The organism is Novosphingobium sp. NFX11 (genome assembly GCF_057376415.1).
The window spans coordinates 2,044,983-2,102,653 of the sequence record NZ_CP080384.1; the positions used below are offsets into that span (position 1 = coordinate 2,044,983).

Annotated in this window: 43 protein-coding genes and 4 pseudogenes (2 of these 47 cut by a window edge); 19 read left to right on the plus strand and 28 right to left on the minus strand. The window is 67.3% G+C overall.

Annotated features, from left to right (window positions below):
• The 4 genes from KZO24_RS10380 to KZO24_RS10395 all read right to left on the minus strand — a co-directional run.
• Positions 1-378 carry the 5' portion of a glycosyl transferase gene (locus KZO24_RS10380; RefSeq protein ID WP_486486131.1) on the minus strand. The gene continues 618 nt to the left of window position 1, outside the view, so only the first 378 of its 996 coding nucleotides appear in the window; its start codon is at positions 376-378; its stop codon lies off the left edge, out of view.
• Between the two features lie 434 nt (positions 379-812).
• Positions 813-2,132 carry a sigma-54-dependent transcriptional regulator gene (locus KZO24_RS10385; RefSeq protein ID WP_271181841.1) on the minus strand — a complete coding sequence of 440 codons (1,320 nt, stop codon included), beginning with the start codon at positions 2,130-2,132 and terminating at the stop codon, positions 813-815.
• Between the two features lie 13 nt (positions 2,133-2,145).
• Positions 2,146-2,448, minus strand: a complete 303-nt coding sequence (locus KZO24_RS10390) for a sensor histidine kinase (protein ID WP_486486132.1) — start codon at positions 2,446-2,448, stop codon at positions 2,146-2,148.
• Positions 2,346-3,857: a sensor histidine kinase gene (locus KZO24_RS10395; protein WP_486486133.1), complete on the minus strand. Its 1,512-nt coding sequence runs from the start codon at positions 3,855-3,857 to the stop codon at positions 2,346-2,348. Before KZO24_RS10395 ends, KZO24_RS10390 begins: the two co-directional genes overlap by 103 nt.
• 242 nt (positions 3,858-4,099) lie before the next feature.
• Here KZO24_RS10395 and KZO24_RS10400 point away from each other — a divergent pair, with 242 nt between their 5' ends.
• Positions 4,100-5,419 (plus strand): dicarboxylate/amino acid:cation symporter, encoded by a 1,320-nt coding sequence (locus tag KZO24_RS10400; RefSeq protein ID WP_486486134.1) that lies wholly within the window; start codon positions 4,100-4,102, stop codon positions 5,417-5,419.
• Between the two features lie 38 nt (positions 5,420-5,457).
• Positions 5,458-6,920: pseudogene (locus tag KZO24_RS10405) on the plus strand (alginate export family protein).
• Position 6,921: 1 nt separating this feature from the next.
• Here KZO24_RS10405 and KZO24_RS10410 read toward each other — a convergent pair.
• Positions 6,922-7,488: a transcriptional regulator gene (locus KZO24_RS10410; RefSeq protein ID WP_486486135.1), complete on the minus strand. Its 567-nt coding sequence runs from the start codon at positions 7,486-7,488 to the stop codon at positions 6,922-6,924.
• 273 nt (positions 7,489-7,761) lie between these two features.
• Here KZO24_RS10410 and KZO24_RS10415 point away from each other — a divergent pair, with 273 nt between their 5' ends.
• The 5 genes from KZO24_RS10415 (at position 7,762) to KZO24_RS10435 (ending at position 12,352) form a co-directional block, all read left to right on the plus strand.
• The gene (locus KZO24_RS10415) at positions 7,762-9,228 is read left to right on the plus strand and encodes an aldehyde dehydrogenase family protein (RefSeq protein WP_271181846.1); all 1,467 of its coding nucleotides are present in this window, start codon (positions 7,762-7,764) and stop codon (positions 9,226-9,228) included.
• Positions 9,225-9,842, plus strand: a complete 618-nt coding sequence (locus KZO24_RS10420; protein WP_486486136.1) for a carboxymuconolactone decarboxylase family protein — start codon at positions 9,225-9,227, stop codon at positions 9,840-9,842. The genes KZO24_RS10415 and KZO24_RS10420 overlap by 4 nt, the downstream gene beginning before the upstream one ends.
• Positions 9,843-9,999: 157 nt before the next feature.
• Positions 10,000-10,800: an NAD(P)-dependent oxidoreductase gene (locus tag KZO24_RS10425; protein ID WP_271181848.1), complete on the plus strand. Its 801-nt coding sequence runs from the start codon at positions 10,000-10,002 to the stop codon at positions 10,798-10,800.
• Positions 10,797-11,474 (plus strand): SDR family NAD(P)-dependent oxidoreductase, encoded by a 678-nt coding sequence (locus tag KZO24_RS10430; RefSeq protein WP_486486137.1) that lies wholly within the window; start codon positions 10,797-10,799, stop codon positions 11,472-11,474. Before KZO24_RS10425 ends, KZO24_RS10430 begins: the two co-directional genes overlap by 4 nt.
• Positions 11,475-11,566: 92 nt before the next feature.
• A complete protein-coding gene (locus KZO24_RS10435) occupies positions 11,567-12,352 on the plus strand; it encodes an SDR family oxidoreductase (RefSeq protein WP_271181850.1) in 786 nt (261 codons plus the stop codon).
• Positions 12,353-12,396: 44 nt separating this feature from the next.
• Here KZO24_RS10435 and KZO24_RS10440 read toward each other — a convergent pair whose 3' ends face one another.
• From KZO24_RS10440 to KZO24_RS10450, 3 genes are all read right to left on the minus strand, one after another.
• Entirely contained in the window at positions 12,397-12,552 is a 156-nt protein-coding gene (locus tag KZO24_RS10440; protein WP_486486138.1) for a YbdD/YjiX family protein, read from the minus strand.
• Between the two features lie 14 nt (positions 12,553-12,566).
• A complete protein-coding gene (locus KZO24_RS10445) occupies positions 12,567-14,612 on the minus strand; it encodes a carbon starvation CstA family protein (RefSeq protein WP_271181852.1) in 2,046 nt (681 codons plus the stop codon).
• 178 nt (positions 14,613-14,790) lie between these two features.
• Entirely contained in the window at positions 14,791-16,764 is a 1,974-nt protein-coding gene (locus KZO24_RS10450) for an OPT family oligopeptide transporter (protein WP_271181853.1), read from the minus strand.
• Positions 16,765-16,923: 159 nt separating this feature from the next.
• Here KZO24_RS10450 and KZO24_RS10455 point away from each other — a divergent pair, with 159 nt between their 5' ends.
• On the plus strand, positions 16,924-17,811 hold the full coding sequence (locus KZO24_RS10455) for a nucleotidyltransferase family protein (protein ID WP_271181854.1): 888 nt from the start codon (positions 16,924-16,926) through the stop codon (positions 17,809-17,811).
• A 3-nt stretch (positions 17,812-17,814) separates the two neighbouring features.
• Here the strand turns inward: KZO24_RS10455 and KZO24_RS10460 are convergent, their stop codons facing one another.
• The 9 genes from KZO24_RS10460 to KZO24_RS10500 form a co-directional block, all read right to left on the minus strand.
• Positions 17,815-20,364, minus strand: coding sequence for a TonB-dependent receptor plug domain-containing protein (locus KZO24_RS10460; protein ID WP_271181855.1), 2,550 nt, complete (start codon positions 20,362-20,364; stop codon positions 17,815-17,817).
• A 229-nt stretch (positions 20,365-20,593) separates the two neighbouring features.
• Positions 20,594-21,532 (minus strand): ABC transporter substrate-binding protein, encoded by a 939-nt coding sequence (locus KZO24_RS10465; RefSeq protein ID WP_486486139.1) that lies wholly within the window; start codon positions 21,530-21,532, stop codon positions 20,594-20,596.
• Between the two features lie 3 nt (positions 21,533-21,535).
• The gene (locus KZO24_RS10470) at positions 21,536-22,396 is read right to left on the minus strand and encodes a TauD/TfdA dioxygenase family protein (protein ID WP_271181857.1); all 861 of its coding nucleotides are present in this window, start codon (positions 22,394-22,396) and stop codon (positions 21,536-21,538) included.
• 24 nt (positions 22,397-22,420) lie between these two features.
• Positions 22,421-23,755 (minus strand): LLM class flavin-dependent oxidoreductase, encoded by a 1,335-nt coding sequence (locus KZO24_RS10475; protein WP_271181858.1) that lies wholly within the window; start codon positions 23,753-23,755, stop codon positions 22,421-22,423.
• A gap of 287 nt (positions 23,756-24,042) precedes the next feature.
• The gene (locus KZO24_RS10480) at positions 24,043-25,131 is read right to left on the minus strand and encodes an LLM class flavin-dependent oxidoreductase (RefSeq protein WP_271181859.1); all 1,089 of its coding nucleotides are present in this window, start codon (positions 25,129-25,131) and stop codon (positions 24,043-24,045) included.
• 22 nt (positions 25,132-25,153) lie between these two features.
• Complete coding sequence (locus tag KZO24_RS10485) at positions 25,154-26,380, minus strand: rhodanese-like domain-containing protein (protein ID WP_271181860.1); 1,227 nt, start codon at positions 26,378-26,380, stop codon at positions 25,154-25,156.
• Positions 26,377-26,997, minus strand: coding sequence for a cysteine dioxygenase family protein (locus KZO24_RS10490; RefSeq protein ID WP_271181861.1), 621 nt, complete (start codon positions 26,995-26,997; stop codon positions 26,377-26,379). The genes KZO24_RS10485 and KZO24_RS10490 overlap by 4 nt, the downstream gene beginning before the upstream one ends.
• A complete protein-coding gene (locus tag KZO24_RS10495; RefSeq protein WP_271181862.1) occupies positions 26,994-27,788 on the minus strand; it encodes an ABC transporter ATP-binding protein in 795 nt (264 codons plus the stop codon). The genes KZO24_RS10490 and KZO24_RS10495 overlap by 4 nt, the downstream gene beginning before the upstream one ends.
• A gap of 38 nt (positions 27,789-27,826) precedes the next feature.
• Positions 27,827-28,609 (minus strand): ABC transporter permease, encoded by a 783-nt coding sequence (locus KZO24_RS10500; protein WP_271181863.1) that lies wholly within the window; start codon positions 28,607-28,609, stop codon positions 27,827-27,829.
• 291 nt (positions 28,610-28,900) lie between these two features.
• On the opposite strand from KZO24_RS10500, the gene KZO24_RS10505 reads away from it, so the two are divergent.
• On the plus strand, positions 28,901-29,740 hold the full coding sequence (locus tag KZO24_RS10505; protein ID WP_036523180.1) for a LysR substrate-binding domain-containing protein: 840 nt from the start codon (positions 28,901-28,903) through the stop codon (positions 29,738-29,740).
• Between the two features lie 104 nt (positions 29,741-29,844).
• Positions 29,845-30,510: a peroxiredoxin-like family protein gene (locus KZO24_RS10510; RefSeq protein WP_211149887.1), complete on the plus strand. Its 666-nt coding sequence runs from the start codon at positions 29,845-29,847 to the stop codon at positions 30,508-30,510.
• 7 nt (positions 30,511-30,517) lie between these two features.
• On the opposite strand, the gene KZO24_RS10515 is transcribed toward KZO24_RS10510, so the two are convergent.
• Both KZO24_RS10515 and KZO24_RS10520 read right to left on the minus strand, forming a co-directional pair.
• Positions 30,518-30,823: a hypothetical protein gene (locus tag KZO24_RS10515; RefSeq protein ID WP_486486140.1), complete on the minus strand. Its 306-nt coding sequence runs from the start codon at positions 30,821-30,823 to the stop codon at positions 30,518-30,520.
• Positions 30,757-31,881: an FAD/NAD(P)-binding protein gene (locus KZO24_RS10520; RefSeq protein ID WP_486486141.1), complete on the minus strand. Its 1,125-nt coding sequence runs from the start codon at positions 31,879-31,881 to the stop codon at positions 30,757-30,759. The genes KZO24_RS10515 and KZO24_RS10520 overlap by 67 nt, the downstream gene beginning before the upstream one ends.
• Before the next feature lie 167 nt (positions 31,882-32,048).
• On the opposite strand from KZO24_RS10520, the gene KZO24_RS10525 reads away from it, so the two are divergent.
• Positions 32,049-34,556 carry a putative bifunctional diguanylate cyclase/phosphodiesterase gene (locus KZO24_RS10525; protein WP_486486142.1) on the plus strand — a complete coding sequence of 836 codons (2,508 nt, stop codon included), beginning with the start codon at positions 32,049-32,051 and terminating at the stop codon, positions 34,554-34,556.
• 78 nt (positions 34,557-34,634) lie between these two features.
• Here KZO24_RS10525 and KZO24_RS10530 read toward each other — a convergent pair whose 3' ends face one another.
• The 3 genes from KZO24_RS10530 to KZO24_RS10540 form a co-directional block, all read right to left on the minus strand.
• On the minus strand, positions 34,635-35,621 hold the full coding sequence (locus KZO24_RS10530) for a pectinesterase family protein (protein ID WP_271181866.1): 987 nt from the start codon (positions 35,619-35,621) through the stop codon (positions 34,635-34,637).
• 87 nt (positions 35,622-35,708) lie between these two features.
• The gene (locus KZO24_RS10535; RefSeq protein ID WP_486486143.1) at positions 35,709-37,487 is read right to left on the minus strand and encodes a hypothetical protein; all 1,779 of its coding nucleotides are present in this window, start codon (positions 37,485-37,487) and stop codon (positions 35,709-35,711) included.
• On the minus strand, positions 37,448-38,446 hold the full coding sequence (locus tag KZO24_RS10540) for a glycoside hydrolase family 95 protein (protein WP_486487166.1): 999 nt from the start codon (positions 38,444-38,446) through the stop codon (positions 37,448-37,450). Before KZO24_RS10540 ends, KZO24_RS10535 begins: the two co-directional genes overlap by 40 nt.
• Before the next feature lie 328 nt (positions 38,447-38,774).
• Between KZO24_RS10540 and KZO24_RS10545 the strand changes: the two genes are divergently transcribed.
• The 4 genes and pseudogenes from KZO24_RS10545 (at position 38,775) to KZO24_RS10560 (ending at position 45,425) form a co-directional block, all read left to right on the plus strand.
• Positions 38,775-40,346 (plus strand): aldehyde dehydrogenase (NADP(+)), encoded by a 1,572-nt coding sequence (locus KZO24_RS10545; protein WP_271181869.1) that lies wholly within the window; start codon positions 38,775-38,777, stop codon positions 40,344-40,346.
• A 139-nt stretch (positions 40,347-40,485) separates the two neighbouring features.
• A pseudogene (locus KZO24_RS10550) lies at positions 40,486-42,269 on the plus strand (IlvD/Edd family dehydratase).
• A 94-nt stretch (positions 42,270-42,363) separates the two neighbouring features.
• Positions 42,364-43,905: an EAL domain-containing protein gene (locus KZO24_RS10555; RefSeq protein WP_271181871.1), complete on the plus strand. Its 1,542-nt coding sequence runs from the start codon at positions 42,364-42,366 to the stop codon at positions 43,903-43,905.
• Between the two features lie 83 nt (positions 43,906-43,988).
• Positions 43,989-45,425, plus strand: coding sequence for a hypothetical protein (locus KZO24_RS10560; protein WP_370424539.1), 1,437 nt, complete (start codon positions 43,989-43,991; stop codon positions 45,423-45,425).
• 1 nt (position 45,426) lies between these two features.
• Here the strand turns inward: KZO24_RS10560 and KZO24_RS10565 are convergent, their stop codons facing one another.
• Entirely contained in the window at positions 45,427-45,909 is a 483-nt protein-coding gene (locus tag KZO24_RS10565) for an Lrp/AsnC family transcriptional regulator (RefSeq protein WP_271181873.1), read from the minus strand.
• A gap of 84 nt (positions 45,910-45,993) precedes the next feature.
• Between KZO24_RS10565 and KZO24_RS10570 the strand changes: the two genes are divergently transcribed.
• Positions 45,994-46,887, plus strand: coding sequence for an EamA family transporter (locus tag KZO24_RS10570; RefSeq protein WP_271181874.1), 894 nt, complete (start codon positions 45,994-45,996; stop codon positions 46,885-46,887).
• A gap of 11 nt (positions 46,888-46,898) precedes the next feature.
• Here the strand turns inward: KZO24_RS10570 and KZO24_RS10575 are convergent, their stop codons facing one another.
• The 4 genes and pseudogenes from KZO24_RS10575 to KZO24_RS10590 all read right to left on the minus strand — a co-directional run.
• Complete coding sequence (locus KZO24_RS10575; protein ID WP_486486144.1) at positions 46,899-49,694, minus strand: M14 family metallopeptidase; 2,796 nt, start codon at positions 49,692-49,694, stop codon at positions 46,899-46,901.
• 98 nt (positions 49,695-49,792) lie between these two features.
• Complete coding sequence (locus tag KZO24_RS10580; protein ID WP_271181876.1) at positions 49,793-51,070, minus strand: M20/M25/M40 family metallo-hydrolase; 1,278 nt, start codon at positions 51,068-51,070, stop codon at positions 49,793-49,795.
• A gap of 16 nt (positions 51,071-51,086) precedes the next feature.
• Positions 51,087-52,295 (minus strand): TonB-dependent receptor, encoded by a 1,209-nt coding sequence (locus KZO24_RS10585; protein WP_486486145.1) that lies wholly within the window; start codon positions 52,293-52,295, stop codon positions 51,087-51,089.
• A 703-nt stretch (positions 52,296-52,998) separates the two neighbouring features.
• Positions 52,999-53,454 (minus strand): annotated as a pseudogene (locus KZO24_RS10590) (TonB-dependent receptor plug domain-containing protein); the annotation flags it as partial.
• Between the two features lie 339 nt (positions 53,455-53,793).
• Between KZO24_RS10590 and KZO24_RS10595 the strand changes: the two are divergent.
• The 3 genes and pseudogenes from KZO24_RS10595 to KZO24_RS10605 all read left to right on the plus strand — a co-directional run bounded on the left by KZO24_RS10595 (position 53,794) and on the right by KZO24_RS10605 (position 57,389).
• Positions 53,794-54,455 (plus strand): annotated as a pseudogene (locus tag KZO24_RS10595) (response regulator).
• Complete coding sequence (locus tag KZO24_RS10600) at positions 54,455-56,017, plus strand: sensor histidine kinase (RefSeq protein ID WP_271181879.1); 1,563 nt, start codon at positions 54,455-54,457, stop codon at positions 56,015-56,017. The pseudogene KZO24_RS10595 and the gene KZO24_RS10600 overlap by 1 nt, the downstream one beginning before the upstream one ends.
• A 172-nt stretch (positions 56,018-56,189) precedes the next feature.
• Positions 56,190-57,389, plus strand: coding sequence for a dicarboxylate/amino acid:cation symporter (locus tag KZO24_RS10605; RefSeq protein WP_271181880.1), 1,200 nt, complete (start codon positions 56,190-56,192; stop codon positions 57,387-57,389).
• On the opposite strand, the gene cobA is transcribed toward KZO24_RS10605, so the two are convergent.
• On the minus strand, positions 57,386-57,671 hold the end of the coding sequence (gene cobA / locus KZO24_RS10610; RefSeq protein ID WP_271181881.1) for a uroporphyrinogen-III C-methyltransferase. The gene runs 521 nt beyond the window's last position; 286 of the gene's 807 nt are visible here — the last part of the coding sequence; its start codon lies off the right edge, out of view; it ends in the stop codon at positions 57,386-57,388. The genes KZO24_RS10605 and cobA overlap by 4 nt on opposite strands.

Here is a 57,671-nt window from a genome sequence, read left to right on the forward strand (position 1 = left end):
CACCACCGGCCGATCCTGCGGGAACAGCCGGGCCGGGGCACGATCCGCGGTGAGGTCGAACTTGCCGTAGCCGACGATCGCATAGTGGCCCTCGCGGATCAGGCCCTTGTCGAGCATCCGGCAGCGCTGCTTCTCGCCCGCCAGAAGGACGAAGTCGAACTGGCGGATGCGACGGTCGTAGCCCACTGCCCGGTCGCCCGCACCATGGCAGGTGTGGATGAAGCAAGTACGCCGCAAACCGACATGGCGCAGCAGCAGCGACGTGCGCTCCGGCACGACGATGGCGTCATATGCCGCAAGCCGACTGCGCGCCGCCGCAAGAGCAACGAGCTTGGGCGGAGTAACGACACCCACCAGTCGTGTGAAAGCGGAGAGCATGCCCCCTCGACCTGCACGAAGCGGATCGTTGAAACGCCATGCCGCCGAGCAATGTCGCGGGCCATGGCAATATGCTCCGCCGTCATCGCCATGACGTCCACGGCAAAGCGCGGATCGCGAGCGAGTTCGATCGCCAGCGGCATCGCGTGCAAAACGTGGTGCAATTGAGCGTTGAAGAAAAAGCAGAGTTTCTGCGGTGCCGCGGGGTCGGCGAGCCGCTCGATCGCTCCTTGGAGCATGGCTTCCTCCATTTCAGGCTTCGGCTATCCGATCCTTGGCCCCATCGGTTTGCCAACGCATTTCAGAAGGTCGCAGCGCGGTCGCGGTCTTGCAACAATCGCGCGGCGGAGCGCCCCATGGACCGGCCTGCCGGTGGAGACGTAGTTCCGTTCAAAATGCCCATGCCGGGTATTTCAGTGCGGCATCGACCGCTCTCAGCGCCCACCCTTGCGCAGCGTCGTCAGGTCGATGCCGTGCTTGTGCACCTTGTAGTAGAAGGTTTTGCGAGGGATGCCGAGCCGCTTGATCGCCGCGCCGATCTCCCCCTTCGTGCCCAGCACTGCCGCCACGATCGTATCACGCTCGAACGCGTCTAGACGCTGCGGCAGGGTATCGCCGGAAGGCTCGCCTGGAGCCTCAGGCACGGCATCTTCCAGCCCGAGCACGAAACGCTCTGCAAAATGCGCCAGTTCGCGCACGTTGCCCGGCCAGTCGTGGCTCGACAGATGATGCCGCACGGTGCCGGTCATCATCGGCAGCGGCAGTCGTAGCCGGGTCGCGGCGGCTCCGGCAAGGTGCGCGAAGAGCGCCGGCACGTCTTCCCTCCGCTCACGCAGAGGCGGCATCCGCAGGCGTAGCGCCGCAAGGCGATAGAACAGGCCGGGCGTGATCTTCTCGGACAAGTCCCCCTCGTCCGTCCCGCCCGTAGCGATCACGCGCAAGTCCAGCGGCAGCGGCTCGCGCGCGCCGGGGCTGCGGAGCACGCGCTCCTCCACCAGCGGGGTCAGACGCGCTTGCAGCCGCCGCGAGGCGTGGTCTATGTCGTCGAGGAACAGTGTGCCGCGCGCGACCGAAGCAATGCTCGCCTCGCCCATCGGCGCAAAAAGTTCGTCCTCCAGCGCCTCCGGCAAGGCGCCACAGGAAACCGCCATGAACCGCTGGCGCGATCGTTTGCCCGCACGATGGATGAGCCGGGCGAGCAGTTCCTTGCCGGTGCCGGTTTCCCCTTCGATGAACAGGTCGATGTCAGCATTGCCCAGGGTTGGGATCATTTCGCGCAGGCGGCGGATCGCGGGAGATTCGCCGATGAGCCCCGAGGCGGCATCGCCTTGCGCCGCCGCTCTCAGCCGCCGGTTGTCGAGCGCCAGCCCTCGCGCCATCGCGGCCCGGTCGGCAGCCGCGACCAGAGCCTGTGGATCGAACGGCTTGGTCAGGAAATCCCAGGCCCCGGCCTTCAGCGCATCGACCGCCATCGCCACGTCGCCATGGCCGGTCACGAGGATCACCGGCAGTTCGGGATCACGCTCATACAGAGCCCGGAACAATTCGGTCCCCGACATGTGCGGCATCCGCACGTCCGACACGACAATTCCCGGCCACTCGGCATCGATGGCGTCGAGCGCGGGCCGGGCAGCGGTAAAGCTCTCCACGACGAAGCCCGCAAGTGTCAGCACTTGCGCCGTGGAAATGCGCAAGTCCGCATCGTCCTCCACGAGCGCGACGCGCCTGGCCTGTCCGGGGGCATGATCGTTCATGATGCCTGCTCGTTCATGATGCTCGTCTCAATACGATGGCGAAGCAGGCTCCGCGCTCGGAGGGCTCGAGTTGAAGGGTGCCGCCGAAGTCCTCGACGATGTCCTTGGAAATGACGAGGCCAAGCCCCAGTCCGGTCGGCCGGCTGGTGGCGAAAGGCGTGAACAGACGGTCGGCGACGTCCTGCGCGATGCCCGGGCCATTGTCGCGCAGCGTCATCCGCACTGTTTCCGTGCCCGCTTCCACAACCAGTTCGATCCGGGCATCCGCCTGTCCCTCCAGTGCCTCGAGCGCGTTCTGCAGGATGTTGACGAGCACTTGCTCCAGCCGGACGTGCCCCCGAACACGAGCAGGCCCGGCGGCACCTCCGGCACCACGAAGATGACGTGCGACAAGCGCTCCTTCAGGAGCAAGCAGGCGCCCTCGATCACCTCGACAAGCGGGATCGGTCCGCCCGCACGGCTGCCCTTGCGCGCGAAACCGCGCAGTTCCGCGGTCACTGCGCCGATCCGTTCGGCCAGACGGTCGATCGCCGAGAGATTGTCACGCACGGCATCCTCGGCGCCCATGTCCAGCAGTTGCCGCGAGGTTGCGGCATAATTGCGGATCGCGGCGACCGGCTGCGCGGTCTCGTGCGCGACGCTCGCCGTCACCTGCCCGAGCGTGGCAAGGCGATTGGCTTGCCGCAGACCCTCGCGAAGCTGCGCTGCGTGCGCCTCGGCGGCGGCGCGCTCCTCGATCTCCCGGCGCAGGTCGATGGTGCGCTCGGCCACGGCCGCCTCCAGTTGTGCGGTATGCTCACGGCGGCGACGCCCCCGTTCCCGCACGAACGCGACCAGCGCGAACACGGCGAGGGTAAGCAGCGCCGCCGCGATCTGCGCAGCCCGCACCACGGCATCCACCGCTCCCTGCAGCGGCAGCGCCAGACTGACCCGCCAGCCCAAGCCATCGGCGGCGGTGGTGGTCAGAAGATGGTCGCCTTTTTCGCCGCGCATGGTGACTCGGCCGCCGCCGTGCTCGCGAAACGGTACAGGCCCGAGGTCGCCGACCCCGATCAACTCACGCTCGCGCCTGCTGCGTTCCGAAGACAGCGGAAGCGTAGCGGCATAGCGCCAGTCTCGACGGCTGGTGACGAGGATCACACCGTCGCGGTCGGTGACGAAAGTGACTCCGTTCGCCTCGCGCCACTGCTCTTCGACGCGGTCGAATTCCATCTTCATGACCACGACGCTACCGCCCGCCGCGCGCCGCGCGAAGAACAGGCCGGGACGGTGACTGACGGTTCCGAGCGCGAATTGCTCGCCGATCCCGCTGCGCAGGGCCGCCCGGAAGTAGGGCCGGAAGCTGTAGTCCTTGCCGAGAAAGCTTCGCGGATCGCGCCAGTTGCTGGCTGCGAGGGTCAGCCCGTCCTTGCGGATCACGTAGATGATGGGCGAGCCAAGATCGCGCGACAGCCGTTCGAGCTTGGCATTCATCACGGCTTCGGCTCCCGGACGACCGGCGACGAGCGCGACGAGGTCCTGATCGTCTGCCAGCGCCAGCGGGAGAAGCCGGAAGCGGGCGATCTCGCTGGCCAGCAGAGCCTGACGCAACCGGGCGTCGACAGCCGCCTGCGCAGCGAACCGCGTGGTGCCGGCCTGCCGTACCGCCAGTCCGGTCAGGAATGCCACCGCCACGGCGCAGACCAGCGCCGCCGTAAGCCACCAGAGATAGCGTGATCGAACCACGCGAGATCCGCCTAGGCCAGGATGAAGCGATGTGCAAGTTTCTGCACTACAGGGCGTGGGCGAGGGCCAATTTTAGGACATGATGTCTCAAAGACTTTCATTACATAATTGAAATTATGATATTTTTACAAACGTGCAATTCTTCTTTGCACGCAATGAAACGGATTGCAGTCTGACCCTAGGCACGAGCATCACCCCAAGGGTGTCGTCGGTGCCACGAGGATGACGAAGGCTTATTCCGTATGCATTATGATCCGTCGCACATTCAGCCGGTCGCTGCGAAGCGTTGGTATACCCACCTCTATGTCCAGGTTCTCGCCGCGATCACCGCAGGCGTGCTGCTCGGCCATTTCTACCCGGCGGTCGGCAGATCGCTGAAGCCGGTCGGCGACATGTTCATCAAACTGGTGAAGATGGTGATCGCTCCGGTCATCTTCCTCACCATCGTCACCGGTATCGCCGGAATGCGCGATCTCGGCTCTGTCGGGCGCGTGGCGGCGAAGGCCTTCGCCTACTTCCTGTTCTTCTCGACGCTCGCGCTGATCGTCGGCATGACCGTCGCGAACGTCGTACGGCCGGGCGCGGGCTTCAATATCGATCCCGCCACGCTCGATGCGGGCAAGGTCGCGCAGTACGCCGAAAAGGCGCACGAGACCTCGCTGCTCGGTTTCCTCAACGCGATGATCCCGGACACGCTGGTCTCAGCGCTGGCGCAGGAGAACATCCTGCAGGTGCTCGTCGTGGCGATCCTGTTCGGCTGCTCGCTGGCCGCGATTGGGGAACGCGGCGACAAGGTGCTGTCGCTGCTCGAGGACATTTCCATCGTCGTCTTCAAGCTCGTCTCGATCGTGATGAAGCTCGCCCCGATCGGCGCCTTCGGCGCGATGGCCTTCACCATCGGCAAGTACGGCGTCGGCAGCCTCGCCAACCTCGCGCAGCTGGTGGCAACGTTCTACCTGACCTCGATCCTGTTCGTGGTCTTCGTGCTTGGCGCGGTGGCGAAGCTGTGCGGGTTCTCGATCTTCAAGCTGATCGCCTACCTCAAGGCCGAGCTGCTGCTGGTTCTGGGCACCTCCTCCTCGGAAAGCGCCCTGCCCGCCCTCATCGAAAAGATGGAGCGCGCCGGCTGCCCCAAGGCCGTCGTCGGCCTCGTCGTTCCCACCGGCTACTCTTTCAACCTCGACGGCACCAACATCTACATGACGCTGGCGGCGCTGTTCATCGCTCAAGCCTGCAACGTGGACCTGACGCTGGGCCAGCAACTGCTGCTTCTTGGCGTGGCGATGCTGTCGTCCAAGGGTGCAGCGGGTGTCACCGGCGCGGGCTTCATCACGCTGGCCGCAACGCTCTCGATCGTGCCGGACGTGCCGGTCGCGGGCATGGCGCTGATCCTCGGCGTGGACCGCTTCATGTCGGAATGCCGCAGCCTGACCAACTTCGTCGGCAATGCGGTGGCCACCGTCGTCGTCTCCCGCTGGGAGGGCAAGCTCGACCACGCGCAGCTCGACGCGGCACTGTCCGGCCACGCGCTCCCCGCAGCGATTCTCGCGCCCGCCGAATAAAACCAAAAACGACTACAGAGCCACAAGGGTCGCACCCCATGACTACCGTTACTTCGCGGCTTCGCGCCGCCACCCTGCCGCTCGCCCTGGCGACGGCCGCCTCGCTGGCCCCTTCAGCGGCCCAAGCCAAAGATGCCGCCTACCCGCAGGCCTTCAACGGCGACGGTGCAGTAACCGGCGGTTATTCGCTCTCGCGCTGGGCCGAGGACTGGACCTCCATGGCCGATCCGGCAAAGCGCGACGATCCGCTCGACCGGCTCAAGTACATCCCGCTCGACAGTGACGGCGATATCTATCTGACCCTCTCGGGGAGCTTCGCCTGCGCGTCAACCAGACCACCAACCCGAACCTGCGCGAAGCCGAGGCCCAACGACAGGACATCAACCGCATCGTCGGCGGCGCGGATCTCCACATCGGCGAGCACTTGCGGTTCTATGGCGAGGTCGCCCATGGCGGCATTTCCGGCCGCAACCTCGGCGCTCCTGCTGCCACCCTGCGCAACGACGTTGTCATCCAGCAGTCCTTCGTCGAGGCACGCACCGACATCGGCGATGTCGATGTCGGCGTACGCTACGGCCGGCAAGAGTTCGTCGACGGCCCCAATCTGCTGGCATCACAGCGCGACAACAACACCATCCGCTACACGATGAACGGCTGGCGTTTCTACGCGCGCGGATCGAAGCTGCGCATCGACGCCTTCGACTTTCGCCCCACCGCCTATGGCGACCTCGGCACCGGCGACGACGTCAACGATCCGGCACGCCGCTTCTCCGGCGCCTCGGTAGGCGTGATGCTGCCCAAGACGATCCTTGGCAACAAGGCGAACCTCGCCTTCGACGCATTCCTGTGGCGGCGGCATAATGACGTCGGTGCATGGGGCGGCCGCATAGGCCCGGCTACGCGCTACTATCTCGGCGGCTGGCTGCGCGGCGAAGTGGGGGCGATAAACCTCGACTGGTCGGTCAACCGGCAGTGGGGCTACTACATGGACCAGGATATTTCCGCCTGGCAGGCCTTCATCGCCCAGACCTACAGGCTGGGCAAGAGCAAGACCGCCCCGCGTGTCGGCGTCCATTTCGACTACGCCAGCGGCGGGGGCGGATATGGCAACGGCAAGCTGCGTAATGCCTACTCACCTTTCGGAAACAACATCTACTTCAGCTACCAGCTCTACCTGACGCCCTCGAACCTGCGGGCAGTCACGCCGAACTTCAGCTTCTCGCCGGTCAAGGACGTGCGCGTGCTGGCGGAATACGAGTTCGCCTGGCGCGATAACATCCAAGACGCGGTCTACCGCGCCAATGGACAGCCGTTCGCTGGAACCCAGAACGGCACGGCGCGCAAGGTGGCCGAACTGGCGCGGCTACAACTGGTATGGACGATCACGCCGCGCCTGTCCTTTACCGGCCGCTACGAGCATCTCGATGCCGGACCGGCGCTGACCGACGCGGGTTACAAGAGTTCCGACTTCCTCGCCGGCTGGCTGAGCTACCGGTTCTGATTCAGTCCCGCGCTTCCAGGTAGGCAAGGACCACCGCGCGGTTCTGCCGATCGGCCTCGAACCGCGTCAGGTCTGCATCGTTAGCGAGGATCGCGGCGATGATCCTCGCCCGCCCCTCGCGCCATGCCGCACCGTCGTCATCGAAGACCTTGAGGTCCGGAGCAGTATGCGCGGTGGAGTAATGGAGCGTCACCCGAGTCAGCATCTCGAAAAGCGGGCGGCGGACCATGCGGAACAACAGTTCCTGGAACTCCATCTCGAAGCGGCCACAATCCATCATGGTGACGCAGGCGGGCAGCCGCTCCGCCAATGCCGCCAGCTTCGCGCGCAACCCCGCGTCGGTACACCGCGCTGCCGCCGTCGCCAGTTCGTTGAACAGCAGCGAGGTCATGTCGAGCGCCTCTTCGTAGGACGCCGGGTTCATGCGCATGTAAGCGTGGAGACCGCGCTCCAGCGCCGCGGCGTCGGGCCGCACTCCGTAGTAGCCGCCGCCGGGACCGCGACGCACTTCCAGCAGCCCTTCGTGCTCCAGAACCCGAGCAACCTGCTGCAGCGTGACGATCCCCACCTCCAGCGAGCGCGCCAGTTCGTGCAGAGATCCGATCCGCTCCCCTCGGGCGCCGCGTAGATCCGCTCGCGCAGGACTTCGGTGGTGCGGACGATCAGACTGGCCTTCTTTTCGCTCATGGCATTCCCAATAATGTGCCTATTATGTCAATTTCACATCGATTATCGGCGCCATAATACGTAATTCAAGTCAATTGACCACCTATTTATAGGTCGATAGCCTTTCTCCCATCGAAGCGGCGCAGCAGTTGCCGCAAGAGAGGAGAGCAGTGCCATGGGCTTCCGCATGCCCGCCGTTTCCCTGCCCGAATTCGCGCATGTCATCGGTGAAAGCGCCGAAACCGCCGGCACTGGCGAGACTTTCGCGCACGTCTATCCCGCCAGCGGCGAAGTGACCCGCGAGATCAGGCTGGCAGGCGCCGACGACGTCGACCGCGCCGTCGCCGCCGCCCGCGCCGCACACCCTGCGTGGCGCGCCATGCCCGGCGACAAGCGCCGTGACCTGATGCTGCGCCTCGCCTCGGTGATCGAGGAGCGCGCCGCCGAAATGTCCCCTCTGCTGAGCGCGGAGAACGGCTCCATCCTCCTTGCCGGGCCGCACATGAGCGCGGATGCGGCGCAGAAATTCCGCTATTTCGGCGGCTGGGCGGACAAGCTGGAAGGCCGTACCGTGCCGACCTGGGGCGGCCCTGCGCACGACTACGTGAGCTATGAACCGTTCGGAACCATCGGCATCATCGTCCCGTGGAACGGTCCGTTCTTCGCGGCCACCATGGTAATGGCGCCGGCGCTTGCGGCCGGGAACTGCGTGGTGCTGAAGGCCCCCGAAAATGCGCCGTGGTCGATCATGAAGCTGCTCGAACTGATACGGCTGGCGGGCTTTCCGCCGGGGGTCGTCAACCTCGTCACCGGCGGCCCGGATGTCGGCGCGGCGATGGTCGAGCATCCCGGCATCGACAAGATCGAGTTCATCGGCAGCGGCGCCACCGCCAAGAGGATCCTTGCCAGCGCGGCGCAGTCGCTGAAACCCGTGGGGCTCGAACTGGGCGGCAAGTCGGCGGTGCTGGTTTTCGCCGACACAAATCTACAACAAGCCGCCAAGCGCGGACTATCCGGCGCCGTCAGCGCCAATGGACAGGGCTGCGTCAACGGCACCCGCCTGCTGGTCGAACGCGCGATCTACGAGCCCTACGTCGAGATGCTCAAGGCCATGGCGGCGCATGTGAAAGTCGGCGATCCCTTCGCCATGGACACGATCATGGGCCCGATCATCTCCGAGACCGCGCTCGATCGCATCCACGGCATGGTCACGCGCGGGGCAGCAGAGGGCGGGCGTATCGTGTGCGGGGGCGAGCGCATGGGCGGCGATCACGCGGGCGGTGCGTTCTATCCGATCACCGTGCTCGCCGACGTCGGCCACGGCAGCGAGATCGCCCGCAACGAAGTGTTCGGCCCGGTCCTCGTCGTCACGCCCTTCGACAGCGAGGAGGAGGCGGTCATGTTGGCCAACGACAGCGACTACGGCCTCGGTGCCTATATCCACACCACCGACCTCACCCGCGCACACCGCGTAGCTGGGCAGATGATGGCGGGCCAAGTGCAGGTCAACGGCTCCGGAGAGGCGATGACGCCCTGCGTGCCGTTCGGCGGCATGAAACACTCGGGCCATGGCCGCCTCGGCGGGATCGAGGGGCTGCGCGAATTCCAGCAGGTCCGCAACGTGTGGATCAACCTGCAATGAGCCTGCTCGATCCCGCCGCGCGCAGCGCCGCCGGCCTCGCCACGCAAGCCGAGGTGACCGGGCGCGAAGCCCACGCCCCGACCACGCTGCTGGAGGAATCCTGGCGCGACTTCGTCTTCGCCGAGGTCTGGACGCGGCCCGGCCTGCCGCGTCGCGCCCGCTTCCTCGTCGCCATGGCCTCGGCCGCGACCTGCGGGCTGGCCGACGGGCAGGTCGAGGACTTCGTGCGCGGCGCCCTCGCCACCGGCGCGCTGACCCTCGCCGAACTGCGCGAGGCGGCGCTGCACCTCGCGGTCTATTCGGGCTGGGGCAACGGCGGCAGGCTCGACCGGGCCGTCACCCGCGTGGCCGAAGCGCTGGGCCTGCCGCCCGCCGAAGTGCCGCCGATCCGCGCCGAACCCTGGGACGCGCAAGAGCGCAACGACCAGGGCCATGCCGAATTCGCGCAAGTCATGACCTTCCCGCCCGGCCCGCCGAACTCGCCCTATCTGGTCGGCATCAACAACTTCGTCTTCGGCGAGATGTGGCGGCGACGCGGCCTCGACGAACCCTCGCGGCGGTGGATCACGCTCGTCGGCGTCTGCGAGATCCGGCGCCGACATCCCGATCCGTAGCCACATCCACGCCGCGATGGCGAGCGGCAACTGCCAGCCCGAGGAAATGCTGGAATTCGTCCTCCAGTACGGCACCCACGCAGGCTGGCCCAAGGCCTCGCGCATCAACGCCGTCGTGATCGAAATGATCGCCAAAGTGGAGAAAGGACTCCCTGGAATGGCTAAGGTGGGTTTCATCGGCCTCGGCTCGCAAGGCGCGCCGATCGCCATGCGGATGATGGCGGGCAATGCGCTGACCGTCTGGGCCCGGCGACCCGAGGCGCTCGCCCCGTTCGCCGCAAAGGGCGCGAAGGCGGCGACTTCGGTGGCGGAACTCGGGGCGGCCTGCGATCATGTCGGCGTCTGCGTGGTCAACGATGCCGACGTGGTTGAAGTCTGCGACCGCCTGCTGCCCACCATGCGGCCCGGGACGCTACTGGCGATCCATTCGACGATCCTTCCGCAGACCTGCGAGGCGCTTGCCGTGAAAGCGGCCGAGCGCGGCGTGCTGCTGCTCGATGCCCCGGTCAGCGGCGGCAGTCCGGCAGCCGAGGCCGGAACGCTCACCGTCATGTGCGGCGGCAGCGAGGAAGCCTTCGCCAAGGCGCTCCCCGTGTTGCAGACCTTCGGCGCCAAAATCGTGCTGCTCGGCCCGCCCGGCGCCGGACAGCGGGCCAAGATCGTAAACAACGCCCTGCTCGCCGCCAACATGGGCCTTGCCCACGCCGCGCTGGAGATCGCCGAAGGCATCGGCGTGGACCGCGCTGCACTGGCCGACCTCATCAACCATTCGAGCGGACGCAGCTTCGGCTTCGAGGTCTATGCCCGCCTGCCCTCCCCGCCCGCCTTCGCGCACGGCGCGGGCCTGCTGTTCAAGGACGTCAACCTGCTCGGCGCGATCGCGCAGCCCGGCAACGCCCTCGCCGCCGCCGCAATGCCATTTCTCGACGCCACCGGCGTCACCACGGAGAAACCATGATCTTCGAGAACCTCAATCTCACCGGCAAGGTCGCCCTGGTCACTGGCGCCGCATCGGGCCTTGGCCGTGCCACGGCGCTGAAGCTGGCTGCGGAAGGCGCGAGATTATGGCTGGTCGACCTCGACGCCGCCGGCCTTGCCGAAACGGTCGGGCTGCTCGGCTCGGCCGAGGTGCGCAGCGAAGCCGCCGACCTTTCCGACCCGGCGGCCTGCCAGGCCGCCGTCGCCGGGGCTGTCGAGGCTTTCGGGCGGCTTGATGCCCTCTGCAACGTCGCCGGACTGATCTATCTCGCCAACACGCCCGAGATGCCGCGCGAGCGCTATGAGCGCACCATCGACGTCAACCTCAACGCGCCGTTCTTCCTGTCGCAGGCGGCGATCCCGCACCTGCTGGAAACCCATGGCGCGATCGTCAACGTGGCATCCTGCGCCTCCTACATCGGCGAGGCCTATGCCGCCGCCTATTGCGCGAGCAAGTGGGGCCTCGTCGGCATGACCAAGGCACTGGCGATGGAATTCCAGAAGAAGGCCATCCGCATCAACGCCGTCGCACCGGGCGGCATGATGACGAACATCGCGGCGAACTACGTCCCCCGGAGGGCTGCGACATCGACCTGCTCAAACGCTTCTCGGGAATGCGCGGACTGGTCGAGGTGCAGGACGTGGCGGACATGATCGTCCTCCTCGCTTCGGACGCCGGGCGCGGCTTCCATGGCGCGTGCCTCTCGATCGACGCGGGCATCACTGCAGGCTGAAGGACCCAACGCATGACATTTTCCCTCGATCAGTTCCGGCTCGACGGCAAGGTGGCGGTAGTCACCGGCGCGGGCGGGCGCGGCAATTCCATCGGGCGCGCCTATGCGCTCGGGCTGGCCGAAGCGGGCGCGGCCGTGGTCGTGGCCGACCTCAACGGTGCAGGCGCTCAGGCCGTAGCCGAGGAAATCATCGCGAGCGGCGGCAAGGCCCTCGGCGTGCAGGTGGACGTGGCGGACGAAACCTCGACGCTGGCGATGGGCGCGGCGGCGACCGCGGCCTTCGGGGGCGTCGACATCCTGATCAACAACGCCGCGCTGATGGTGGACGTCAGCTACGACAATTGCGAAACCGTCAGTCTGGAGGCGTGGAACCGGGCCTTCGCGGTGAACCTCAACGGCGCGCTGCTCTGTGCCCGGGCAGTGATCCCCTCGATGCGGGCACGTGGTGGCGGTCGGATCGTCAACCAGACCAGCGGAGGGGCGTTCCCGGCGACGGGGCTCTACGGCATCTCCAAGCTGGCGCTGGTGGGTCTAACGACGACTATGGCGAAGCAATTCGGCAAGGACGGCATAACCTGCAACGCCATTGCTCCGGGCAACGTCAAGTCGGACGCAGGCAAGCTGCTGGTGCCCGACGATTCCCCTTTCATCCAGTTTCTCGACATGACCTGCGCCCTGCGTTCGCGCGGGGAACCGGACGAACTGGTCGGCACGGCAATGCTGCTGTGTTCGGAAGCCGGACGTTGGATCACCGGGCAGACCATCCACGTCGATGGAGGCTGGGTGCTGAGGCCGTAAGCACCCCCGTCATTGCGAGCGAGGCGAAGCAATGACGAACCTGGCTAGCAGCACTTGCCCCCGCCCGCGCCGCCAAAGCGTGCCTGCTCGCGGTTGCGAAAGAACTCCACGCGGGTCATCGGCGTAGCGTCCGGGTGCACGCGCGCCATGTGGGCAAGGTAGACTTCATACGGCGGCTGTCCAACCATGAGCCGCAGCATCTGGCGCAACATTCTCATTCGGCCGGGACCAACTGCACGGGGCTCTCGTTGACGGTCGGGCGGTCTTCACGCAGCGCCGCCATGCAGGTGCGCACGGTGAAGAACAGCAGCGAGATCACCACCGCGAGGAAGATCACGCAGAGCCCGGCATCGACGCGGTCGTTGAATACGATGGCCCGCATCTGCTCCAACGACTTGGCCGGCGCGAGCACCGTGCCAGCCTCGACAGCCGCGCCGAACTTCGCCGCGTGGGCGAGGAAACCGACTGTCGGATCACTCGACAGCAGCTTGAGCGAACCGGCGCTCAGTGTGCAGATGAGCAGCCAGACGGTCGGGATCACCGTCACCCACGCATAACGCTGCTGCTTCATGCGGAACAGCACCGTGGTTGCCAGCATCAGCGCCACCGCCGCCAGCATCTGGTTGGAGATGCCGAACACCGGCCACAGCGTGTTCACCCCGCCCAGCGGATCGGTGACGCCCTGATAAAGGAAGAAGCCCCAGCTCAGCACGCACAGCGCCGTCGCCACCACGCCCGGCAGCCACGAGGTTCCCGCGCGGAACGAGGGCACCGCAAGGCCGATCAGATCCTGCAGCATGAAGCGCCCGGCGCGCGTACCCGCATCGACGGCGGTGAGAATGAACAGCGCCTCGAAGAGGATGGCGAAGTGATACCAGAACGCCTTCATCGCCGTGCCGCCCGCGACGTGGCTGAAGATCTCCGCCATCGCCACCGCCAACGTCGGCGCGCCGCCGGTGCGTGATACGATGGTGTGCTCGCCCACGTCGCGCGCGGTCTGGACCAGGAGGTCGGCCGAGACCGGGAAGCCCATCGCGGTCACCGCATGGGCGGCACTGGCAGGGTCGGTGCCCAGCACGGCGGCAGGGCTGTTCATCGCGAAGTAGATGCCCGGATCGAGGATCGAGGCGCCGACGAGGGCCATGATCGCCACGAACGCCTCCATCAGCATCGCGCCGTAACCGATGAACGGCGCGTCGGTCTCGCTGCCGATCAGCTTGGGCGTGGTGCCGCTGGCGATCAGCGCGTGGAAGCCCGACACCGCTCCGCAGGCGATGGTGATGAACAGGAATGGGAACAGCGCGCCGGACCAAGCAGGACCGCCTCCGCCGACGAACTGGGTCAGCGCTGGCATCCGCAGCGGCGGCGCCATGACGACGATACCCACCGCCAGCGCCGTGATCGCGCCGATCTTAAGGAAAGTGGAGAGGTAGTCGCGCGGCGCCAGCAGCAGCCACACCGGCAGCAGCGAGGCCAGCGCGCCGTAGCCGATCAGAATCCAGCACAAGGTCTGCGGGGTGAAGGTGAACAGCGGCCCCCATACCCCGGAAGCCGCGACGTTCTGCCCGAACACGATCGCCGCGATCAGGCCGACGAAGCCCAGCACCGAGACTTCGCCGATGCGCCCCGGCCGGATCCAGCGGGTGTAGATGCCCATCGCCAGCGCCAGCGGGATCGTCGCGGCGACGGTGAACATGCCCCACGGGCTCTCCGCCAGCGCGCGCACGACGATCAGCGCGAGCACCGCGAGGATGATGACCATGATGAGGAAGGCGCCCGCCAGCGCGATGGTGCCTGCAACCGCGCCCATCTCCATGCGCACGAGTTCGCCCAGCGACTTGCCGTCGCGCCGCATCGAGATGAACAGGACCATGAAGTCCTGCACGGCGCCTGCCAGCACGACGCCGAAGATGATCCACAAGGTGCCCGGCAGATAGCCCATCTGCGCCGCCAGAACCGGCCCCACCAGCGGCCCCGCGCCTGCGATCGCCGCGAAGTGGTGGCCGAACAGCACGCGCCGGTCGGTGGCGACATAGTCCAGACCGTCGGCGCGGTAGATCGCGGGCGTCGCGCGAGTGGGGTCCAGCCGCATCACATGCCGCGCAATATACAGCGCATAGTAGCGATAGGCGACGAGGAAGCAGCTCACCGCCGCGACCACGATCCACAGCGCATTGACCGCCTCCCCGCGCGATACGGCCAGCACCGCAAGGCAGACCGCGCCGACAATCGCGAGGATGATCCAGGGGATGTGCTTCAAGTCTGCCTCTCCGTTCGACCGCTGGCGGTTTGAACCGATGGGGCTTCGACAAGCTCAGCCTGAGCGGGATTTGAAGACCTGTTCTTGATCCCGCTCAGGCTGAGCTTGTCGAAGCCCCCTGCGCCATGGCGCATAGCTAAAGACACCCGGCGGTCCCGGGTCAAGCCCGGGACGACGATCACCCCACCAGCTTGCGCGTGCGGCCGTAGAGGAACGCCACCAGCGCGAAGAACAGCGCGGTGCCGCCAACCAAAGCGGGAACCTCGAAGCCGTCGCCGACAAGCGCCAGCGGCGCATCGCTGCCCGATGCGGCGACGATGCCAGCGAAGGCGACGCCCCACAGGCTCTCGCCCACGATCATGCCAGTGGCGGTCAGCACACCCATGCGCAGCGCGAATTCGGGATCGGCGCGCTTCTCCGCCCAGCCGTCGTAGACCTTGCCGATGACCGATCCGATCACGACCGGCAGGATCGCGCTCATAGGCAGGTAGATGCCGATTCCCACCGCGAGCGGCGGCAAGCGCAGACGTCCGGCCTTGCCGAGCACTTCGTCGAGCACGATGAACGCCACGCCCGCAGCGGCGCCCCAGCCGATCATGGTCCAGTTGAGGTTGCCGCCCAGCACGCCCTTGGCCAGCGCCGAGATCAGCGCCGCCTGCGGCGCGGGCAAGGCGTTCGCCCCCGCGCCCGGCATCCCGGCGAACCCGAACGCGGTGTTGAGCAGATCGAGCACCGGCGGGATCACCAGCGATCCGAACACCACGCCGATCACCAGCGCGACCTGCTGCTTCCACGGCGTCGCACCGACCAGCTGGCCGGTCTTGAGGTCCTGCAGGTTGTCGTTGGAGATGGTCGCGACGCCGAAGACGATGCCGGTGACGATCAGCGCATAGGCGACCAGCGCCGACGACGTCTCTGCGCCGGAATCGCGCCCGAACAACCCGACCAGCATCAGCGATGCAGCGACGACGGAGAGAATACCGATACCCGACACCGGCGAGTTCGACGCACCGATCAGGCCCGCCATGTAGCCGCAGACCGCCGCGATCAGCAGGCCGAAGACGACGACGAAGACGACCGCGCCCGCGATCAGCACCAGTTCGCTGCCCGCCAGCGGACCACCGGCGATGACGCTCCACAGCAGCACCGCGATCGGCACCATCATCGCCAGCGCGCCGAGCGCCACGGCGGTAATGGGCAGATCCTGCTCCTCGATCGCCAGCGCCTCGCCGGCATGGCGCGCACGGCTTGCGGCCATGGCGGAGCGCACGCCGCCGATCACCGGCCCGGCGATCCGCAGCAGCGTCCACACCGCCGCCACGCCGATCACGCCCGCGCCGAAGAAGCGCACATCGCGCGAGAAGATCGCGCCCGCCCAGGCGCCGACGTCGCCTGCAATCGGGCTCTGCGCGGTCAGGATCGGCAGCAGCACCCACCAGCCGATGACGAGGCCCAGGAACATCGCCATGCCGACCGACAGGCCGACGAGGTGCCCCACGCCAAGCAACGCGAACGACAGGCCGCCGGAAATCCCCGTCGCGCCAGAGCCGGTGCGAAACCACACGGCGGCCTCACCAACGATCAGCCGGGTCTGCGTCAGCACCGCGAAACCCACGGACGCGAGCGCGTTCCAGACCAGCACGGAGAGGCCCTTCGCGCTTTCCTCCGCACCTTCACGAGAGCCCGAACCCACGCGTAGCACTTCGGCGGCGGCATGGCCTTCGGGATAAGGCAGCGGGGTATCGACCACCAGCGCACGGCGCAGCGGGACGGAGAACAGCACGCCGAGGATACCGCCGGTGCCGGTGATCGCGGCCGTCGTCCAGTACGGGAAGCCCTGCCACCAGCCGATCATGACGAGGCCGGGCAGCACGAAGATGATCGCCGCCAGCGTGCCCGCCGCGCTCGCCACGGTCTGGACGATGTTGTTCTCCCAGATCGTCGAGTCCTTGAACCCGCGCAGGATTGCCATGGAAATGACCGCCGCCGGGATCGACGTGGCGAAAGTCAGCCCGACCTTCAGGCCGAGGTAGACGTTCGCGGCCGTGAACAGCAGCGTGATCGCCCCGCCCAGCAGGATGCCGCGCAGCGTCAGTTCCTTGGCCGAAGCCCTTGCCGCCACCTGCTGCGCGTCCATCGTGTCGTTCGCCATTGCGTCCCTGTCTGCCTGCATTTTCAAGCCACGCTTCTTGGCACGGTGGTCGGATGGAAGACAGTGCAAATCATGCCGGCGAAATCCGGCGGCAAATTCACGGGCTTTCAACGGCGAAGTTCACCGAGACGTCACATCGCTCATCGATAAGGGCCGGCCATGGATACTCTGACGCACGCCGCGTCCGCCGCTCATGTGGCAGGGCAGAAATACGCCGGACCGCCGGTGCGCATGATCGTGCTCGCCGGTCGACACCCGCGCGAGACGGACGCTCTGGCCCGTCGCTTCGGGATGAGCCACAAGTGCCTCGTGCCGCTGGATGGTCGCCCCCTGGTCGCGCACGTGCTGCAGACTGCCGCCATCCACCCGGCAGTCGAAAGCCTGGCCATATCCGTCGAGCGCGAGGCGTTCGAGGGACTGTTCGACGTTCTCTCCCAGCTACCCGGCCGGGGCATCGCCAAGCTGGTCGAGGCGCGGGAGAACCTCGTCGACAGCGTGCTGGCGGCGGCGCAGGGCTGGGACGGTCCGCTGCTGGTGACGACGGCCGACCATGCTCTTCTGACGCCTGCTTCCATCGATGCGATGATCGCGGCGCTCGATTCTTCCGAAGCCGCCTTCGCCATGGCACCGCGTGACGCGGTTCTCGCCGCTCATCCGCAGCATGCGCACCCGTTCCTCGAGTTCGCGGACGGCGCCTATGCCAGCTGCAACCTCTACGCCGCCGCCGATCCCGAAGCGTTGCGAGCGGTGGAAGTGTTCCGCGGCGGCGGGCGTTTCGCGGGCAATGCGCTCGGCGTGCTGCGGGCGTTCGGCTTCGTCAACCTGATCATGCTGCGCCTGCGCGCCAGCAGCCTGAGCGATGCGACCGAGCGCGTTTCGCGCCGCATCGGGCAGCGCCTGAAGCCGGTGGTGATGCTCGACGGCTCGCAGGCGCTCGACGTGGATGACGATCACACCCACGCCGCAGCCGAGGCCCTGCTTTCCCTGCGCGGCGAGCCGGCCCGCACCCCTTCGGGTCCGGACCGGCTGTATCGTGCGTTGGGTTGATAGTCAGAATTTCAGGCCGATCCGCGCATACCAGAACCCGCCGTTGAGGCCAAAGGGCGCAAAGCCGCCGTATTGCCCCGAACCATCCCAGGCGATCGCGCCGTTCTTGTCGGGGCGCACGTTGAACAGGTTGTTCGCGCCTACCGCCAGGTCGAGCGCCTCGGTGAACTGGTAGCCGACCTCCGCATCGGTCACCCACTTCGCCCCAAATGTCCGGTCCGATGCGGCGACGTTGCTGGACTCGGTGTACTGCCCGAAGCGCGTCGCGCGCAGCAGCGCCTTGACCGGGCCGGACGACCAGTTGCTCGTCAGCACCACCTTGCTGCGCGGCAGTGCCACGACAAGGTCGCGCTGCGCCTGCCGCCCGAACAGCGTGACGTTGAGGCTGCTCAGCTCAGCCGGATTGTCGATGACGTGCAGGATCTTCGTGCGATTGTAGCTGTAGGCGGCACTCAGGCGAAACGTGCCGAGCGCGGCCGTGTCCAGCGTATACTCGCCCACCACGTCGATGCCGCGCGTGCGCGTATCGATCGCATTGGTGAAGAACTGTGCGCTGTCGACATCGTCCACGCCGTTCGCCTCGAGAATCGCCTTCACCGCCGAGCCGCCGTTGGAGGCGGTCCCAAGGAACTCGGTCTTCACGATGCGGTCGTCGATGCGGATCTGGTAGGCGTCCACCGTCAGGCGCAGCGGGCCGTTCTCGTAAGTCAGGCCGGCGGTGAAGTTCAGCGACTTCTCCGGCTTGAGCGGCTTGGCACCCAGCGCCTGTGCCGCGACGGAGTTGACCGGAAGGAACTTGGAGGTGGTCGAGACACGCTCATCGCCGATCACGGTCACGGTGTTCTGCGTGGTCGAGAACCCGGTCTGCGCCAGCGACGGCGCGCGGAAGCCGGTGTTGACGCCGCCGCGCACCGCCAGCCCCGGCGCCAGTTCGATACGGGTGCTGGCCTTGGCGCTGAAGGTGTTGCCCGCACTGTCCGAATAGTGCTCGAACCGCCCGGCGAGACCCACGAACCAGCCCGGCGTCACGTCAGTCGCAAGATCGAGATAGGCGGCGAGATTGTTGCGCGAAAGGCTCGTCGCGTCGGCGGGCGAGGTTCCGGTAAACGAGACGAGGCCCGGCGACGGCGAGCGGCCCGCATAGAGGTCTCCGAACGCGGAGCCATCGTCGGGGATCACGTAGCCGCCGTCGCGGTAGCTGTCGGGCTCGCCCGCGACGTTCTGGAAGCGCTCCCAGCGGTGCTCGACGCCGAAGGCGACGTTGAGCGGCTTGGCGAAACCGACCTCGAACTCGCGGCTGACGTCGATGTTGTTGACCCACAGGTCCTGCTTCTGGCGGCCCATGAAGAAGTCGGCCTTGCTGTCCGGCCCGAGCGAGGGGTTAAGCGTGTTCTCCGCCCCCAGCTTCACCGCATCACGGCCGTAGCTGGTGGACAGGTCGACCGCCCAGCCCGCCAGCTGCGTGCGCAGGCCGAGAGCCGCCTGCCAGTCCCACTCCCAGATGCGCCGATAGGCCTGGAAGCCCGCCGGATAAAGGTCCGGCAGCACTGACGAGCCCTGCGCATTCGCCTGCCCGCCGTAGCCCGTCGGCGACGCCACGTATGCGCCGCGCGCGTCCTTGATGTTGCGATAGCTCAGCGTCGAGAACGAATAGAGCGTCGTGTCATCACCCAGCGGCAGTTCGGCGTTGTAGCTGGTGTTGACGATCTTGTCCCGGTTCGAACGCCCGTAACCGCCGGCGATGACGTGATCGGCATCGGCCTCGCGCGGGTCGGGCTGGCCGTTCACGAGCGGGTAGACGTAGGGGATTGCCTCGGCGACGGACTTGGCACGGTCGTGATACTTGGCCTCCGCCGCGATCCGCACGAAGCCACCGTCGCCGATCCCTGCGCCGTAGGAACCCGCGACCTGGTAGAGATCGCCGCCGCCCTCGTACTGCTGCCCGCCGGTGAGCGAGAGGTCGCCGCCCTGCTTCGTATTGTCTAGAATGATGTTGATGACGCCGGAAATCGCGTCCGAGCCGTACTGCGCCGCAGCGCCGTCACGCAGGACCTCGATACGGCCGACGGCGCTGGTCGGGATGAGGTCGATGTCCACCGGCGTGGAGCCGCCCGACACGCGCGAAAGGTTGTTGATCAGCGAGGTCGTGTGACGCCGCTTGCCGTTGACGAGGACGAGCACATAGTCGCCCGAGAGCCCCCGGATCGCGATCGGACGGACGCTCGCGGACGTACCGCCACCACCGAGCGCCGGCATCGTCAGCGAGGGGATGATATTGCCGAGGATTTCCTTGAGGCCGGTGCGGCCGGTGGACTTCAACTCCGCCGGGCCGATGACATCGACGGGAACCGGGCTGTCGGCGACCGAGCGCTGACTATGCCCGCGCGCGCCGGTAACGATGATGGCGCTGCCCTCGGCGGCGTCGGCAGCTTCCGCGGCGGCATCCGCAGTCGCCACCGGGATCGCCACGGAGGGCGCCTCGTCAGCATGCGCCACGCCGAAAGGAACGAACGATACGCTGGCGGCAAGCGCGGCGGACTTGAGAATTTTCACCTGGAATGGCCCCTGAACTTGTGGTCTGTCCGGAGCTTCATGACATGTCTACTGATTTAGTAGAAATTGCGATCTCTTATCCGTTCTCAAGTTTTTCTTGATACAGCAGAGCCCGCGTTCCGAAATGCCCAAGCCGCCTACCCTTCGTCATTGCGAGCCCAGCGAAGCAATCCAGGGCGGCGTAGCGCTGCCCTGGATTGCTTCGCTGCGCTCGCAATGACGAAAGTGTTCAGCCCGCCGGCGCGAAGGCAGCCGCCAGCGAACGCTCGCCCTTGACCTCTCCGAACTGGCGGAAGGTATCGAGCACCAGCTGCTGCTTGTCGATCACGCCCTGATCGATCGGCACCGGCAGACGGGCACCGCGCCCCGCGAATTCCTTCGCGATCGGCAGGGGCAAACCCGTCTCGGCGGCGAGGACCTTGGCGAATTCATCGATGTGGGTGCTGGCCCACTGCAGCGCCTTGCCCTCGCGCTTGAGGAAGTCGTCGAGCAGCGGGCGCTTGGTCTTGATCGCGCTTTCGGGCGCGATGTCGAAGCCGTACCCTTGCGAGAAGCCGCGCCCGTCGACGGCGATGCGGTTGCCCTCCGCGAGAGCCGCCGCGACGTAGGGCTGCCAGGTCGACCAACCGTCCACCGCGCCGGTCTGCAGCGCGGCGCGCGCGTCGCTGGGGGAGAGGAAGGTGATCGTCACGTCCTTCGCGCCAAGGCCCGCCGCCGCCATAGCCCGCAGCACCAGATAATGCCCGACACTGCCGCGCCCGGTGGCGATGCGCTTGCCCTTGAGGTCCTTGGGGCCGTGGATGGTCGAGGCCTTGGGCACGATCAGCGCCAGCGCGCCCTCGGTGCGTTCCTGCGTGGTCTGTGCGCCGATCGCCTTGATCGGACTGCCCGCCTGATAGGCGAACTGGAACGGCGCATCGCCCACCAGCCCCACGTCCACCGCCCCGCTGCCGAGCGCTTCGAGCAGGTTCTGCGCGGCCGGGAATTCCGACCACTCGATCTTGTAAGGCGCCCCGTCGAGCGCGCCCGACGCCAGCATCAGCGCTTTGGTGCCGCCCTTCTGGCTGCCCACGCGCAGCAGTCCGGTGTCGGAAGCCCCGCCCCGGCCGCATGCGGCCAGAGCGAGGCTGGTGGTCAGTCCTGCAAGCAGGTTACGTCTGTCGAGCATCAATCAGAGATCCGTCCACAAAGGTTCGTCGGCGATCAGGATACGGTGCAGTTCGCGCGGGAAGTCGCCGTAGTTGCGCACCGCGAAGTGCACGCTGGCACGGTTGTCCCAGAACGCCACGGTGCCGGGCCGCCACGAGAAACGCGCCTGCGCGTCGGGCCGCTTGTACTGGCGCAGCACTTCTTCCAGCAATTCGCGGCTCTCGGACAGTTCGATGCCCAGGATCTGCGGCTGCTGCGAGAAGTTGACCCACAAGATCTTCTGCCCCGTCTCGCGGTGGATGCGCACGATCTTGTGCGCGACGATCGGGTATTCGTGGCCTGAAAGTTCCAGCGCGGGCACGAAGTTGTGCGTCACATGCTTGCCTTCGAGGCGCTGCTTCAGCTCCTCGGGCAGCGTCTCATAGGCAAGCGCGGCGTCCACCCAGATCGTGTCGCCGCCCACTTCGGGCAGGTTCACGTCGCGCAGCACCGCGCCCCAGGTCGGGACCAGACGCCAGCTTGTGTCGGAGTGATAGGCCTCGCCCGGCTTGACCTTGTAACCCAGCTTCTTCTCGTACTCGCGGTCATGCTTCGCGGCGATCGCGTGGACTTCCTTGTTCGCCGCGTCGTGCCGGGTGGTCGGATGCGTGTAGAGCGGGCCGAAGTTCGCCGCGAAGGCCGCCTGCTGCGCGTCATCGATGGACTGGTCGCGGAAGAACACGACCTTCCACTTGAGCACCGCAGCGCGGATCGCCGCGCGCAATTCGTCGGTCAGGGGTTTGGACAAGTCGATGCCCTCGATCTCGGCGCCGATCGTCGGCTGCACGGGACGGATGACGAGGCCCGCGTTGGCGGTATCGAACGTGGAAGCGGAAGTAGCCATTGTCTTGTCTCCTCTCTTCTCGTTTCAGGCGGCCGAGCGGGTCAGGCGCGCGGCGGTATTGCGGTTGACGGGCACGTCGAGGCCCAGGTTCTCGCGGAAGGTCTTGCCGGCATAGTCCTGCTTGTAGATCCCGCGCTTCTGCAGGATCGGCACGACCTGATCGACGAAGACCTCCAGCTGGCCGGGCAGCGATTCGAACAAGTTGAACCCGTCCGAGCCTCGCTTCTCCAGCCACAGCTGGAAGCGGTCGGCGAGTTGCTCGGGGGTGCCCACGAAGCCGCCCTTGGGCGTTGCCACCCGAAGCGCGATCTGGCCGAGCGTCAGGCCCTGCGCGGCGGCGGCAAGCACCTTTTCAGAGGCGCTCTGGTTACTCTTGCGGCCTTCCTCGGCGACATGCGCGGGGAAAGCGCCATCGGGATCGTACTGGCTGAAGTTGTGGTCGTTGAACGAGCGGCCCAGTGCCCGCAGCGCGTTCTCCAGACTGACGAGGCCCGCCAGTTCGCCGTGCAGGCGCTCGGCCTCTTCCTCGGTCGAGCCGACCACCGGACGCGCGCCGGGCAGGATGAACAGCTTTTCCGGATCGCGCCCGAAACCGCGCGCCCGCGCTTTGAGGTCCGCGTAGAACGCCTGACCTTCGGCAAGGTCCTCCTGATGGGTGAAGATCGCCTCGGCATGGCGCGCGGCGAACGTGCGGCCGTCCTCGGACGAGCCCGCCTGGAAGATCACCGGCTGACCCTGCGGCGAGCGCGAGATGTTGAGCGGCCCCTTCACCGACAGGAACTCGCCCTTGTGGCCCAGTTCGTGCAGCTTGTCGGCGTCGAGGAACTGGCCGCTGGCCTTGTCGCGCACCAGCGCGTCGTCTTCCCAGCTGTCCCACAGGCCCTTGACGACATCGAGGTATTCGTCGGCGAGCCGGTAGCGCTCGGCATGGCCGAGGTGCTCGGCCTTGCCGTAGTTGTCGGCGCTGCCGGCCAGCCACGATGTGACGACGTTCCACCCCGCTCGCCCGCCGCTCAGGTGATCGAGCGAGGCAAACTGGCGCGCCAGATTGAACGGCTCGTTGTAGCTGACGGTGGAGGTGGCGACGAGGCCGATCCTGTCGGTCACCGCCGCGACGGCGGAGAGGATCGTCAGCGGCTCGAAGCGGTTGAGGTAGTGCGGCGAGGAGCGCGCGTTGATCGAGACGCTGTCCGCCACGAACAGGTAGTCGAACTTGCCGCGCTCCGCCGCCTGCGCCTGCCGCACGTAGAACGGCAGGCTGGTGCTGGCGTCCACTTGCGCGTCGGGGTGGCGCCAGTCGTCCCAGCCGGGGCCGACGCCGTGCAGGATGAAGCCGAGCTTGAGCTGTCTGTCTGCCATGTCAATTCCTCCTATGTCGTGAGGTCAGGCTATGCGGCGGGAGCGGGACGGACCAACGCGATTGGCTGATGTGAAAGTGAGTTGTGCCAATGGGTTCGGGAGGCTCATTTTGCCCAATACTAGTCGTCACCCTGAACTTGTTTCAGGGTCCATTTCGCCGCCGGCCCGGTGCTGTGGCTCATTGAACCGAGGGCGCCGTTGGCGAACCGACCCTCCGGCACCGGCTGCCCGATGGACCCTGAAACAAGTTCAGGGTGACGGGAACGGGGCGGGAGGTCAGTTGCCGATCACCCCGCCAGCGCGACCTTGCGCTCATCGCGCTCTGCCACCTTCTCGCGCACCAGCGGGATCAGTTCGCGGCCATAGTCGATCGCGTCTGCCAGCGGCTCGAAGCCGCGGATCAGGAAGTGGTCGATGCCGATGTCGTAGTATTCCAGCAGCGCCTCGGCGACCTGCTCGGGCGTGCCGACGAGGCCGGTGGAATTGCCCGCAGCGCCGGTCAGCGCGGCAACGCCCGTCCACAGGCGCGAGTCGCGGCGCCCCGAAGCGGCGGTTTCCAGCAGGCGCAGTGAACCTGCATTGGGCGGACGGTGGCCAGACGTCGGCAGACCCGCCGCCTCGCGGTTGGCGCGCACCTGCTCGGCGATGGCGTCGGCCTTCTTCCAGGCGGCTTCCTCGGTATCGGCGATCACCGGGCGCAGCGAGAGCGAGAAGCCTGGATTGCGGTTATGCTGCGCGGCAGCGTGGCGCACGGTGCGCACCGCCTCGCCGACCTGCTCCAGTGTCTCGCCCCAGAGGGCGTAGACGTCGGCATGACGGCCCGCGACTTCGATCGCCTCGGGCGAGGAGCCGCCGAAGAACACCGGCAGGTTGTCCGGCTTGATCGCCGCGAAGGCGCCGCGCGCCTGGTAGAAGCGGCCCGAATGGTCGAACGGCTGCGCCGAATTCCATTCGCGTTGCAGGATATCGAGGTATTCGTCGGTGCGGGCGTAGCGTTCGGCCTTGGTGGTGCCGACATCGCCGTCGCGCGCCATTTCCTCATCGGCGCCGCCGGTGATGATGTGCACCGCGACGCGCCCGCCGGAAAGCTGATCGAGCGTCGCCAGCTGGCGCGCCGCCAGCGTCGGCTGCGTGAAGCCCGGACGGTGCGCGACAAGGAAGCCGAGCTTGCTGGTGATCGCCGCCGCATGGGCCGCGACGATCTGGCTTTCGGGCGAGGCCGAGCCGAACGGGATCAACACGCGGTCGAAACCACCCTTCTCCTGCTCGCGCGCGGCGGCGTCCACGTATTCGCGATCGAGAACGCGGGTGCGCACCGCGCCGTGGATCTCGGACGTGTCGTTGAAGCCGATGTAGCCGATGAACTTGACGGTCATTGCCGTGAACTCCGGTATGATTTCAGATGACGAAGAAGCCGTGGGTGCCGTCGCGCTGAAGCTGCGCGACAAGGCCATATTCCCAATCGAGGTAAGCCTGCATGGCCGCCTTGGGATTGTCGGTGCCCTCGTAAGGGCGCTTGTAGCGGCCCTCGGGTCCGCGCGGCGCAGGCGCGCCATCGGGACCGGTTTCGAGTTCACCGGCGAAGTCCGCTTCCAGCACCAGCACTTCCCAGCCCAGCTGCGCGAGCCACGACGCGGTCATGTCCGCGCGCGGGCCAAGGTCGTCGGCAAGGACGATGCGCGCGCCGCGCACGGGGGCGAAGTGGTCGGTCTCCTGCACCAGCTGGCCGCCGGGGGCATTGCGGAAGCCCGGAAGGTGCCCGGCGGCGTAGACGTCCGGCTGGCGCACGTCGAAGCGGTAGAGGGTGCGGTGCGTCTCGGCCTCGATCGCGGCAAGCTGCGCGGCGTCGATCCGGCGCACACCGGCACGGTAGGCGACTTCGCGGGCGCGGGCGCGGGCTTCATCCACGTCGCCGCCGACTTCGACACTCTCCTGTCGTCCGTGCTCCAGCTGCTGCCCTGCGAGGGTCCAGCCGATGGTGCCGTTGCGCAGCGCGAAGACGCGATTGGGCAGCCCCGCATTGATGAGCGACTGCGCGCCGATCAGGCTGCGGGTGCGGCCCGCGCAGTTGACGATGATCGTGGTGTCCGGATCGGGCGCGGCGACGGGAGCGCGCAGCACGAGTTCGGCGCCCGGCACGCTGCGGCCGCCGGGGATGCTCATCGTCGCGTATTCGTCGAAACGGCGCGCGTCGAGGATGGCGATGTCGGCCTTCTCGTCGATCAGCGCCTGCACGTCCTCGGCCGGAAGCGAGGGCGTGCCGCGCCGGTGCTCGACAAGTTCGCCGAAGGCCTTGGAGTAGGAATTGACGTCCTCGAACAGCTCGTAGCCCGCGTCGCGCCAGCCCTGCAGGCCACCGTCGAGCAGATCGACGTTCGTGAACCCGAGCCCGCGCAGTTCCCCGGCCGCAGCGGCGGCAAGGCCCTCGCCGTCATCGTAGACGACGACCGGCGCGTCCTTGCGCGGAATGCGCCATGCCGCTTCGGCGGCGATGCGCGCGGCCGGAATCTGGGCGGCGAACAGCGGGTGGCCAGCGGCGAAGGGATGCTCGTCGCGCACGTCGATCAGCGCGATTTCGCTGCGGGCCAGAAGCGCGTTGCGGACCTGATAGGGGGTGACGGTCATGCTTTCCTCGAAAGATCCCAGAGATTGGGAAGCGTGGTGTTGGCGTAGCCGGAGATGAACGGTCGCTCCTCGCCGCTGGCGCGGTAGGTGGCGCGTTCGACCGCGCCGATGTTGGCGCCGTAGACGTGGATCGAGATCGAGGTGCGATCGGCATGGCCGTTCTCGACGCGGTGGATATCCCCCTCGCGCGGGTCGATCGCCTCGACTTCGCCGGGATGGAGCGTGCGGGTCGCGCCGTGCTGCACCAAGGCGCCGTCGAAGTCGCGGTGAAGGAAGCTCTGTACCCTCTCGGTACCGTTAAGTACCCCTACGAGGCCCCAGACGCGGTGGTCGTGGATCGGTGTCGCCTGCCCAGGCCCCCAGACGAAGGACACGACGCTGAAACGCTCGGCGCTGTCACAGTGGAGGAGATATTGCTGGTAACGTTCGGGATGCGGCTCGGCATATTCGTCCGGCAGCCAGCCGCCCTGCTCGACCAGCCGGGCCAGCAAGGCGCCGCCATCGTTCAGAATCAGGTCGAGGTCGTCTGTGCCTTCAAGCAATGCGGCGAAGTCCGTCACGAACCGGCGCAGCGGCGACAGGTCCGTGGCGGTTGCAATCGGAGAGAACGCGTTCACGGGCGCGCTCCGGCATGCAGCGCGACGATCTCCCCGGCAGGCCGTTCCTCGACCACACCGCCCAAGGCATCGAGCAGGCGCTTGCGCAACGGCGCCGCCACGGTCGCACGCTCGGGGCCGCGCGCGGCGGTAATTCGCTCCTGTGCAACGATTTTTCCGCCGTCGAGCAGGACAATGCGGTCAGCGAGCGCGATGGCTTCGTCGACGTCATGCGTCACCATCAGCACCGCCGGGCGATGACGACGCCACAGCGACAACACCAGTTCGTGCATCCTGAGCCGGGTCAGGGCGTCGAGTGCGGCGAAGGGTTCGTCGAGCAGCAGCAATTGCGGCTCACGCACCAGCGCACGGGCAAGGGCAACGCGCTGCGCTTCGCCGCCCGAAAGCGTCAGCGGCCAGGCTTCGAGACGGTGGCCGAGGCCGACTTCCTGCAGCGCCTCTTCCGCCAGTTGGCGCGCATTACCGCGCTTGAGGCCGAGGGCGACGTTGCGCCACACTTTCTTCCACGGCAGCAGGCGGGCGTCCTGGAACACCACGGCGCGCGAACCGGGGATGGTCACGTCCTGCCCTTCTACCGGATCGAGGCCGGCCAGCGTGCGCAGCAGGGTGGTCTTGCCCGAGCCGGAACGACCGAGGAGGATGACGAACTCGCCCGCCGCGATCTGCAGGTTCAGACCCGAGATGATGGTGTTGTCGCCAAAGCGGCGGGTGAAATCGCGCAGACTGACGACGGGTTCGGACGTCACGGCGGGCGCGGCGGGCGAGGTAAAGTGGTTCAGGCGAGCATCCACGGCAGGGTCCTTTCGGGGAGCGGGTTCACGCAACAGGTTCATTGGGAAACGATGGAGGGGCGCCAGACGAGCGCGCGGCTCTCGACCGCGCGGACCAGTCCGTCGGCGGCAAGGCCCAGCACGGCGTAGACCATCAGGCACACCAGGATGATGTCCGTGCGCATGAAGTCACGCGCGTTGTTGATGAGGTAGCCGAGGCCCGCAGTGGCGTTGATCTGCTCCGCCACGACCAGCACCAGCACCGAGACCGAGAGCGAATAACGCAGGCCCACCAGCAGCGCAGGCAGCGCGCCGGGCAGGATCACATGCCAGACCTGCGCTGCGCGGCTGAGGCCCAGGCTGCGCGCGCCTTCGAGCAGGCGCACGTCGATCCCGCGGATACCGCCGTAAAGGTTGAGGTAGACCGGGAAGATCGAGGCGAAGGCGATCAGCGCAATCTTGGGCGTCTCGCCGATACCGAACCAGACGATGAACAGCGGCGTCAGCGCCAGCGTCGGGATCGTACGCTTGATCTGCATGAGCGGATCGACCGCGACCTCGCCCTGCCGCGACAGCCCGGCGACGAGCGCCAGCACAATCCCGGTGGTCACGCCGATCGCCAGGCCCGCGATGATCCGCAGGAAGGAAACGGCGAGGTTGTCGGTCAGTTCGCCCGACGCCGTCATCGCCCAGAGCGTCGCCAGCACCTGCGAAGGCGCCGCGAGGGTCCGCTCGGGAATAAGGCCGGACCGGGAACCGGCCTCAAGCACCGCCAGCAGCAACAGCGGCGAGAGCCAGCGGGCAGTACCCAGCGAGCGGGCCAATCGGGTGAATGGGGACATGGACGAAGTGCCTCGTGTGGTCATGAACCGAAACTGGCACCTGAATGTCTACCAATTCAATGGAGAATGTTGTGCCGACCTATCAGCAACGCTCATAATGGCGCCTCGAAACGCTCATCCGACGCCCGGACGTGCGGAAAACCGGGCCGAAAGCAGAAAAAGGGCATGGGGACAGAATTGCTTGCCTTACCTAAATCTCTACTATTTTGATTGAGAATAAGTCATAACGCATGGATGCATGCAGGCCATCGTACGGATCCTGGCCATCACACGGATCTTGAAAGCCCGCCGATGCCCGTGAATCTCCCGACAAACCTTCTGCGCAGCTTCGTTGCGATCGTCGATACCGGCTCGATGCTTCATGCTTCGGAGCGGGTTTTCGTAAGCCAGTCGGCGCTCAGCCTCCAGATCAAGCGACTCGAAGAGCTGCTGCAACAGTCGCTGTTTCACCGTGAGGGACGCCGCCTTGCGCTGACGGCGCACGGCGACCTGATGCTCGACTATGCACGCAAGGTGCTCGCCCTGCATGACGAAGCGGTCGCGGCGGTCACCGCCGGGCATTTCGCCGGGCCGGCGCGGATCGGTATGGTACAGGATTTCGCGGAACTGCTCCTGACCGGCCTCCTCGCCCAGTTCGCGGACTTGCACCCGGAGGCCGAACTTTACTCGCGGGTTGCGGGCACGGCGGAACTCCTCGACCTGCTGGAGCGGCGGCAACTCGACATCGTGCTGGGATTTGCCGCGCCGAATGACGGCAATGCGGTGACCACCGCGCCCATGTCGTGGTTCGGCAAGGAGGAACTGGCCGCGCACGAGACGATCCCCCTCGCCGTTCTGGAGACGCCCTGCCGCTTCCGGGAAGCGGCGATCCGCGCGCTGGAGGATGCCGGGCGCCCGTTCCGCATAACCGTGGAGACGCCCAATCTCACCACCTTGCGCGCGGCGGTGGATGCGGGGCTCGGCCTTACCTGCCGCACCGGGATGTTCCTGCGCGACGCGCCGCTGGGAGACGTCGGCCTGCCCTCGCTGCCGCATGTCTCCTGTGTGCTGCATACCGCGCCGGGGCTCGACGGGCCAACCCACCAGCTTGCCACACTGGCGCGCGAGGTGGTCGCCGGGCTTCCTAACTGATGGCGCTGCTTATTCGATAATCTCAAGCGGCTCTCAAGGCTTCTCGTTGGTCGCGGTGCCGGGCTTTCCATAGCTTTGGATGCGATCAACGATGAGGCTTACCGATGACCGAAACCCTGAACGACCGCTTCGCCGCGCTGCAGGCCGAACGCGAGCGCACCTGGAGCGCCGAGCAGCTGGAACGCAATGCAGCGCAGCGCCGGGTGCTCGTCGAGCGGCACGATCCGTCCGCGCAACCGAAGGCTGGCGACACCGTCGAACCCTTCACGCTGATCGATCAGGACGGGCGCGAACTGACGCGCGACACGATCCTTGCGGATGGCCCGGCGGTGCTCGTGTTCTTCCGCTTCGGTGGGTGCCCCGCCTGCAACATCGCGCTGCCGTGGTACAACGAGACGCTGCTGCCCGAACTGCGCGCCCGCGGCATTCGCCTGATCGCGGTCAGCGCGCAGATCCCGGTCGACCGGGACCTGATCGCGCGCCATGGCCTGGGCTTCACCGTGGCTTCGGACCCCGGTTATGCGCTCGGCCGCCAACTTGGCATTACCTTCCTGCCTGACGAGCAACCCGCCGTCCCGCACGGCCAGCCCTGGATCGGCGCGACACTGGGAACAGGCAGCTACGAGATCGACCAGCCCGCCATCCTTGCCCTCGCGCCCGACGCGACGGTGCTGTTCTTCGAGGCCAGCCCCGACTGGCTGAGCCGCACCGAGAGCGAGACGATCCTCGCCGCCCTGCCCGCTCGCCAGACCGTCACCACCGGCGCCTGACCTTGCTTCAAAGTCCCTCGCCGCCGACCCAGTGCTCGTCGGCGAGGAACCGGGCAAGGCCCCACACCTGACGCCGGATATCGGGCACGGCGACGATCTCCCAGGCCTCCCCCTTGGTGATCGGCCCGACCGCGAGCAGGCGGTCCTGCGCAATGCCAGCGGCATCGCGCACCCGGCCGAGATGGTCGACGTCCACCCCAAGGCCGTGGGCGTCGCCGCGAATATGTCCCGCCTCGAGCAGATGCGTCAGGACCGGCGCCTCCACCCGGCGCAAGTCGCCGTCCGGCCCGGCGCAGTTGAACACGCGGTCCACCGCGATCGCCTCGATGCCGTCCTGACCACGCGGGCGATAGTGCACCACCGCCTGCCCGCCGGCTTCGTCGGCTCCGCACAGTTTGCCAGCCACGTACTGCAGCCGCCCGGCGCTCTCCATCGCTTCCAGCCGCTGCGCGACCGAGGGGCGAGGCGGTGGCGGTGAATGTCCCAATATGGCCGCAGATGCCGCAGAAAGCGGGCCTGCGCGGCGGTCGAATGGCGGCGCCAGATGTTCTGGGTGTGGGGTCGCAGAGCATCCACCGCGCCGCGCCAGCCGATCTCCTCCGCCCGGCGCCGGACGGCCCGGACGAGGTCCGCGCCGCGCAGATCGGGGTCGGAAATGGGAACCACCACCGGCCCGCTCTCGGCGTGGGCGAGCGGCTTGAGCCCCCGGCGCGAAAGCACCGTGACCTTGCCGCCGAACCCCGAGCTTTCCAGCGACAGCACCACGTCGGCTGCCGTCAACCCGCTGCCCACCACGAGGACGTGGTCGAGCGCGGGGAGGCCCTCGATCGCCGAGCGATCCCATGGATCGGGACTGTAGAGGTGCCCCGGCAGCCCCTCCAGCACGCCATGCGGCGCGGGCGGGAAGTTGCCCAGGGCCAGCACCACCGCGCGGCAATCGACGACGTCGCCGTCGGCCAGCCGCACGTGTGCCGCGCCGTCGCCGAAATCGACCGAGCATGCCTCGCCGTCGATGACCTGCGCGTCGGGACCGGCCTTCGCCAGCGCCTCGACCAGCAGTTCACGCAAGTAGGTCCCGTAAGTCAGGCGCGGCACGAAGCGGTTCGCCTCGTCGGCGTCGGCGAAATCCATCCAGCGGGCGAAGTGCTTCGCATCGTCGGGGAACGCGCTCATGTTGGAGGCGCGCACGTTGAGCAGATGCTCCGGCCGCCGCGTACCGAACGCCACGCCCTTGGCAAGCTGGGCGGAATTACGCTCGATCAGGGCGACCTTGACGCCGTAGCGCAGCAGGTTGATCGCCAGCAGCGTCCCGCTGAACCCTCCTCCCACGATCGCGATGGGCAGGTCGCGGGCGGCATTGTGACTGATCATGAAAAGATAGGTTCCCGGCAAGCTGATGAGGCTGGCTAACAGGAAATGCCCGCCGCGGGGTATTTTTTGTCCTCATAGATTGCGCCGAATCGCTTCGGTCGGTCGCTGCCGTTAACCATTTCTAGTGACCTTCGGTTTATACGTATGGCCCTGATCAAGGTTGGGGCATGCCGGTTAGGTCGCATCTCGTCTTCGTTTGGCTGCTTCTGGCGGCGCTGTTCTGGACGTCTTCCGCGCGAGCGGAGATCGTCCGGATGCGCTCCGACGTCTGCTATGCCACCGCGCCGGCGGACTATCCGGCCACTGCCGCCTCGGTCGCGCGGCTGAACTTCGACTGCGCCCGCGTGCCTGACCATCCCGCCTACGCCAAGGGCTGGGCATGGCTGAAGCTGCGCGATCCGCGCATGCTGTCCGGCCTGCCTTCGGGCTGGCTCCTGATGACCGACCAGAGCCGGTTCGAGCGCATGACCATGCTGGTGGTCGATACCCAAGGCCGCACCCGCACCGCCACTATCGCGCCCGGCGCCGTCGGCGACCACTGGGCGCTGGGGGGCATGTTACGCTTCGCCGTCGATCCGCCGGGCGCCCGCGTCCGCGATGTCTACATCGGCTACCGCAACCTCGACGACCTTTCGCTGATGCGCAAACTTTCGGCGATGAGCCCGCAGAGCCTGCTGCGGCTCGAGGGCATCTGGCTGGCGCTGATGGGTGTGTTCGCGGGCGCCATCTTCTCCGCGTTCGCTTACAACCTGCTGATCTACACCGGCCAGCGACTGGTCTTCCAGCGCTGGTATCTCGTGTGGTCGCTGCTGGTCCTCGCCTACGGCTTGACCTGGACCAACGTGCTGGCCTTCGCCTTCCCCGAATATGTCGGCCCGTTCGCGGTGACGACCGACTATCTGCTCGTCGCCGGACTGATCGCGGCGGGGAACATGTTCTTCCTGGCCGTCATCGAGGAAGGCGTGCTGCCGCGCTGGCTGGTGCGGTGGGGGAAGATCTGCGCCTGCCTCAACATGGTGGTCGGCGTTCTCGCCGCCTTCGTCCCCGTCGCTGCGCCGGTCGTGCTGGACCGCTGGCTCAACGTGGTCTTCGTCCTCAGCGCCGCCAGCGTCGGCGTCGGCATAGGCATCGCCCTGCGGGCACGCAGCCGTGTCGTGTGGTTCTACCTTGCCGGGTGGACCCCGGTGCTCTCGGTCTTCGCGCTGCGCGTAAGCCGCAATTTCGGGATCACGGTGCAGGACGACGTGGTCGATATGGCCACTTTCGCCGCGCTCGCGTTCGGATCGATCGCCCTGTCGCTCGCCATCGCCGACCGCTTCCGCCTGCTCGGCAAGGAGCGCGACACCGCCGAGCAGGCCCGCAAGGTCGCCCAGGTCGAGAGCGAGACCTTCCGCCGCGCCGCCCAGACCGACTACCTGACCGGCCTCGGCAACCGCGCCGCCTTCCAGTCCGCGCTGCGCACGATGTGCGAGGATGCCGCACGCTCCCCCTTCATGTTGCTGCTGATCGACGTCGATCATCTCAAGCACATCAACGACCGCCTCGGCCATGACGGCGGCGACCTGCTGCTCGGCAAGGTCGGACGGGGCCTCGTGGCCGCAGGTGGTCCGTCCGCGCACGTCTCGCGCATAGGCGGTGACGAGTTCGCGATCCTGCTGCCGTGGGACCCCGTGGCGGAACTGCGCATCCGCCGCGCGCTGGACGAACTGCAGGGTGCGACGCTGACGCACGGCGGCCGCAGCTGGGCCTTGTCGCTCAGCATCGGCCTTGCCTGCTTCCCGCAGGATGCCGCCGAACCCGACGTGCTCGCCAAGAACGCCGACCTCGCGCTCTATCAGGCCAAGCAAGAAGGCCGCCGACGCCTGCTCGACTACGCCCCGCACTTGCGCGAGCAGCTCGACAGCCGCGAACTGTTCGGGCTGGAAGCGCGCCAGGGCATCGAGCGCGCCGAGTTCTCGCTCCATTACCAGCCGATCGTCGATATCGAGACCGGCACGATCGGCTCCTACGAAGCGCTCCTGCGCTGGCAGCACCCGGTCCACGGGCTGATGACCCCGGCGGTCTTCGGCGACATGCTGAACGAGCGCAAGCTGGGCCTGGCGATCCAGCAGCACGTGCTGGACATGGGCCTCGCAGCCTTGCGCGACCACCCCGAGCGGATCCCGAAGCTCTCGGTCAACCTCATCACCGCGCAGCTGGACAGCCCCTACGCCGCCGCCCGCCTGCTGGCGCGGATACGCGACTACGGCATCGCGCCCGAACGCCTGTGCATCGAAGTGACCGAGGACTTCGTGCTGGGCCGCTCGGTGGACGAGACCGCCAAGGCGCTCGATCTGCTGCATGAGGCGGGCGTGACAGTGGCGCTCGACGACTTCGGCACCGGCTATGCCTCGCTGATCCACCTCAAGCACCTGCCCTTCGACGTGCTCAAGATCGACCGCTCGTTCACTCTCGGCCTGTTCGAGGACGACGGCCAGAGCGAGGCGATCATCCGCGCCATCATCGGGCTTGGCCAGGGCCTCGGCAAACAGGTCGTGGCCGAGGGCGTCGAGACCGAAGAGCAACGCCGCAAGCTGGCGGAGATGGGCTGCAAGCTCGGCCAGGGCTACCTCTTCGCCCGCCCTGCCCCGATCGAGACTTTCGCACCGGCCGGTGCATCGGCCTGCGCGGCCTAGGACATGATCGAGTTGAGGCGCCTCACCGTTCGTCATTGCTAGCGTAGCGAAGCAATGACGAAGCAGGGTCGTCATGTGCTACCGTTTCAGGCCGCGCGCGATCCAGCCGCTTTCGTTGCCGAAGAAACGCTCGAGCCTCCAGCCCGCCGCACCATCGGCATCGAGCCACGTGGCCTCCTTCGCCAGCGTCAGCCCCTGCGTTCCGGTCCCACTCGGTGCGTAGAGGGCGTAGCGGGTCGTCGGCAGCTTGTTGGTCTTGCCCGGCGTCCATTCGGTGAACGCGCCCGGCGCGAGCGACGTATCGAGCACCGGCGCGAGGAATACGACCGAGGCATAATCGCGCCATGGCCGCCCCAGCGAGACGTTGCGGGCGGCAGGGTCTGCGGTGAGGCGGCAGTCCTCGAACACGAAGGCGCTGTCCTCGTCCGGCGCGTTGCGGCTCTGGGCGGTGTACATGACGGATTCGTGCGCCTCGCCGTGCAATTGGCACTTGCGGAAGAACGCCTTGGCATTGCCGAACACGAAGTCGACGTGACCGGCGATGTAGCAGTTCTCGAAGTAGGCGCGGGTTTCCTTCCCGCCCTGCCCGTCATTGACGAACAGCGTGTCCTGATGGCCGAGCATCCGCACGTTCGCCACCACCGCCGCATCGCCCGTCAGCGAGACAGCCACCGCCTGCGAGGGCGCATGCGCGGGATCGAGCCACCAGTCGTTGGCCACCGTCAGGTTGCGCAAGGTGAAGGACGCGCCGGTCACGCTCAGGGTCGCGGACTTGAAGGTGCCGCCTGCCGTCATGGCGGAATCGCCGTAGACGAGGACGACGTCGTCCGGCCGCCTGCCGGTGCCCGCCAGCGTGACGTCGGCGGCGCTGACGGTCAGCTTCTCGCGGTAGGTTCCCGGCGCGATGAGCACTTTGCCGCCCTCGACCGCCACCGCGTCGATGGCGGACTGGACGGTGTGGAATGCGCCTGCCTTCGCCGGATCGACGTGGACGGTGCGGGCCATGGCAGGCGCGCTCAGCATGGCGGGTGCGACGAGCGCCGCGCAGATCAGTTTGTGGTTCACGAAGTCCTCCCTGTCCTGCCAGCCATTCGATGGCATTGGCGAGGAAACGGCGCTGCAGCGGCGCCACCATGTCCGGCATGCGGTGCATCACCGCGCGCATCCCCTTGTTCGCGGCCACCAGCGTCGCGGCACCATTGTGGCGATCGTGATCGCGGCTGTAGCCCGCGACGATCTCGACGCCCGGCCCGTCCACCAGCAGCCCGTTGGAAAGGCGACCGTCGATCTGATGGAAGATCCCCGCCGCCCGGTCCGCCGGAATCCCGACGAACAGCGGGTGCGCGCGCAGGTAGTTCCAGTTGCCCATCCAGGGCGCGCGGATGTCGCCCACGGTGCCATTGAACTCCAGCAGGCCGAGGTCCGCGAGTTGCCGCGCGACGCCTTCGGACAAGCCGTCCTCCGGCACCAGCGCCAGCAGCGGTGTGCCCAAGCGCACGGCGGCGAGCACCTGCGCCGACAGTTCGCCGAGCACCAGCTTCGGCTTCTCGCCCTTCTTCGGCTGCGCTTCGAGGCCGGTCTGTTCGCCGATCTGGCGGCGGGCGATCTCGTCCGCCTTGAGACCCGAGGCGATAACCAGATCGTACCGCTGCCCCGGCCGGAACTCCTCCAGCCGGAGGCCGGGCAACGCCTCCAGTTGCGCCCGAAGACTACGCGCGATCCCGGAGACGGCGATACGGCGCCCGGATGCCACCTGAGCGGGCAGCCCCGCCACCCACAGACTGCGCGTGAAGCTCGCGCCCGGAGCGCCGGAAAAGGACAGGTGCACCTGCCACTCCCCTCTCGCGCCAGAGCAGGCGTCGTGACTTCGCGTGCGACCAGCTGGCTGAACCGGTCCGGTGCCGTGGCCCCCACCGGATAGCGCCCCAGTTCCATCACCGCGCCTTGCGGATCGCGCAGGGACAGCGCCAGTTCGCCGCTCACGGCCTTGCCGGTATCGTTGAACAGGAACAGGGCGAGCACCGCGCTTTCCCCCGCCGCGTAGGCCAGCCTGCGCTGCTTGGCGACGGGGCGCACCGGCAGCAGGCTGGCGCGCACCAGCGCCGGATCGGCCTTGAAACCGCGCAGGTTGTCGACGATGCCGGAGTGGTTCTCGATCGCGGTGGTCTCCCACCCGCTGATCGCCGCCACGTCCACCTCGTCGCCGATGCGGATGTTCTCCATGTAGTTGGCCCAGGCATCGTAGCTCTTGGCGCCGACCGACAGGAACAGGTCCTGCGCGCTGGGGAATGCCTTGCGGAACCCCCAGCGCTCCAGGAACGCCTCGGTATTGGCGAGGATCACCGCATGGTCGGCAAGGTCGTAGGAGCGGCCGCCGCCCTTGCGGATCGTCTCGACCATGGCGGCGTGATCGTCGGCGACGGCGCAGCCTTCCATCTCACCGAACTCGACGATGAAGGGCTTGCCGGTCTGGCGGTGGATGTAGTCGTCCGGGCTCTTGTAGAAGGCGTCGTACCACTGGTCGCCCGCGCCCTGGTGGTTGTCCCACCAGCCACCCCACTCGACCTCGTCCGAGCGGTAGTAACGGTCGCTATAAGGCACGTACATCGCCTGGGAGGCGCCGCGCTGGACGAAGCCGTCGTTGAGGATCACCGTGCGGCTCGGATCGGCGCGGTGCATCGCCAGCAGCACCGCCTGGACGTCGGGGTTGGCGAGGTCCGCGCCCAATTCGTTCTGCAGCGTGTACTGCACCAGCGAGGGGTGCGAGCGGAACGCCCGCACCATCGCCACGCACTTCTCCACCTGATAGTCGCGGGCAAAGCGGTCGGCGTCGGAGAGTTCGCCGTTCTTGCCGTAGCCCGCGATGGCGAAGCGGCCGCCGCCCGGCTCCATCACGCGCAGCAGGCCCATCTCGTCCTGCCGGTCGAGCACCTCGCGCTTGCCGACGTTGCGGTGAAAGTGCAGGCAGTTGAGGCCGAGCGCCTTGGCCGCCTCGACTTCCTTGGTCGCAAGGTCAGGGCGCGGCCAGAGCCCGTTGAAACCCCAATAGCCCCACGAGATCGCCGAGTAGAGCTTGATGCGCCGCCCGTTGAAACGTCGGCGTAAGCGCGATAGCTCGTAGCCATGGCGATCAGGATCGTGACTTCATCGGCGCCGCGCACCGAGAGCACGTCGGCACCGGCAGAGACCTTGCCGCCGCTGGCGATCACCTTCACCCGGCTCTGGAACTTCAGCGCACCGGCGATGCCGAACCCCTCGTTGTTGGTGCCCGACAGCAGCAGTTCGTCGCCCGGCAGCGCCTGCACCGACCATGCCCTTTGCGGCGAGGTCATCTTCAGGTCGAGCGACACCGCGCCCCGCTTCCCGGCCTTCAGGTGGACCGCGACGACCTGATCGGCCGGAGAAGCGACCACCGTGCGCTCATGCGCCACCCCGCCGATCCGAAAGCGCGTGGTGTGACGCGCGGCATCGATGTCGAGTTCGCGGCGATAGCTTCCCGCCTCCGGCTCGCCGAGACCCGGGAAAGTGAGCCGGAGGTCGCCGAGGCCCTGATAGGACATCTGCCGCATCGGCACGCCCATGACCTTGTCCTTGGCGAGCGCCTGCGCTTCGTCGTAGCGGCCCTCGAAGATCAGCCTGCGCACTTGCGGCAGCGCATCACGCGCCTGCGGATTGGCCGGGTCGTAAGGGCCGCCGCCCCACAGCGTATCCTCGTTGAGCTGCAGCCGCTCCTCGGCCACGCCGCCGAAGACCATCGCGCCGATCCGGCCGTTGCCCAGCGGCAGAGCCTCGATCCACTCCTTCGCGGGCCGGCGGTACCACAGCAGGTCATCGCCCCTCGAAACCTGCGCGGCCGCAGCTTCGACACCCGGCGCACCAAGCAGAGACAGCGCCGCGAGGGGGAGCCACCCGCAACCAGTTCACGGCGGGAAACGGCAAAACCCTGAAGGCTCACTGGCGCATCTCCCCTGTCGGCGCGCCTTGGGCGGAGTGCTCACGCAAAATGTTAGCGCTATAATTTGCGATGTGCAAGGTGCATGTCGGAACCTCTTGACCTTCCGGTGCCGATGTTTGATAGCGCTATCAACGATAAGGGAGCAGGACGATGGGCGATCATTGCGATCCGGGCGAAATCCGATCCGCCATGCGCATTATGCGCCGCGCCCCGCTTGCGCTTTGACGGCCATCACCATTCCCATGTTCAAGAGGACACCGATCATGATTACCGGCGCCATTCTCATCGGCCGCGACGAAGCGCAGACGCAGGCGGGCTATGCCGCGATCAACCCCGCGACCGGGGCGACGCTGGAGCCTCGCTTCACCACGGCGGGTCTCGCCGAAGTGGAGCGCGCCTGCGCACTGGCCGACGCCGCTTCGATCGCCTTCGCCGAGGCCGAGCCGGAAACCCGCGCGGTGTTCCTCGAAACCATCGCTGACGAGATCGTCGGCATCGGCGAACCGCTGATCGAGCGCGCCATGGCCGAGACCGGCCTGCCCCGCGCCCGCCTCGAAGGCGAACGCGGCCGCACCACCGGCCAGCTGCGCCTGTTCGCGCAAGTGCTGCGCGAAGGCAGCTGGGCCGGCCTGACCATCGACCCCGCCCTGCCCGAACGCGCGCCGCTGCCGCGCCCGGACCTGCGCGTGCGCAAGGTCGCGCTCGGCCCGGTGGTGGTGTTCGGGGCGAGCAACTTCCCGCTCGCCTTCTCGGTCGCGGGCGGCGACACCGCTTCGGCTTTCGCGGCGGGCTGCCCGGTGATCGTCAAGGGTCACTCGGCCCATCCCGGGACCGGCGAACTGGTCGCCCGCGCGATCCAGCGCGCGGTGGCGCTGTGCCATCTGCCCGAGGGCGTGTTCTCCTACCTCCCCGCCTCGCGTGAGGCGGGCACCGCGCTCGTCGCCGACCACCGCGTCAAAGCGGTCGGCTTCACCGGATCGCGCCCCGGCGGCATGGCGCTGATGCGCACCGCCGCCGCCCGGCCCGAGCCGATCCCGGTCTATGCCGAGATGAGCTCGATCAACCCCGTCGTGCTGTTCCCCGCCGCCCTTGCCGCGCGGGCAGAGGCGCTGGGCGCGGCCTTCGTCGGCTCGCTGACGATGGGCGCCGGCCAGTTCTGCACCAACCCGGGCCTTGTCATCGCCATCGACGGACCGGACCTCGATACCTTCCTCGCCTCGGCCTCGGCGGCGATGGGCGGCAGTGTGGCGCAGGACATGCTGACGCCGGGCATCCACTCGGCCTATGTCGAGGGCGTAAGCGCGCTGGCGGGCCACGGCGCCGTCACCACCCTCGCCCGCGGCGTGGAGCCGACCGGGCCGTACCAGGCGCAGGGCGCGCTGTTCCGTACCACGGCGGCCGATTTCCTTGCCGATCCGGCGCTGGGCGCGGAAGTCTTCGGCTCCTCCTCGCTCGTCATTACCGTGTCCGACATGGCCGAGGCGCTCAAGGTCATCGCCGCGCTGGAAGGCCAGCTGACCGCTACCCTGATCCTCGACGCCGAGGACGAGCCGGAGGTCGCCAAGCTGCTGCCGGTGCTGGAGCGCAAGGTCGGCCGCATCCTCGTCAACGGCTGGCCGACGGGCGTGGAAGTCTGCCACGCAATGGTCCACGGCGGGCCGTTCCCCTCGACTTCGGACGGGCGCACCACTTCGGTCGGAGCCTCGGCGATCGAGCGGTTCCTGCGCCCGGTCTGCTACCAGAACATGCCCTCCGCGCTGCTCCCCGAGGGCCTGCGCGACGGCAACCCGTGGAACGCCCCGCGCCGCATCGACGGCGTGCTGAAGCTGGGTTGAGCCTGCCCCCGCTTCGTCATTGCGAGGCCCGCAGAGCCGCGGCAATCCAGCGCGGTGGACACCGCCCTGGATTGCTTCGCTCCGCTCGCAATGACGAAAGTGGATACGAAATGACGACCTTCTTACAAGGCACAGGACGATGACTGACGCCCCCACTCCTCGCCGCTTCCGCTCGCAGGACTGGTTCGCCGATCCCGCGCGCTCGGACATGGTCGCGCTCTATCTGGAGCGCTTCATGAACTACGGCATCACGCCGGCGGAATTGCGCTCGGGGCGGCCGATCATCGGCATCGCCCAATCGGGCAGCGACCTGTCGCCCTGCAACCGGATTCACCTCGACCTCGCCAAGCGGGTGCGCGACGGCATCCGGGACGCAGGGGGATCGCGATGGAGTTCCCGGTCCATCCGATCTTCGAGAACTGCCGTCGCCCGACCGCCGCGCTCGATCGCAATCTTGCCTACATGGGGCTGGTCGAGATACTCTACGGCTATCCGATCGATGCCGTCGTGCTGACCACCGGCTGCGACAAGACCACGCCCTCGCAGGTCATGGCCGCATCCACCGTGGACATCCCCGCGATCGTCCTGTCGGGCGGGCCGATGCTCGACGGCTGGCATGAGGGCGACCTAGTCGGCTCGGGCACCGTGATCTGGCGCAGCCGCCGCAAGCTGGCGGCCGGAGAGATCGACGAGGAGGAATTCCTCCAGCGTGCCTGCGACAGCGCCCCCTCGGCCGGGCATTGCAACACCATGGGCACCGCATCGACCATGAACGCGGTGGCCGAGACGCTCGGCCTCTCGCTACCGGGCTGCGCCGCGATCCCGGCGCCCTATCGCGAGCGCGGGCAGTATGCCTACGAGACCGGCCGCCGCATCGTCGAGATGGCGCACGAAGACTTGCGCCCCTCGAAGATCCTGACGCGCGACAGCTTCCTCAACGCCATCCGCGTCGTCAGCGCGATCGGCGGGTCGAGCAACGCGCAGCCGCACATCATGGCGATGGCGCGCCATGCTGGCGTCGAACTCACCGCCTCGGACTGGACCGAGCACGGCTACGGCCTGCCGCTGATCCTCGACATGCAGCCGGCCGGGCGGTTCCTGGGCGAACGTTTCCACCGCGCGGGCGGCGTGCCCTCGATCATGTGGGAACTGCAGCAGGCGGGCGTGCTGGCACAGGACTGCCTCACCGTCACCGGCGAGACGCTGGCCGCCAACCTCAAGGGCCGCGAAACCCGCGACCGCGAGGTCATCCGTCCCTTCGCCGAGCCGCTGCGCGAGAAGGCGGGCTTCCTCGTCCTGTCGGGCAACCTGTTCGACTTCGGCATCATGAAGACCTCGGTGATCTCCGAGGAGTTCCAGAGCCGCTACCTCTCCCGCCCCGGCTCCGAAGGCGTGTTCGAGGGCCGCGCCGTGCTGTTCGAAGGCGGCGACGACTACCACCACCGCATCAACGATCCCGCGCTGGAGATCGACGCCGACTGCATCCTCGTCATGCGCGGCGCCGGGCCGATGGGCTGGCCGGGCTCCGCCGAAGTGGTGAACATGCAGCCGCCCGATGCGCTCATCAGGGCGGGCGTGCAGTGGCTGCCGACGCTCGGCGACGGGCGCCAGTCGGGCACGTCCGACAGCCCCTCGATCCTCAACTGCTCGCCCGAAAGCGCGGCGGGCGGCGGCCTCTCGTGGCTGCGCACCGGCGACACCATCCGCATCGATATCCGCACAGGCACCTGCAACGCACTGGTGGACCCGGCCGAGATCGCCCGCCGAAAGGCCGAAGACACCCCGCCGCCCGTGCCGCAGAGCCATACCCCGTGGGAAGAACTCTTCCGCGAGAAGACCGGACAGATGGCCGAAGGCGCCGTGATGGAAATGGCTGTCAAGTATCGGGGCATCGCAGCGAAGACACCGCGCCACAATCATTGAAATCCCGGTAATTCCGGGTAGAACTACGTAGTTTTTGTGACATAGTGTGCCCATGCAACGGCATCGGATCGTCTTAATCGCCGGCATTCTTGCCGTGTTCGCGAAGATCCTGCCGCTTGCAGCCGCCGTGATTTATGCCCGGCACCGCGCCGTGGAAGCCGAGCGCGCGCATCTCGTCGAATACAGCGACTGGACGCTCCGGCGCGCCGAACGCAATTTCGACCGGATACGCGACGTGTTCCGGGAACTGCAGACGACACGCTGGCAGCCTTGCAATGAGGCGCACATTGCCCGGATGCGCCAACTCGCGGTGGACAACCAGTCGATCGAAGAAGTCGGCTACTTCGCGGGCGGCAAGCTCGCCTGCACGAGTTGGGGCGTGGTCCGGCAGAACGTCGGGCGCGGCACGCCGGATACCTGGGTCGAAGGCGGCTACGGGCTGTACCTGAACGTTCGACCCAAAGTCAGCCGTGGCGGCGTGGTGATCGCGGTGGATCATGGCGACTACAACACGCTGGTCAATCACGAACGCTTCGTCGATGTCCTGACCGACACGCCGATGACCATCGGCATCGCCACGCTGGACGGCCGCGTGGTTGCCTTCAACGGCGACGCACCATCCGATGCCGTTGCCAAAGCCGCGGCGGGCGACGGCTTCGCGCGTATCGGCACGCGCGTCTTCGCCTCCGTCCATGACGGGCATTTCCGCGCCTTCGCGATCACCGACAGGGCCTATATCCAGCAGCGCATGGAGCGCGAACTGTGGGCTGTCGTGCCACTGGCCCTGCTGACCTCGGCGCTGCTGATCGCGCTGATCGTGTGGACGTCCCGCCGCCGCCTGACACCCGAGCGCGAACTGGAGGCCGCCATCCGCCGCCGCGAACTGCATGTGCTCTATCAGCCGATCATGGAGATCACGACCGGCCTGTGCGTCGGCGCCGAGGCGCTGCTGCGCTGGCAGCGCAGCGACGGCACCAGCGTTTCGCCCGAGGTCTTCATCCCGCTCGCCGAGCAGCACCGCCTGATCGAGCCGCTGACCGACATGATGATCGGCTGCGTCGTCGCCGATCTTGCCGACATGCTGCGGCGCGAGCGCAGCGTCCACGTCGCCATCAACATCTCCGCCGCCGACATGCAGAGCGGGCGCTTCCTCCCCATCCTGACCAGCGCGCTGGCCGAAGCCGGGGTCGCGCCCCGGCAGATATGGCTGGAGGCGACCGAGCGCGGCTTCATGGATGCCGCCGCCGCGCGCGAAACGCTGGAGAAGGCGCGCGCGCAGGGTCACATGGTGGCGATCGACGACTTCGGCACCGGCTATTCCAGCCTCGCGCAGCTTGCCGCGCTGCCGCTGGACGCACTCAAGATCGACAAGTCCTTCGTCGATGCCATCGGCCGGGAAGCGGCGACCAGTGTGGTGGTCCCGCACGTGATCGAAATCGCCCACGGCCTCAACCTGCTAATCGTCGCCGAAGGGGTCGAAACCCGCGAGCAGGAAGCCTACCTGCGCGCCGCCGGGGTCGGCTTCGCACAGGGCTGGCTCTATGCGAAAGCGCTTCCGGCCACCGAGTTTCTTGCCTTCCGGGCAGCCGCCAACGGCCAAAGGGTGTCGCCGTTCCTGACCTCGCTCGCCGGATAAGGCGCGCGATCATGAGGCGCGTTCACTTCTTGCTTTCCTTTTGCGCTAGGCGCCTCGTACCGACACGCCGCGCGGAGATACCAGTGCCCCCTCTTACCCGTCCCAAATCCATGCTCGCTCTGGCCATGCCCCTGCTGCTGGACGTGACGGTCCCCGTCTCCCGCCTGCCGGTCTTCGTCGCCGCAGCCGCCGTGCCGCTGGCCGCCAGGACCGCCGCCGCGACCGAACCTGCCGCTCCGGAAGAGCGCGACCGGCTCTACCCCTTCTACCTGCCGATGAGCGGACTGCGCGCGCCTGCCGTCACGTATCGCGTGAAGTGCGATGCCTCGCGCGCGGCGGGACGCGAAGTCTATCAGGGCCACAGTCCCGACGGACCGGTCGAGGGCGGTTACGAACTGATCTACGAAGCGCAGGATGCGCGAGGCAACCCATGCGTCTACCCCTTCGCACCATCGCTGCCTCAGATCGGCGAGCGGGTCCAGGGCACCCAGTATATCCTGCGCAGCGCGATCCCCGGCAGGCGCGTGGCCTTCCGCACCGGCGACGAATGGGCGACAGTGGACCTGCGCCTGTTCAACATCGCCGCCCAGCGCGTCCATTTCGAGATGCGCGACGTCGAACTGGACTTCCCCGGCGCGATCCAGGCCAAGGGGGCGCTCCATCTGGAAGTCACCGGCACGCAGGCGCCCGGCCTGTTCACCGCCGTCCTGCGCCGCGCGAAGATCTACGGCGGCAAGAACGCGCTGTTCGTGCCCAACGGCCAGACCATGCTCTACATCGAGGACAGCGACATTGCCGGCAATGTCGGCACCAATACCGACCAGGAGCACACCACCTACATCAACGGCACCCTCGTTTCGCATTTCCGGGACACGAGGTTCCACGGCCAGCGCGCGTGGGAGAACACTGCAAGCGGCCATCAGCTGAAGGACAAGGCGTACTTGCGCGTCTACGAGAACGTCACCGTCTCCAACGTGCCGCAGGGGCCACCGACGAACTGGCCGCCATCGGCGATGCCGCTGATCGACGCGTCCGCCTTCGGCTTCACCTGGTCCGACGGCCTTCGCATCGAGCGCGTCGCGCCTCTGCAGTCTTCGCGCGATGCCCTCGTCGACCTGCGCACCGACATCCGCTACGGCGAGCCGGGCAATTATCCCTGGCCGGTGCTCGGCTCTCCCGCATGGCGGATGCCGCCCTCGCCGCTCGATGCGCTGGATCAGGTCTATCTCTCGGTCTTCCTCAATACCTCGGTGAAGAGCTTCCGCACCGAGCCCTATGTCTTCGCGCTCAGGCCCACCGGCACCACGCCCGGCACCGACGGCTATCATGTCGAGGGCAGCGAGGCGCCCCGCGCGCAGCAGCGCTACGTCTCGCTGGCCTTCGGCACCGGCGGCAACCTGCAGCGGGTCTATTCGCCCGAGGGCTGGACCTATTCGGACCCCGATCTCCCCGCCGGGTCGGAATGGGTTCTGGACCGCAGCAAGTTCATCCGCCACGCCCTCGGCCTGATCGGACGGTAGCTCAAAGCGGCAGGCTCGCCCGCAGCGGATCGAAGTGGACGATCTCGCGCAGGCTCACCAGCGTCTCGAAATCCTGCACGTTCTCGTCGGAGGCGAGCACGTCGTCGGAAAAGCGCTGGTACGCCTCGATCGAGGGTACGCTGACCATCAGCAGAAAATCGGTGCGACCAGTGACGTTCCACGCCCCGATCACTTCCGGGCAGCGGGCAAGCCGCGCCGCGAAGGCCTGCTCCATGCGCAGACCCGAGCGGACGAGTTCGACGAGCACGTGGATCGTGATCGCCGGAGCCAGTCGCGCCGGATCGATCAGCGCAACGTCGGCGACGATTACCCCGCCTGCCCGCAGCCTTCGCAACCGGCGCAATACCGCACTCTCGGACAGGCCGACCTGCGCCGCGATTGAGCGCGCGGGCTCAAGATTGTTGCGACGCACGATCTCGATGATTCGCCGGTCGAACTGATCGATGTCGACTGTTTCCGCCATACGACGCCTTATGGATGACTTTTTTCATCACCTTATGCCGAAATTCGCCAACCTTCGCCAGAGTGCGGAGGATATATCGAGCCCATGAGCACCCTGTCCGCCCCCGCCGCTTCGTCGCTGCTGCGCGCCGCGCCATATGCGGCGCTCATCTGCTCGATGACCGCCTTCTGCGTCGGTACATCCTACGGCAAGCAGCTATTCCCGATAGTCGGTGCGACTGGTGCAATCGCCTATCGCGTCGGCTTTTCCGCGCTGCTGCTCCTGCTGATCTTCCGCCCGTGGCGCGCACCACTGACCCGCGCGGACCTCTTCGCCACGATGCGTTACGGCGCGGTGCTGGGGCTGATGAACCTCAGCTTCTACCTTGCCATCCGCACGATCCCGCTCGGCCTGGCCATCGCCATCGAGTTCCTTGGCCCGCTGACGGTCTCGCTGCTCTATTCGCGCCGTCCGGGCCAGTTCGCGATGGTTGCCATGGCGGCGGCGGGGCTGGTGCTGCTGCTTCCGCTCCATGCATCACCGCATGCGCTGGACCCGGTCGGCGTCGGTTTTGCGCTGATGGCGGGGCTGTGCTGGGGTCTCTACATCGTGTTCGGCAAGAAGACGACGCACCTTCCCGGCGGACAGGCCGTGGCGCTGGGCATGGCCACCGGCGCGCTGGTGGTGGTGCCCATCGGCATCGTCGAGGCGGGAACGACCCTGCTGAACCCGTCACTGATGCTCGTCGGGCTTGCCATGGCGGTGCTGTCGAGCGCCCTGCCCTATTCGCTGGAGATGATCGCGCTCAAGCAAATCCCGGCCAACCGCTTCGGCGTGCTGATGAGCCTCGAGCCCGCTGCCGGAGCTCTCGCCGGCGTCGTCTTGCTGGGAGAGCATCTGGTGCCGGTGCAATGGCTGGCGGTGGCGCTGGTGGTCGCGGCCTCGGTCGGATCGGTCCTGCTGGGGGACGCCCAAGCCGATCTGCCACCAGCGCAATAAGGCCCGCGGCCTCAGTCCGCCGGGGCCGCGGGCTTCGCGTCGCTGCCGGAAAGCAGCACGCCGTTGAACAGGAACTTGAAGGTCGCGAAAGGCTGTCCGCGCTGGGTCACTTCCGGCCCCATCAGGAACACGCGGCCCTTGCCGAGCCCGCCCTCGACGATGCCCACGCCGCCGTTCAGCAGCTTCTGCCCCCAGCCCCAGCCGGAGACGAGCGGGTCCTCCTTGTCGAACCAGCTGACCTTGCGCACCGATGGCCCGTCGGCGCGGAAGACCGGGTTGTTGTTGTAGAACAGGTTGACCGTGGGTGCGACGCCGAAGGCCAGGGGATCGCTGCTGTCGACTTGCGCGCTCAGGATCGATCCGGGGACGTAGAAACTGTTGGAGGAAACCCGCTTCACGGTGCCGTCCGGCCCCTTGGGCGCGAGCAGGTTGGTGACCGGCAGGCCCAGCGCCTCGCCGATGCGGGTGGAGTTGCCCACGGCGACGACCGTGCCGCCCGCCTTGGCGAAGGCGGCGACTTGCGGGAAGGTCGTCTCGGGCGTGATCTTGCCGAGCATCTTGCGGTAGGCGACCGGAATGTCGGCGGCAGCGGGCTGCGGGCGGGACATGCCCTCCTCCCGGCCGAGCACGTCGCTCTGGAAGACGAGGACGTCGTACTTGGCCTTGAGCCCGCCCTTGTCGAGCGCCTGCGGGTAGACCAGCTCGTAGGGGAACTCGTACTGCTCGAAGATCCAGCGCGTCCAGCCCGAGGCCATCGAGCCGCCGTAGACATCGACGAGGCCGATCTTCACCGGCTTGACCGCGACCGTCTCGCCCGCAGGCTTCGCCGCGACGGCATGGGCATCGAGGCCGAGCGGCGCGACGGCGGCATCGACGATCGCCTTCGCCTTGGCCGAGGCGGGTATCCACACTGCGCCGGGGGCGAGCGCCTTGCCGTCCACGGTCAGGCCCTGCTTCATCCAGAACACCGGCAGTCCGGCCTTCAGCAAGCGGTTGGTCAGCGTGTAGCTGTTGTTGACGCCGTGATCGACGATCCAGCCTGCCCCGCCCGAACCCAGCACGCGGCCCGGCGGCGGCGCGGCGATCTCGTCGGCGACCAGCGGGAACGCGGGAGGCGGCGCGTCGAGCACGCGGTCGAAGGCGACGTTCATCTGCAGCGCCAGCGTGTAGCCGGTGACGTCGTAGGGCTTGATCGGCGGCCCGCCCTCATAGGCGAAGTCCTGCGGGTGATCCTGCGGCTCGAACATGTCGAGCACGTGGGGGCGGAACGCCTGGTCGCTGCGCACGACGTAGCTGCCCGCCGGGTAGCTTTTGCCCTCGAAAGTGAAGGCCGACGGCGCCTGCTGCACCTCGATCCCGGTCTTGATGAGGGCGTTGAGGAAGCGCACCGTCGTCGGCATGTCCTGCTGGCGGCCGGCCGGGATGATGTAGGCACGCGGCGCGCGCTTCTCGGGCGCGTTGAGCACGGTCTTGTAGAGGCTGGCGGGCAGGATCTTCTCGTTGCCCCATCCGAACGTGCCTGCGGTTTCCTCCGGCCCCGGCTTGGGCATGGTCTTCGCCGCGTCCTTCGCCGCCTCGATCCGCTTGGGCGTCACCACCCAGCTGTCGGTGCTGCCCTTGGCGATCTGGTTGCGGCCCATGACATAGCGGTTGTACTGGATCGTCTCGCGGTAGCGCGAGGCGTAGTCGAGGATCGCCCGGTCCATCTCCTTCACGTAGTCGAGCGACTGCTGGAAGTGCCATTCCTGCGGCGCGATCGGCAGTACCTCGTCCTGCCGGGGGAGCTGGTTTTCCGGCACGAACGGGATCTTGAGCGGGGTGGGATTGCCGATGATCTCGGTCAGAATGCCGATCTGGTTGTGGAAGTACCCGATCGTGCGGATGCCGCCGTTGAACCACGTCGAATAAGGCGCAGCCGAGCGCATCGCCGAGCCGCCCATGCCCTTCGCCACCAGCCGCGCATGCATCATCTGGCCGACCACGTCGGTCTGATTGATGACCAGAGGCTCGTTGTTGAAGTTGTAGGGGTCGCGGAAGGGCGGAATGAACACCACCGCGCCCAGCGGCCCTGTCTGGTGCTGGTTGTAGAGGATCTGCGGGAACCACTCGCGGTATCCGGCGCGGTTCATGTTGGTCGTCTCGGGCTGGGTCGAGGCGAAGCTGTCGCGGTTGTTATCGTGGCCGATGTACTTCTGGTAGAGCACCGGGATCGAGTCCGTCGTCAGCTTGTGCGGATCGGCCATGTACCAGTTGGCGACGAGTTCCAGCCCGTCCGGATTGGCGAAGACGAACAGCATGATGTCGTCACCCAGCAGGCGCAGGGTCTCGGGATCATTGCGCGTCAGCATCTCATGGATGATCTGGACGTGGCTCTGCGCGTTGACGATCTCGCTGGCGTGGAGCCCGGCGTCCATCCACACCATCGCCTTGCCCTCGGCGGCGAGCGCCTTGGCGGCATCGTCGTCGAGGCCCTTGGCCAGCGCCAGTTGCTGCGAAATCCGGCGGTATTTCTCCAGATTGCGGATGTTATCGGGCGAGGAGACGATCGCCATGTACTGCTCGCGCCCCTCGGCGGTCTTGCCGATGGAGACGACCTTGATGCGGTCGCTCTCCTTGGCGACCTGCATCAGCCACGCGGAAATCTTCGTGTAGTCGGCGAGGAAGTAGTCGGCGCCGACCTTGCCGCCGACGATCTTCTCGGGCGCGGTGATCGCAGCGCTGGTCGCGAGCGCGTCCTGGGCCAGAACCGGCATGCTGAGCGGGAACGAAAGACACGTGGCGGCAAGCAGAAGATTGCGACGGGACATGGCGTTACTCCTTCGCGGCGCGGAACGGACGGGCGGGGGATGAGAGACGGTAAAAAGCCGGGGCGGACCGCTGGAGAGGCCCGCCCCGTCAGGATGGGTCAGCGTGCTTCGGCGAGGGTCAGGACCGTTGCCAGGCCGACCGCCATGTTCTTGAGGTCCTCGGGCGGGTTCATCTTCATACCCTCTTCCAGCGAGTGCGCGCGGAAAGTGTCGAACCCGGAGCCTAGGGTGACGGCCTCGACGCCCATGCTCATCGGGATGTTGCTGTCGGTGGACCCGGCGCCGTACTTCGGCTCCACGCCCGATCCCTTGGCGACGGCGGTGGCGACCCTGACGATGCGCGCATCGAGCGGGGTGGTGCCGACCGGACGGTCGCCGATCAGCTTGGCGTCGTAGGAGATCTTGCCCTTGGCGGTCGAGCGCGCGGCGTTCTCCGCATCCACCGCAGGCTGCAGCAGGGCGAGGAACTGCTTCTCTTCCGCGTCCAGTTCCGGCTTGCCGTTGGAACGCATGTCGATGGTCATCGCGGTGGAGAACGGGATCGAGTTCACCGAAGTACCGCCCTCCAGGATGCCGACGTTGTAGACCGTCTTGGGCGTTACGGGCGCCTTGATCTTGCCGAACTCGACCATGGCATTGGCCATGGCGAAGGCGGGGCTGACGATGCCGAAGTCACCCATCGAGTGACCGCCGGGGCCGTTGAACGTCACCTTGTAGCGGCGCGATCCGGTGCCGGCATTGGTCACGCGGCCCGACTCGCCCGGCTCGAACGAGATGAAGTACTTGATCGCGTCCTTGTACTTGCCCTTCTGGAACAGGTAGCGCGAACCGCGCAGGTCGCCGGGGCCTTCCTCGCCAACATTGCCCATGAACAGGATGTCGGCCTTGGTGGTGTAGCCCGCCCGGTTCATCGCGCGGATGAAGGCGAGCAGCACCGGCAGGCTGGAGGTATCGTCGCCGATACCCGGCGCGTAGAGCCCATTGCCCTCGCGCCGCACCTTCACGTTGGTGCCGCCGGGAAACACCGTGTCGAGGTGCGCGGTGACGACGATCAGGGGACCGCCTCCGGTGCCCTTGCGTAGCCCCATGACGTTGCCGACTTCGTCACGCTCGACGTCGGTGAGCCCTTCGGCCTTGAGCATCGCCATGTAGGCGGCGCCGCGGGCGTCTTCCTTGAACGGCGGGGCCTCGATCTCGGTCAGGGTGATGATGTCCTGGATGATCTTGTCGTAATCGCCCTTGAGCGACGCCTTGGCCTTGGCGAACTTCGCCCCGCCCAGCAGCGTGGCGGCGGCCTTGTCTTCGGCGGTAGCGGCCTGCGCGCCCGGAGCGGCCAGCGCCATCGCGGCGGTTGCGGCCAGCAGTGTGATACGCATCGTCAAATCCCCTGATTTAGAAATTGCTGTAGATCGTTGCGCCCAGCGTGCGCGGGGCAGTCGTCGCCCAGTAGTCCGGCACGCCCGCAGCGCTCGAGATCGAGTTCACGCCGATCTTGTTGAACAGGTTGCGCACGTAGAGGAACACACCCATCCGGTCGTTCTGCACACCGGCGCGCAGGTTCACCATCGAGTATTTGCCAAACTCGCGGTAGAGGCTGTTGGTCGGCCGGATCTGCGAGGTCATCTTGCCGGTGTAGGTCCAGTCCGCGCGCAGAAGCCCCTCGAAGTCGTTGAAGGCCGGGAAGGTGTATTCGGCCCCGGCGCTCGCGGTGGTGCGCGGGATCAGCGGCAGGATGTCGCCCTTGAGGCCCGATGCCGTGACCTCGGCGCTGACCTGATCGGCGGTCAGGCGCGGCTTCACGTAATGGAAGCTCGCGTTGAGGTTGAGCCCCGAAACCGGCGCCGCGCTGGCCTCGACCTCGACGCCCTCGATCCGCGCCGAGCCGACGTTGCCGATATACGAGAAGTTGCCGTACGTCGCGCGAACCGAGGTCTGCAGGTTGTTCCAGTCGATGCGATAGGCGTCGATGTTGAAGGTCAGCTTGCGGTCGAACCACTGCGTCTTGAAGCCCGCCTCGTAGTTCCACAGCGAGTCCGCCGCGTAAGTCTGCGCCGATTCCGGAATACCCGGCGTCAGGTTCGCGCCGCCGGGGCGGAAGCCCTGCGATGCAGTGGCGTAGAACATCACGTCCGGGGTGATCTTGAGGTCCAGATTGTACTTCTGGATCAGCCCGTTCGCATTGGCGGACACCTCGGCATAGGCGCTGGGAACCTGCCCGTTGAAGTAGTTGTAGCCCAGGTTCTCGCCGCCCACGGTCTTCTTGTAGTCGTAGTAGCGCAGGCCCGCCGTCAGCGTCAGCGGCTCGAAGAGATGATAGCTGATCTCGCCGTATACCGCGGTCTGCTTGACCACGTCGGTGACATAGCGCGAGCCGAGATCGACGGTCGGCTGCTGCGGCTCGCCAGTGGCGGGAATGCCCGCGAAGACGAGCGTATCGACGCGGTCGTCGCGGTCCTCGCGGAACAGGCCGAAGGTGTAGGTCAGCGGCCCCTTGCCGTTCGAGCTGAGGCGAAGTTCGTTGACGTAGTTGCGCACGAAGCGCGGCTGGTAGTTGCCGATCGGCTGCTGCCCTGCGGCCCAGTTCTGGTAATCCGCCCGCAACTGCGCGGAGGTCAGCCCCCGCGCCGGTCGCGCAGGTGCTCGAACTGGTCGTCGCTCCGGCGCTCGTGCCCTGCAGCAGCGAGCCGCCGTAGGTATTCTGGAATAGCCCGCAATAGCGATTGGACGCCGCGATGCTGGCGTAGTTGTCCGAGTTGTCGTTGGTCTGCCGCACGTCCCAGCGGTAGTACGAATTGTTCAGCGCCAGCGTGCCGATGTCGGTCTCCCACTTCGTCTCCAGCGCATAGAGCTGCAGCTTGTCGTAGGCCGGCGAGGCGACTTTCTGCTCGGACACGAACTCGCCCACCGAAGGCGCCCACTGCGAGGTGCCGTCGAACTTCTGGGTCTGCACGATCGTCATGAAGTTCATGCTGAGCGTATCGGTCGGCTGGAACCCCAGCTGGAAACGCGCGCCTTCGAGGGTCGAGCGGTTGAGATTCTCCTTGCCGATCGTCGGATCGTCCACATAGCCGGGGTTCTGCTGGCGATAGAGCACGAGGCGCGCGGCCAGCATGTCGGAAATGATCGGCACGTTGACCGCGCCCTTCAGCGAATAGCCGAACTCGCCGTGCTCCACCGCCTCGCCGCCGAATTCGGTCGCGCCCTCGTACTTGGTGAGGTCCGGCTTCTTGAAGATCACGCGCAGGGTGCCGCCCATCGAGCCCGAGCCGTAAAGCGTGCCCTGCGGCCCGCGCAGAACTTCCACCCGCTCGACATCGAAGAGGTTGAGGTTGGGCGTCACGCCCGAAGGATCGGAGCTGGTGCCCGACGGACCCGTCAGCGGCGTCTCGCCGTAGTACAGGCCCACGGTGCTTTCGCCCGCAGTCTGGATGCCGCGGATGGAGATGCGGGTGCGGCCCGATTCACCGGCGATCAGGTTGAGCCCCGGCACCTGCCGCACGACGTCGGCGATACCCGTGGCGCCGAGGTTCTGGAGGGACTTCTCCGACAGCGCGGTGATCGCGACAGGGGTGTCCTGGACGCGGGTGGCGCGGCGCAGGGCGGTGACGACGATGTCGCCTACGCCCTCGCTAACCGCCTGTTGCGGAACCGTTTCCTGTGCCTGCGCCCCCAGCGGCAGAGCGAACAAGGATACGGAAATCAAGAATGCAGCGCGACCGTAGTGAGTGGCCATGATTGCCCCCTGTTGCAGCCGGCCCATGCTCCGCCCGCGATGCCGCCGATGCCTTGGCGATCTCCTGCGCGCTGCGGATTGGACCCGGTTCGTTGTCGAGGTTTCCCCTCCCGACACACGAAAGCTGCGGGCCTTCACCTGTCACGAAGCTGTCACTGCCACGCCCTTTTCCAAAAGAATCTTGCCCGGCGCGACAGGTTGATGACAGGTTCCATTCACAGACTGCCGAATCAAACGGCATGAAATTGCGCCGGGACAGGGCCGGCACTCAACGACACACAAAGGCACTCAAAGGCACCTCAGGGCGCCTGACGAGTGCCCGGACAGGGAAAGAGGATGCCGCAACTCGTGTGAGGGAGTGAGTTGTTGCGGATACTGATCGTGGAAGACGACGAGCGCCTGGCGCGCGGCATGGAAGCCTCGATGAGCGCGGGCGGCTTCGTCGTCGACGTCGTCGGGACCGGCGAGGAGGCGCTCGACGTTCTCGCGGCCGAAACCTACAATGCCGTGATCCTCGATCTCGGGCTGCCGGACATCGACGGGCTGGAAGTTCTCCAAACGCTGCGCAGGGGCGGCGACTCGACGCCGGTGCTGATCCTGACCGCGCGCGATGCGGTGTCCGACCGTATCGCCGGGCTCGACCGGGGGGCGACGACTACCTCTCCAAGCCCTTCCACCCGCGCGAGCTGGAATCGCGGCTGCGCGCGCTGATCCGGCGCAGCCAGGGCACTGCCGATCCGGTGCTGCGCGTCGGCGACCTCAGCCTCGACCGCTCCACCCGCGTCGTCGAACTCAAGCGCTCGGTCCTCGACTTGCGGCGCCGGGAAATGGCGGTGCTGGAGACGCTGATGGGCCGCCCCGGCAAAGTCGTGACCAAGCAGCGCCTCAATTCCGAGGTGTTCAACTTCGCCGACGCCGTCGCCCCCAATGCGCTGGAAGTCTACGTCGGTCGCCTGCGCCGCAAGCTGATGCCGGACGGGCCGACGATCCGCACCATCCGGGGCCTCGGCTACATGCTGGAGACCTGATGGCCTCTCTGCGATCGCGCCTGACCGCTGCGGTGATGGTGCCGCTGCTGGCGCTGGCGGTGACCTTCGGCGGCATCACCTGCTGGATGATCCAGCGCTCCGGCGCGGCGACCTCCGACCGCATCCTCGTCGGTTCGGTGCGCCTGCTCAGCCGCGCCGCCGATACCGAGGACGCCGTGCGCGACAAGGTGCTGCCGCTGGCCGTCCATCTGCTCCAGCGCCGTTCCGCGCCCGTCACGCACTACAGCATCTGGGACGGCACGGAGCTGATCGCGGGCGAGCGCGGCCTCGTCCCGCCGCCGCTGTACGACACGCGCACCGGCCGCGCCACGCAGCGCCTGCCCGCCGCCAGCTTCCCGCGCACCTACCGCAATACTCCGCTGACCGGCGGCTACGTCGACCCGCGCGATGCCGACGGCGTGATCCAGCCCGGGTACTTGCGCGACGGCACGCTGGGCGGCAAGCCGGTGCGCATCGCCACCGAGATCCGCCGTCTCCACCGCAACGGCCACGCGGTGGTTGTGCAGGTGGCCGACTTCGTGGATGATCGCTGGGCCTACCAGCAGACCTACTTCCTGCGCGTGCTGGGCGCGGGCGTGCTGATCGCGATGACGGCGGTGCTGCTGTTCTACTGGGCGATCACCTGGGGCCTCAGGCCCTTTGCCTCGCTCACCGGCCAGATCGAGACTGCCCGCCGCGAACCGCCGCCGCAGTTCCGCCTCGCGCTGGAGGAGGACGCCCCGCGCGAGGCGCGGCTGCTGGCCGGATCGTTCAATGCCCTGCTCGCCCGCACCGAGCGTGCGGTGGATTCGCTCAAGCAGTTCACCGCCAATGCCTCGCACCAGATGCGCACGCCGCTCGCCGTGGTGCGCGTCCATCTCGACGTGCTGGAGCGCTACGGCCCCGCCTCCCCGCGCGGCACGGCGGCGCTGGAAGACATCGGCAACGCGGTGCTCTCGCTCGAACGGCTGCTGCTGCAACTGATCGCACTCGCCCGGACCGAGGAGCAGGGCATAGCCGAGGACGCCACCTTCGACCTTGCCGCCGTCGCCGCCGACCTCGTCGCCTCGCGCATCGACCAGCCGGGATCGGACGGCCTCGACATCGGCTTCGAGGCCCCGGATCACGGCGCTCTCCTCGCCAGCGGCCACCCGATCCTGGCTGCCGAGATGATCGGCAACCTGTTCGACAACGCGGTGCGCTACAACCGCCCCGGCGGCGCCGTCACCGTGCGCGTGCTGCACCGCGCCGGACGTGCGCGCATCGAAGTGGAGGACGACGGCCCCGGCATCGCCCCGCAGGACCGCGAGCGGGTGTTCGAGCGGTTCTACCGCGCCCGCAGCGAAAGCGGTGCTGGCGGCAGCGGCCTGGGTTTGTCGATCGTCCGCGCGCTGGCCGAACGCATGGCCGCCGAGGTCCGGCTGGAGCCCGGCACGGATGGTCGTGGCGTGCTCGCCAGCATCGACTTCGCCGCGCCGCCGAGCCCTGATGACCGGAGCGACGAGCACATCATCGAAACCCAATCGGAGGCGCAACAATTCGCGCTCGCGACAGCTTGCTGACAGGGTTCTCGCGGCAGAACCCTCATCATGAGCCAGGTGCCTTCGGGCACGGCAACAGGATCACCGATGTCCGCAAATCCTTTCGTTCGGTCACTGCGATGATCGAGACTGTCCCCCCACCTCTTCCCCTTCCGCCGACCATGCGCGCAGGCGCCTGCGCCCTCACCTGCAGGTGAGGCTGCTGGCGGGTTTCCTGCTCGGCATGGGCGGTGGAACCCTGGCCGGGCTGTTCGCCAGCGATTCGCCCGCCACCACGTTGCTGATGCGCTGGGTAGTGAAGCCGGTGGAGCAGGCGTTCCTCTTCGCGCTGTTCCTGCTGATCGTGCCGCTGCTGGTGTCGGCCATCGTCAGCGGCATCGCGCGGGTGCGCAACATGGCGGGAATGCGGCGACTGCTGCTCTCCACGCTGGCGCACATGCTGGCGGCCTCGGTCGCGGCGGCCCTGATCGGGCTGGCCATGGTCAACCTGTTCCGCCCCGGCGACGTGGTGCCCGCCGAGATCGGCCAGCAACTCCTCGCGTCGGGTCACTCTTCCGCACCGCCGAGAGGCTTCGGCGCGCTGTTCTCCTACGCCGCCGTGGAACGGCCGATCATGATCGTCATCATCGCCTCGGTGCTCGTCGGCATGACCCTGACTTTCCTGCGCACGCGCCGCAGCGGCCACGTGCTCGCCACCAGCGAGCGGGTGTTCGATGCCGGGATGCATGTGCTCGGTTATGTCGCACGGCTGGCGCCGGTCGCGGTCGCCGCCTTCATGTTCGACCTGACGCTGGTGTTCGGCTGGCACTTGCTGCTCTACCTCAGCGCCTATGTCGGCGTGGTGGTCGCGGCGCTGATGCTGCAGGTGGTGCTGACCTTCTTCGCGGTCGTGTGGATGCGCGGCGGCGTGACCCCGGCGGCGTTCCTGCGCGGCGTGCAGGAGCCCGCCGTCATCGCCTTCTGCACCTCCTCCTCCAACGCCACGTTGCCCAGCGCGCTGCGTTCGGCCGAACTGGACCTGCGCCTGCCCCCGCGCGTGGCCCGGTTGGTGCTGGGCGTCGGCACCATCGCCAATCAGGGCGGCACCGCGATCTACACCGCCGTCACCGTGCTGTTCATCGCCCAGTTCTTCGGCATGGACCTCTCGCTCGGCCGGCAGGGCATCGTGCTGGCAGTGGCCGCCGTGGCGGGAATGGGCACGATCGGCGTGCCTGCCGGCTCCCTGCCCACGGTGGCGGCCGTGCTCGCGCTGACCGGCTTGCCGCCCGAGGGCATCGGCCTCGTCGTCGGCGTGGACCGGCTGCTCGACATGTTCCGCACGATGGTCAACGTGGTCGGCGACCTCGCCGTCGCCACGGCCGTGTCGCGGGACCAGCAGATGCAGGTGGCTTAGGCCGCTGCGGGCGCTGCTTCAGGGGTTTCCTCGGGCAGCAGCGTCCGCGCATCGGCCTGAAGGTTGCGCGCGCCAACCGCCTCTCCGATCAGCAGCAGCGTCGGATCGTCGTCGCTGATCGTCGCGACGAGGAAGGACAGCGCCGAGAGCTTGCCCCGGATCAGCCGCTCGTCGGGCAACGAAACGTTTACCGCGACCATCACCGGCGTATCGGGATCGCGCCCCGCCGCGATGAGCGAGCGAGCGATTTCTCCCGCCGCCGCGCGGCCCATGTAGACACCG

Bases quoted from the DNA above. Each gene is read 5' to 3' on its own strand.
- KZO24_RS10545 (WP_271181869.1), top strand. From the start codon at position 38,775: ATGATTACCGGCGCCATTCTCATCGGCCGCGACGAAGCGCAGACGCAG.
- KZO24_RS10500 (WP_271181863.1), bottom strand. From the start codon at position 28,609: ATGTCCCCATTCACCCGATTGGCCCGCTCGCTGGGTACTGCCCGCTGG.
- KZO24_RS10580 (WP_271181876.1), bottom strand. From the start codon at position 51,070: ATGCGTATCACACTGCTGGCCGCAACCGCCGCGATGGCGCTGGCCGCT.
- KZO24_RS10465 (WP_486486139.1), bottom strand. From the start codon at position 21,532: ATGCTCGACAGACGTAACCTGCTTGCAGGACTGACCACCAGCCTCGCT.
- KZO24_RS10485 (WP_271181860.1), bottom strand. From the start codon at position 26,380: ATGACCGTCACCCCCTATCAGGTCCGCAACGCGCTTCTGGCCCGCAGC.
- KZO24_RS10415 (WP_271181846.1), top strand. From the start codon at position 7,762: ATGGGCTTCCGCATGCCCGCCGTTTCCCTGCCCGAATTCGCGCATGTC.
- KZO24_RS10450 (WP_271181853.1), bottom strand. From the start codon at position 16,764: ATGGCGAACGACACGATGGACGCGCAGCAGGTGGCGGCAAGGGCTTCG.
- KZO24_RS10570 (WP_271181874.1), top strand. From the start codon at position 45,994: ATGAGCACCCTGTCCGCCCCCGCCGCTTCGTCGCTGCTGCGCGCCGCG.
- KZO24_RS10435 (WP_271181850.1), top strand. From the start codon at position 11,567: ATGACATTTTCCCTCGATCAGTTCCGGCTCGACGGCAAGGTGGCGGTA.
- KZO24_RS10505 (WP_036523180.1), top strand. From the start codon at position 28,901: ATGCCCGTGAATCTCCCGACAAACCTTCTGCGCAGCTTCGTTGCGATC.
- KZO24_RS10425 (WP_271181848.1), top strand. From the start codon at position 10,000: ATGGCTAAGGTGGGTTTCATCGGCCTCGGCTCGCAAGGCGCGCCGATC.
- KZO24_RS10420 (WP_486486136.1), top strand. From the start codon at position 9,225: ATGAGCCTGCTCGATCCCGCCGCGCGCAGCGCCGCCGGCCTCGCCACG.
- KZO24_RS10525 (WP_486486142.1), top strand. From the start codon at position 32,049: ATGCCGGTTAGGTCGCATCTCGTCTTCGTTTGGCTGCTTCTGGCGGCG.
- KZO24_RS10430 (WP_486486137.1), top strand. From the start codon at position 10,797: ATGATCTTCGAGAACCTCAATCTCACCGGCAAGGTCGCCCTGGTCACT.
- KZO24_RS10440 (WP_486486138.1), bottom strand. From the start codon at position 12,552: ATGCTGCGGCTCATGGTTGGACAGCCGCCGTATGAAGTCTACCTTGCC.
- KZO24_RS10575 (WP_486486144.1), bottom strand. From the start codon at position 49,694: ATGTCCCGTCGCAATCTTCTGCTTGCCGCCACGTGTCTTTCGTTCCCG.
- KZO24_RS10470 (WP_271181857.1), bottom strand. From the start codon at position 22,396: ATGGCTACTTCCGCTTCCACGTTCGATACCGCCAACGCGGGCCTCGTC.
- KZO24_RS10520 (WP_486486141.1), bottom strand. From the start codon at position 31,881: ATGATCAGTCACAATGCCGCCCGCGACCTGCCCATCGCGATCGTGGGA.
- KZO24_RS10400 (WP_486486134.1), top strand. From the start codon at position 4,100: ATGCATTATGATCCGTCGCACATTCAGCCGGTCGCTGCGAAGCGTTGG.
- KZO24_RS10475 (WP_271181858.1), bottom strand. From the start codon at position 23,755: ATGGCAGACAGACAGCTCAAGCTCGGCTTCATCCTGCACGGCGTCGGC.
- KZO24_RS10385 (WP_271181841.1), bottom strand. From the start codon at position 2,132: ATGAACGATCATGCCCCCGGACAGGCCAGGCGCGTCGCGCTCGTGGAG.
- KZO24_RS10510 (WP_211149887.1), top strand. From the start codon at position 29,845: ATGACCGAAACCCTGAACGACCGCTTCGCCGCGCTGCAGGCCGAACGC.
- KZO24_RS10455 (WP_271181854.1), top strand. From the start codon at position 16,924: ATGGATACTCTGACGCACGCCGCGTCCGCCGCTCATGTGGCAGGGCAG.
- KZO24_RS10600 (WP_271181879.1), top strand. From the start codon at position 54,455: ATGGCCTCTCTGCGATCGCGCCTGACCGCTGCGGTGATGGTGCCGCTG.
- KZO24_RS10565 (WP_271181873.1), bottom strand. From the start codon at position 45,909: ATGGCGGAAACAGTCGACATCGATCAGTTCGACCGGCGAATCATCGAG.
- KZO24_RS10480 (WP_271181859.1), bottom strand. From the start codon at position 25,131: ATGACCGTCAAGTTCATCGGCTACATCGGCTTCAACGACACGTCCGAG.